The following is a 54,355-nucleotide window of genomic DNA, read 5'->3' as shown; positions in this document are numbered from 1 at the left end:
CGCCGCCGACGCCGTGTCCGCCGCGCGCGCGGCGGCGGCGGCGCTCACCGCGATGTCGTTCGTCTCACCGTCGGCCAGGATGGGTGAGCTGCCGGTGGTGTCGCGTCGTCCGCGGCATCAGCCCACGCTGGTCACCGGCAATCACGTCATGGCCGATCTCGTCTGCGCGCTGTCGCGGTGCGAAACCGCGAACGGCTGGCAGGCCGACGCGAAATTGCTGCGTCCCGCCGACGCGCAGACGGTGGGCTGGCTGCTGGTCGAGGACCGCCGCCATCGCCGTGAATCACGCTGCGGCCGAGGTGATCTCATGGCATCGGCGATCGGGCTCGAGATCATGCTCGGGGTCGAGCACACCTCGGGTTCGTCCCCGGCGACGATGTCGGCACCGTCACCGTCGGTGATCACCGCCGACCTTCTCGGCGTCCTGCGCCTGCCCTGGGATCAGATCCCGGAATCGGCTCGCTACACCCCGCAACACCTGGACGGCATCCTTCGGCTGGCGTGTTGCGCGATGGAGGCGATGGCGCCGGGTGCCGGGGCGACATCCGATCTCCTGCGTCGCGCGGCCGACCGCGCTGTCCCGGCGCTCAACGCTCGACCGGACCCGCCGGTCTACCTGCAGGGTGCGCTGGCGCTGCTCGAGGCCTGGCAGCGCGGTGGCGCGCCGCGCACCCGCCCGCTGCTCGAAGCGATCGAGCCCATCGCGGCCGTCGTCTTCACCACGCTCCTGCTGATCGGTGCGGCGCTGCTCGAAATGCTGGCGCAGGAGTTCGACGCGGACGTGGCGAACGTCCTCGACGCACTCGACGCCCGGCTACGAGCCCGCGACCGCCTGTCGGATTAAGCGGCGCGCTGCTTGGTGACCGTGTGTATTCTGCTGCACGTGAAGTAACAACACTGCCCACCGCGCACGCGGTGCTGGCCGAGCGCGGCCGATGGGCCACCATCGAAAAGCGTCTGCTCGATCGTGCCGGTCTTCGCGGCATCGATCAGATAATCGGGAACCTCGAGCCGAACCCGGCGAGTCTCAGGGCGGCGGTGCGCGCCGCGCGCGAGATGTACCAGCGAGCACCCCGGAGGTAGTTCGCCCTCAGTCGAGGTAAGCGGTGAGGTGGGGGACGGCGTTGACGACGTGTTCGGCGATGATCGGCTGGCCGATCATGGTGAAGGCCCAATCCTGGTGCGGGCGGTGCAGTTTGCCGACCACGATGCCGGTGTGGGAGCCGAGGCTGTCGAGGTCGATGCGGATCAATTCGATGCCGGTGACATTGTCGACGACGCGGCAGAAGCCGTTGACGATCTGGTCGAATCGCTGGCCGGTGTAGCAGGTCACCAGGAACACGATCGTGGTCACCGCGGGATCGAGGCGGGTCAGATCGACGACGATGACCTCGTTGTCGCCGTCTCCGTCGCCGGTGACGCTGTCGCCCAGGTGACACAGCGCGCCGTCACGCGAGGTCAGCTGCTCGTGGAAGGCGACGTCGACGAAGGTGTCGCCGGCGAATGCCAGCGCCGCGGCGTTGAGGTCGATGTCCTTGCGGTCGGGATGTATCCCCATGGCGTGGGCAGGATCCCAGCCGAGGCCCATGCTGAGGTGGGTAATTGTGTGCGTGATGCGCGTACTCCTGGCCGAACGTGTGTTGTCATCCAGGCTTCCCGGCCTGCGCACCCGTAAACATGTCGTCAAGACGAGCTCCGGGACACAGGCCGCGACCAGGCATTATGTGACTGACAACAACACTGTGGCCAAGTGGTTGCCGTCGGCGTCGATGAGGTCGATCGTCAGTATCTGGGAGTAGTCGTCCCACGCATCGAGCTTTTCGGATTCGACATCGGAGTCAGGATGAACAGCTTGGAAAACCATCGCGGATGGGTTGCCGATATCTTCGCGGACGGGTTGTGCGGGCGCAGTGACGCGCCGACCCCCCGCGCGACGATCGCGATCGACGCCCAACCGCTGCCCTTCGAGGATCGGCACCCGCGCCGGCCGGAGGAGGTGATCGGATGGCGGGCGCTGTGTTCCTGCGCAGGCTGGCACGGCCGGACCTGGCTACGCACCGATCGCATCGCCGACCATGCGCCGTCCGCCCGCGTATTGCATTGCGCGACCGGCCGGCTCGACGCCGACTCGGCCCGTTCGGTGCTCGCGGAATGGGAATACCACCAACTCGAGATGCAGGCCCTGATACCGGTGCGCCTGGCTTTCGACGACACGACCTCGGCACAGCAACGACTCGTCGAAGCCGTCCGTTTCGTGCGCGCGTCCGGCGCGTCGTGGGAGTCGGTTGCCCGGGTGATCAGCGCACCATCGGCCGAAGCCGCCGAACAGCGATTCACCGATTGGGCCGCCCCAGGACACAACGTCGCGGAATTGCGCATACCGTAATTCGCGATGTCGCCCGGCTGAACTCGGCCGCATGACCGAGCGGGCACCGACGCGAACGGTGCCCAGCCCGGTCGAGGTAGCCGATTGCCGATTTCGCTCAGCCTGAATCCAATCCTGGTCGGTGCCTGTTCCCGGTGGTTTCCTGTGACCAGATCGTCGGGTTCGAGCGAAAGGCCTCCGTATGTCCCTCCACGACTCAGCCGTCCACGGGACCGCGGTGCACGTGGTTCAGCTCGGTGCCCACATCGGCGCGCGGATCGACGGTGTCCGGCTCGGTGGCGACCTGGACGCGCGGTCGGTGGCGGCCATTCGGGCCGCGCTGCACGAGCACAAGGTGATCTTCTTTCGCGGTCAGCACCAGCTGACCGAGGACGGGCAGTACGAGTTCGCGCGGCTGCTCGGCGATCCGACCACCCCGCATCCGACCGTCACCTCGGCCGGCGCCAAGAGCCTGGCCATCGACTCGCACCAGACCCGCTCCAATGTCTGGCATACCGACGTCACCTTCGTCGATCGCGTTCCGAAGGCCTCGATTCTGCGCGCGGTCGCGCTGCCCAGCTACGGCGGTTCGACCACCTGGGCGTCCACCGTCGCCGCCTACGACTCGCTGCCCGCGCCGCTCCAGCGACTCGCCGAGAGCCTGCGCGCGCGGCATTCGAACCGCTACGACTACACCGCCGAGATCGAGGACCGGCCCGCCGACACCGACCGCGCCTACCGCCGCGAGTTCGAGTCGACCTATTTCGAGACCGAGCACCCGGTGGTGGAGGTCCACCCCGACACCGGTGAGCGGGCCCTGCTGCTCGGCTGCTTCGTCAAGGGAATCGTCGGGGTGTCCAGCAGCGAATCGCGGGCACTTTTCCGGCTCTTCCAGGATCGGGTGACCCGCCTCGAGCACACCACCCGCTGGAACTGGTCGCTGGGCGACGTCGCGATCTGGGACAACCGGGCCACCCAGCACTACGCCGTCGACGACTACGACGGCGGCGAGCACCGCAGGCTCACCCGCATCACGTTGGGCGGAGAGGTCCCCGTCGGCGTCGACGGCGTCACGAGCACCGTGATCGCCGGCGATGCCGAGCCGTACAGCGCCCCGCTCGAGCGTGCGGCGTAGCCATCAGCGATCACCGTGCGCGCGTCCCGGAATCGACACCGGGCATCGACTATTCTTCGACGGCACATTCGTCCGATGATCCAGCGCGAACAGGTACCCGCCGGCCCAGCCTGACGATGGGAATGCTGTGAACTTGTGGAGCTACGTCCAAGGGCGAGGCGAGGTTCTGACCTTCCTCACCTATCAGCATGCGTCACTGGCATTTCAAACGGTGCTGGTCGGAACCGTCGTCGCGATTCTGCTCGCGGTGGCGGTGTACCGGTTGCCGCTGGCCTCGGCGCTGACTCTGACCTCGAGCCGGGTCGCGCTGACCATTCCCTCGCTGGCGCTGCTGGCGTTGCTGCTCGTCCCGTTCGGTCTCGGGGTGGTGCCCTCGTTCATCATGCTCGCGTTCTTCGCGGCGCTGCCGGTGATCGGCAACGCGATCGTCGGCCTGCGGTCGGTGCCCACCACGGTCGTGGAATCCGCGCGCGGTATCGGACTTTCGCGATGGCGGATCCTGCTCACCGTCGAACTCCCGATCGCATGGCCGGTGATTCTCACCGGCATCAGGGTCTCGACGCAGATGATCGTCGGTGTCGCCGCGATCGTGGCCTATGTCCTCGGACCCGGTCTCGGCTCGCTGATCTTCAACGGCCTGTCCCGCCTCGGCGGTGCCAACGCCCTCGAAATGGCGCTCACCGGAACCATTCTCATCGTTGCCATCGCGTTGGTCTTCGACGCGCTCCTCGTCCTGCTCGGACGCCTCACGATTGCCAAGGGACTGTGATGACCGATGTGACCAGCCGGCAGGCGCCGGCGAGCCCGCAGCGCAATGTGACCGGTGATTCCATCACCTTGGACGGCGTCGTGAAGCGGTACAGGGGCCAGGACACACCCGCTGTGGAGCGCCTGGATCTCGAGGTCGAAGCGGGCAATATCGTGGCGTTCGTCGGACCGTCGGGTTGCGGTAAGACGACCACACTGAAGATGATCAATCGGTTGATCGAGCCGACCGAGGGGCGGATCTTCATCGGTGGCCGCGACGTCACCCGGGAGGACCCCGACAAGCTGCGCCAGTCGATCGGCTACGTCATCCAGTCCGGTGGCCTGTTCCCGCACTGGTCGGTGGCCAAGAACATCGGCGCGATCCCGCGGGTGCTCGGCTGGGATAAGAAGCGCATCGCCGAGCGCACCGAATATCTGCTGGACCTGGTCGGTCTCGATCCCTCGACCTTCGCCGACCGGCTGCCCAAGGACATGTCGGGCGGCCAGCAGCAGCGCGTCGGCGTGGCCCGTGCGCTCGCGGCCGACCCCCCGGTGCTGCTGATGGACGAACCGTTCGGCGCGGTCGACCCGATCACCCGGGTTCGCTTGCAGGACAGCCTGATCGCGATCCAGCACGAACTCGGCAAGACCATCGTGATCGTCACCCATGATTTCGAGGAGGCCACCAAACTCGGCGACAAGGTCCTGATCCTGTCCGAGGGCGGGCACGTCGAGCAGTACGCGACGCCGGAGGAGATCCTCACCGATCCGGCGACGCCGTTCGTGGAGGAATTCGTCGGATCCGGCGCGAAACTGGCCTATCTCACGGTGTCTCGGGTGCGCGATGTCGAGGTCGACCCGGTGACGACCGCCCGGATCGGGGAGTCCGCGCAGGTAGTGATCGGTCGAGCGAAGGCCGCGGGAAACACCTGGGTGGTGGTCGTCGACGAGGCCGGGCGACCGCGCTCGTGGCCCTCGCTGACGGAAGTGGCGAGCAAGCCCGAGGTTTCGGACTATCTGGATCGCCGGCTGCCCGTGGTTGCCCAGTCCTCGACCCTCAACGACGCGCTCGATGCCATGCTCGCGGCGAGCCAGGGAGCCACCCTGGTCACCGACGGTCGAGGCGCCGTCGTCGGCTCGCTCAGCATCGGCTCGGTGACCGATGTGATCCAGACCAAGCTCGCGGAGGGGCACGCCGCGGTCGAGGATCCGTCCTATGAAACCTATGTCGACGGCTCCGATCCCACGCCCACGCCGGTCGTCGCCGCCGACGACGAACCGGGAACGGCCGGACCGGCATGAACCGCCCGCGCCGGGTCCCGATCGACGTGTGGTTCGAGCCGCTGATCATCGTGGTGATCGGCATCGGCTACGTGCTCTGGTATCGGTCCTCGACTTTCACCGCTACCGAGCAGGCGTCGCTCGCGTGGGCCAATCTGCAGACCACGATCCTCGAACACATCCGGCTCACGGTGGTCGCCACGCTGATCGTGGTGGTCGTCGCGATTCCCCTCGGCATTGCGCTGACCAGACCCGCACTGCAGCGGCTCGAGCCGATCGCCGTGAACGTCGCGAACATCGGTCAGGCCGCGCCCGCCGTCGGTCTGCTGGTCCTGTTCACGTTCTGGCTCGGCACCGGATTCCGTACCGCGGTCGTCGGTCTCGTCGTCTACGCGATCCTGCCGATCCTGCAGAACACCATCGTCGGGCTGCGCCAGGTGGACCAGCGCACCATCGAAGCGTCGCGAGGGATCGGGTTCTCGGCCGCACGGACTCTGGTACAGGTCGAATTGCCGCTGGCCGTGCCGGTGATCCTCAACGGTGTGCGCACCGCGCTGGTCATCCTGGTCGGCACCGCGACGCTGAGCACCTTCATCGGCGCGACCAGCCTCGGCACGCTGATCACGACCGGCGTCACCCTCTTCCTGCCCAAGCTGCTCATCTCCGGCGCCGTGCTCGTCGGACTGCTGGCGTTGATCATCGATTGGCTCGGTCGGCTCGTCGAACTGGCCGCGACCCCACGAGGTGTCTCATGAGGCGAGTCCCGTTGATATCGGTGCTGGTCGCGACGTTCTCGCTGCTGGCGGGGTGCGGGCTGGTGAGTTCGTCCGGCACCTTTCACGACGCGAGCCTGCCCGGCGGGGAGCGCCCCCTCGACGGCGCGGAGCTGACCGTCACCTCGAAGAGCTTCACCGAGGGTGTGCTGCTCGGCAAGATCACCGCGACCTACCTGGCCGCGGCGGGCGCGTCGGTCACCGACCTGACCGGCGCTCCGGGTTCGGCCTCGTCGCGGCAGGCCCAGCTCAACGGCGACGCCGACGTGCTGTGGGAATACACCGGTACCGGCTGGGTCAACTACCACAACGAGACCGAGACGATCGTGGACCCACAGGAGCTCTGGCAGCGTGTCCACGATGTCGAAAAGCGTGACCACGACCTGGAATGGCTCGCCCCGTCCAACTTCAACGACACCTACGCGTTCGGTGCGGCGACCCCCACCGCGCAGCGCCTCGGCGTGAAGTCGCTCTCGGACGTCGCCGCACTGCCGGTCGCCGAACGCACTTTTTGCGTCGACGACGAATTCTTCAGCCGCTCGGACGGTTTCATCCCGATGCTCCAGAAATACGGCATCCCCTACAACGACCCCAACGGTGTCCCCGCGGGCAACGTCACCCGCATGGACGCCGGTGTCGTCTACACCGCGACCGCCAAAGACTCGCCCTGCCACTTCGGCATGGTCTACACCACCGACGGTCGCGTCAAGAATCTGAACCTGCTCGTCCTGGACGACGACAAGAAATTCTTCCTCCCCTACAGCGGCACGGCGGTCGTGCGAGCCCCCGTCCTCGACGCCAACCCCGCACTGCGCGGCCTCCTCGACGCGATCTCCGAACGCCTCACCGACGACCTGATGCGCGACCTCAACGGCCGCGTCGACATCGACGGAGAAGACCCCGCCGACGTCGCCTACGACTGGCTCAAAAGCGCGAATCTGATCGACTAGGCCGGAGGATCGGGATCATCGAATGATGGTGTCGGAAAGCCTATTTCGAGAGTGGTAGGCCGGTCGGGGCGGGGATCTGGTCGACGGTGAGGCGTTTGCGGAAGACCCAGTAGGTCCAGCCCTGGTAGATCAGGACCACCGGGGTGGCGAGGACGGCTGCCCAGCTCATCACCTGCAGGGTGTAGTGGCTGGAGGAGGCGTTGTGGATGTTCAGGTCGAAGGCGGGGCTGATCGTCGACGGCATCACGTTCGGGTACAGGGAGCCGACCAGCAGGATGGTGGCCGCGGCGATCGTGAGGGTGGTGCCGATGAACGCCCAGCCGTCGCGGCCCGCGAAGGTAGCGCCACCGGCGACGACCAGGCCGAGGACGGCGGCGCCGAGCGCGGCCCAGGTCCAACCGGTGCCGTAGGCGAGCTGGGTCCACAGGCCGAATCCGCCGACGATCACCACGGTCGGCACGAACAGGATCCGGACGCAGGTGCGGGCATCGTCGCGGACCTCGCCACCGGTCTTCAGCGCCAGGAAGATCGCCCCGTGCAGCGCGAACAGGATCCCCGTGGTTGCTCCACCCAGCAGGGCGTAGGGGCTGAGCAGATCCCACACCGAGCCGACGACTTGCCGCTTCTCGTTCAGCGGCACCCCGCGCACGAGGTTGGCGAACACCCAGCCCCAGGCCAGCGCCGGAATCCAGGAGCCGATGCCGATGCCGATGTCAGCCAATGCCCGCCACTTGGGCGAGTCGATCTTGGCCCGCCACTCGATGGCGCAGATCCGCAGGATCAAGGCCACCAGCAAGAGCAGCAGGGCGAGATAGAACCCGGAGAACAAGCTGGCGTACCACTCCGGGAACGCGGCGAACATCGCACCGCCCGCGGTGATCAACCAGACCTCGTTGCCGTCCCAGACCGGGCCGATCGTGTTGAGCACGACCCGCCTTCGCACGTCGGAACCCTTGCCGAGGATCGGCATCAGCATGCCGACGCCGAAGTCGAAGCCCTCGAGGATGAAGTAGCCGGTGAACAACACGGCGACGAGCACGAACCAGAATTGCTGCAGACTCATCGTCGTCTCCTAGTACGCGAAGGACAGCGGCTCGACGGGTTCGGCGCGATGCCTACCGCCACCGCCGTCGTCATCGGGACCGAACTCGTCATCGGATGCCGTCGGCCCTGGTTCGGGCCCGACCACGGTGTAGCGGTGCATCAGATAGAACCAGACCACCGCCAGCGCGCCGTAGAGCAGCGTGAAGACCACCAGCGAGAACACAACGGTGGCGGTCGCGTGGTCGGAGACGCCCTGGGCCACGGTCATCCGAATGGTCTTGTCGCCGGTGGGGTTCGGCACCACCACCCACGGCTGACGGCCCATTTCGGTGAAGACCCAGCCCGCGCTGTTGGCCAGGAACGGGGTCGGGATGGCGAGCAGGCTCAGCCACGAGAACCAGCGCTTGCCGGGCACGCGACCGCCGCGGGTCAGCCAGAAACCGGCCAGCAGCAACAGCACCGAGCCGGCCAGCAGGCCGATCATGGCGCGGAAACTCCAGTAGGTGACGAACAGGTTGGGCCGGTAGTTGCCCGGCCCGAAGTCCTCGACATAGGAGCGCTGCAGATCTTCCACGCCCTGCAGGGTGACGCCGCTGAACTGGCCCTCGGCCAGGAACGGCAGCACGTAGGGAACCTCGAGAACGTGTTCGACGCTGTCGCAGTTGTTGTGCGTGCCGACGGTCAGGATCGAGAATTCGGGGTCGGTCTCGGTGTGGCACAGCGATTCCGCCGACGCCATCTTCATCGGCTGCTGCTGGAACATCAGCTTGCCCTGGATATCGCCGGTGATCGCGACCACCACGATCGAAGCGGCAATTACCCAGAGGCCGAGCCGGGTGACCGGCCGCCACATCACCTTGGCTTCGTCGAGTTTCGCCGCGTCGCCGCTGCGCGCGTTGCGCACCATGAACCAGCCCGCGATACCGGCCACGAAGGTGCCCGCCGTCAGGAAAGCGCCGGCGACCACGTGCGGGAAGGCCGCCACGGTGGTGTTGTTGGTGAGCAGCGTCCAAATGCTGTCCAGCTCGGCACGGTTGGTTTCGGGGTTGAACTTCGCACCCACCGGGTGCTGCATGAACGAGTTGGCCGCGATTATGAAATAGGCGGACACGTTGACGCCGATCGCGACGATCCAGATCGTCGCGAGGTGGACGAGTCTGGGCAATCGAGTCCAGCCGAAGATCCACAATCCGACGAATGTCGACTCCATGAAGAAGGCGATCAACGCTTCCAGAGCCAGTGGGGCACCGAAGATATCGCCGACGAATCGGGAGTACTCACTCCAGTTCATCCCGAACTGGAACTCTTGGACGATGCCGGTGGCGACACCGATGGCGAAGTTGATCAGGAACAATTTTCCGAAGAATTTGGTGAGTCGGTACCAGTGGTCTTTCCCGGTGATCACCCAGGCGGTCTGCATGATCGCGATGAGCGGTGCCAGCCCGATAGTGAGCGGGACGAAGATGAAGTGGTAGACCGTGGTGATACCGAACTGCCATCTGGAGACGTCCAGAGTGCTCATTGCCAGCGAACTCATCCTCGGATCTCCTGCCATCGCAGTGAACTGTTATGGACGCATATCAATCTTCGACAGGCGGGGGATAGGTGATCGTCGTTCCCGCGACGTGGGCGAAGTTCGTCAGCTGATGCTCCGGTGCTCGGGTGGCGGACATGATGTCGCGCACCTGTACGCCCCGGACCAGCAACGCGTCGCCCACCAGTGACCGGTGGCACCGCCACGGGACCGCTTCAGCGCACATGACGGCTGTCGTCGCCGTGCCCGCGAGGTCGACGAGTTCGTCGATGCCCGTGCTGAATTCCGGTGTTTGCATGTAATCCGCGTACGCGCGGAAGGACGCGTTGCGCCAGCCGGAGTTGAGATCGCTGCTCGCCCCGTGGCGCAATCCCCCGAGCGCGGCGAGATACAGGTAGCGAATGTCTTTCGCCCGTAGGATTTCCGGGAGCGTCGTACGTCCGAATTGTGGATTGTGACGTGACCGGGGCACGGTCCTGATATCGACGAGCTGGGTGACGCCGTAATCATCGAGCAGGCCGACGAATTCGTCCGCGGTCCGCGTGGAATGGCCGATCGTGTACACAGTCAGCACTGTTCGATCCTAGGTGACGAGATCGCGAATTCCGGTCAGGACTCGGCGATCGTCTTCGCGCGCAGCAGGACGTCCTCGATCATCGCGGGCGTCACCCGGCCGGTGGCGGTATTGCGCTGGCTCACGTGGTAACTGCCCAGCACGGTGACCGATCGACCGTCGGGATGGGTGAGCACGACTTGCGCGCCGTGGGCGAAACGGGGACGGGGGCGTGGCACATTCCAGCCTCCTGCCAGCAGGACGGTGAACAGGGCCTGCCAGCCGAAGGCCCCGAGAACGACGATCACCCGCAGGGTCGGACGGAGCAATTCCAATTCCCGGCTGAGGAACGGCGCGCAGCGTCGCCGCTCCTCGGGTGTCGGCTTGTTGTCCGGCGGCGCGCAATGCACGGGTGCGGTGAGCCGGGTGCTCACCAATTCGATGCCGTCGGCACGGCTGACCGGATGCGCGCCGGTAGCCAGACCCACCGTGTGCAGCGCACCGAACAGGACGTTGCCGCTCGGGTCGCCGGTGAACATGCGGCCGGTCCGGTTGCCACCATGGGCGGCGGGGGCGAGCCCCACCACGAGGATCCGCGCATCGACCGGCCCGAAGCCGGGGACGGGTCGACCCCAATACTGTTCGTCGCGGAACGCGGCACGCTTGACGACGGCGACTTCTTCGCGCCAGGCGACGAGCCGGGGGCAGGCGCGGCAGGTGGAAACCAAGCGGTCGAGTGCGGCGATATCGGGGGAGTCCCGCGCCGCCCGCGGGGCTGTTTCCGGAACCTCGCCGGTCATCGGACCAGTCTAGTCCGCGGCGTCGATGCGCCGCCGAAACAGTTCGCCGACCGAACCACCTGCGCGGTACCGCGGGTACCACGTACATTCGAGGGATGTTGTCCACCGAGATCGTGAGCGCCGACGGAGTCGTGCGCGGTCGTGCGGGTCGTCGAATCGCCCGCTGGCGTGCCCTGCCCTACGCGGCCCCACCCATCGGAGCGTTGCGGTTGCGTGCGCCCCAGCCCGTTCGACCGTGGACGGGGGTCCGGTCGGCAACCGAGTTCGGCTTCGCCGCGGTACAGAACCCCAACGGTGCCCGCGTCGGGCCGCGCACGTGGCAACCCATCGGGGAGGATTGCCTGACGCTCAACGTGACCGCTCCGGCGACACCGTCGTCGACACCGCGCCCGGTGATGGTGTTCTTTCACGGTGGCGGCTATCTGATCGGCACGTCGAGCATGTACTCCGGCGCACGATTGGCCGCGCGGGGCGAGGTGATCGTGGTGTCGGTGAACTACCGGCTCGGTGCGCTCGGCTACGTCGACTTCAGCGAATTCTCCACGCCGGACCGGCCTTTCGAGTCGAACCTCGGTCTGCGCGATCAGGTCGCGGCGCTCGAATGGGTGCGTCGCAATATCGCCGCGTTCGGCGGTGACCCCGACAACGTCACCATCTTCGGCGAATCGGCCGGTGCGCACGCGGTGGTCAGCCTGCTGGCGACGCCCGCCGCGCGCGGCCTGTTCCACCGGGCGATCGCGCAGAGCGCCCCCGCCGATTGGACCTCGACACCCGACGAGGCGCGCCGGTTCGCCCGCCGCTGCCTGGACCGCCTCGGCGCCACCCCCGCCGATGCCGCGACGATTCTGAGCGCCGTGTCCCCGAAGGAGCTGTGTCGAGCGGGCGACCGCGCGCTGGCCAAATCTCTGCGCGAGGAACCGGGCAGTTTCCCCTACGCCCCGGTCGCGGACGGCGACTTCCTGCCCGAGATGCCCCTGGACGCGATCGCGGCGGGTCGCGCGCATCCGGTGCCGCTGATCATCGGGACCAACCGCGACGAGATGACACTGTTCCAGCGCTTCGCCAAGGCGGTCCCACACACGCCCGCGCAGCTAGCCACCATCTTCGAACGCTATGAGCCCGGCACAGAACAGCGGGTGACCAGCACCTACCCCGGCTATCCCGCCAACCGGACCGCGGTGCGCATCGGTGGCGACCACCTCTTCCTGCGCCCGACTCTCGCCGTCCTCGAAGGCCACAGCCGCTACGCCCCCACCTACGCGTACCGGTACGACTACGCCCCGCGCGCACTGCACCTCGCGGGCTTCGGCGCCACCCACGCGCTCGACCTCGTCCCGGTCTTCGGCTGGGTCGACGGACCGGTCGGCCGTGCGATGACCGCGGCGGGCGGCAGGCGGGCGTTCCTTGCGGTCCAGGACCACATCCAGGACAACTGGCTCAGCTTCGCCCGCACCGGCAGGCCGCTGGCGCCGTGGACCCCCTACACCGCCGAACGCCGGACCACCTCCATCATCGACCATCCACCGCGCGTGCTGGTCGATCCCGATTCCGCGCAACGTGAAGCGTGGCAAGGCATTCGGAAGGCCGGAGCATGACGGTAGAGCTCGCCGCGGGACAGCTGGCCGACCGCATCAAGGCGCTCTACGCCGACGACGAGCAGATCCGTGCGGCGCGTCCCGCCGAAGACGTGCACGCCATCGTCACGACCCCCGGACTCGCGACGGCCCGCATCGTCGAGACCGTCATGACGGCCTACGCCGACCGTCCGGCACTCGGCACTCGGCGTACCGAACTGGTCGACAGCGGCGGACGGGCAACTCGAAAGCTGGTGCCGGAGTTCGACGTACTGACCTATGGGCAGGTGTGGGAGCGCACTCGCGCGCTGGCCGCCGCCTGGCATCGCGACGGCGTCATCGCGGGGGATTTCGTCGCGGTGCTCGGGTTCACCAGCGCCGATTACACCGTGCTCGATCTCGCCACGATCCATCTCGGCGGGGTCGCGGTGCCGCTGCAGGCGGGCGCGGGTCTCGAACAGTTGCGTTCGATTCTCGACGAGACCGAGCCGACGGTATTTGCCGTCGATACCGCGCACCTGGACATCGCCGTCGACGCGGTGCTGGCCGGCGCCACCCCACGGTCGCTGATCGTGTTCGACCATCACGCCGACGACGACGATCACCGCGATGCCCTCGACGCGGCCCGCACCCGACTGAGGGCCGGGGGATCGGCCCTCGTGCCCACCACTCTCGACGACACCATCGAACAGGGCCGCCTCGCCGCCGCGGCCCCGCTGAACGTGCCTGCCGAGGGCGCAGACCCCCTCGCCCTGCTGATCTACACCTCGGGGAGTACCGGAACTCCCAAGGGCGCGATGTACACCCAGCGACTGGTCGCCGTGGGCTGGCAACCTCCCCGGCCGCTGACCGCGATCAATGTCAATTTCCTGCCGATGAGCCATATCGCGGCCCGCCTCACCCTCAACAGCGTGCTCGCCCGCGGCGGCACCGCGTATTTCGCGGCGGCGCCGGACCTGTCCACGCTGTTCACCGACATCGCGCTCGTGCGGCCCACCGAGATCTTCTTGGTGCCGCGGGTGTGCGACATGATCCAGCAGCGCTTCCGCACGACGGTGGCCGAGCGCGGCGACGCGGCGATCGCCGCGGTGAAAACCGAACTGCGCGAACAGTTCCTGGGTGGTCGGTTGATGTCGGTGCTGTGCGGCAGCGCGCCGATCGCACCCGAGTTGCGAACGTTCGTCGAGTCAGTGGTGCAGTTGCGGCTGCACGATGGGTACGGCTCTACCGAGACGGGTGGCGGGGTGATCTTCGATACGAAGGTGATGCGCCCACCGGTGCTGGACTACAAGCTCGTCGACGTGCCCGAGCTCGGTTATTTCGGCACCGACAAGCCGTATCCACGCGGTGAATTGCTGCTCAAGACCACCACCATGATCGCCGGGTACTACCGGCGCCCCGATGTGACCGCCGAGGTGTTCGATGCCGACGGTTTCTGCCGCACCGGTGATGTGGTGGCCGAGCTGGCACCGGACCGGTTGGCCTATGTCGACCGCCGCAACAATGTCCTCAAGCTCTCCCAGGGCGAGTTCGTGACGGTGTCACGGCTGGAAGCGGTGTTCGCGGGCGCCGATCTGGTACGCCAGATCTATGTGTACGGCAGCAGCGAACGGTCGTATCTGCTGGCGGTCGTGGTGCCCACCGAGGCCGCGCTCGCGGGACCTGCCGACGGGTTGCGCGCCGCGGTGAGTTCGTCGCTGCACCGCGCCGCCATGGCCGCCGAGCTCGAGCCGTACGAGATTCCGCGTGACTTCATTATCGAGGCCGAACCGTTCTCGACGGCCGACGGGATGTTGTCCGGAGTCGGGAAACTGTTGCGCCCGAAGCTCAAACAGCGTTATGGGGAGCGTCTCGAGAAGCTCTACGCGGATCTCGCGCGGGGTCAGGAAGACGAACTGGAGCGGTTGCGTCGCGATGCGCCCCGACTGCCGGTGTACGACACCGTCGCCCGTGCCGCTCGCGCGGTGCTCGGCGGTGATCCGGGCGATCTGCGGCCGGACGCGCGATTCGGTGATCTCGGCGGCGATTCGCTGGCGGCACTGTCGTATTCGACGCTGCTGCGGGAATTGCTCGCGGTGGAGGTGCCGGTGAATGTGCTGCTCGGGCCGGACAGCGACTTGGCACGCATCGCCGACTACATCCAGCGTGAACGCGAACCCGGAGCACACAGAACTGATTCCGATACGGTCCACGGTGTGGGCGCCACCCAGATTCGCGCTGCGGATCTGACCCTCGAGAAGTTCGTGGACGTCACGACTGTGGCCCGGGTACCCGCCACCGGGCCTGCGCGGACGGTGCTGATCACGGGCGCCAACGGCTACCTCGGCCGGTTTCTCCTCTTGACCTGGCTGGAACGGCTCGCCCCGCGTGGCGGCACGGTGATCTGCGTAGTTCGCGGCGGGGATGCAGTCGCCGCCCGCGCGCGCCTCGACGCCGCGTTCGACAGCGACAGCGAGCTCGCCACCCACTTCCAGGTTCTCGCCGAGGACACCCTGGAAGTACTGCCCGGCGACATCGGTGAGCCGAACCTCGGTCTGCCACAGCCGACATGGGGCCGGTTGGCCGCCGAGGTCGATCTGATCGTGCACTCGGCGGCGCTGGTGAACCATGTGCTTCCGTACGCACAGCTGTTCGGCCCGAACGTGGTCGGCACCGCCGAGATCATCCGGCTGGCGCTGACAACTACGCGCAAGCCGGTCAACTACCTGTCGACCGTGGCCGTCGCGGCGCAGGGGGAGTACTTCGCCGAAGACGGCGACGTGCGAACGATGAGCCCGGTCCGCCTGCTCGACGATTCCTATGCCAACGGCTACGGCAACAGCAAGTGGGCGGGCGAGGTTCTGCTGCGCGAGGCGGCCGAGCGGTTCGGACTGCCCGTCGCGGTATTCCGCTCGGACATGATCCTGGCGCACAGTCACTTCCGTGGCCAGCTCAACGTGCCCGACGTCTTCACCCGGCTCCTGCTGAGTGTGCTCGTCACCGGCCTGGCCCCGAAGTCGTTCTACCGCACAGATTCCCGCGGACGACGACAACGCGCCCACTACGACGGCCTGCCCGCGGACTTCGTCGCCACGGCGATCACCGAACTGGGCGCCGCCGCGACGAGCGGTTACCGAACCTACGACGTCCTGAACCCGCACGACGACGGCATCTCCCTCGACGTCTTCGTCGACTGGCTGATCGAGGCAGGCCACCACATCGACCGCGTCGACAACTACGACACGTGGTTCGCCCGCTTCGAAACAGCCTTGCGCGCCCTACCCGCAGCCCAGCGCAAACACACCCTGCTCCCGCTACTCGACGCCTACCGCAAACCCGGCCGCCCACTGCCCGGTTCGGCTCTGCCCGCCGCCGGATTCCACGCCGCCGTCCGCGCCGCCCAGCTCGGCCCCGGCAACGACATCCCGCACCTTCCGGCAGATCTCATCGCCAAGTATGTCCGCGACCTGACCCTCCTCGGCCTCGTGGAGTAGCCCTCACGGGGTGGGCCTGGCGATCCAGGAATGCCACTGACCGGCGAGGATCAGTTCGGCCAAGCGCTGGTAGCCGCCGCTGCCGGGGTGGGCGCCGTCGCCTGCCGCGGCTTCGCGAGTCCAGACAAGGTCTTCGGCCAATTGTCTTGTGGTGGCGACGAACGGCACCTCGCGTGAGTCGCAGAGGTCTGCCATGTCGTCGGCGAGGTCCGCTGTGCGCCGCAGGTGCTCCTTGCCGGCGTCGATGACCGGTGGTGGGCCGATCACCAGCGGGTGGATCGCGCGGTCGCGGCTTTCGGTCAGCAGGGTCGCGAGATTGTCGAGGCACTGAGTCCTGTCCACCCGGACGTTGCCGTTCTCGACGACGGAGTCGTTGCTGCCGAAGGAGAGCACCAGGCGATTGTCGGTGTCGGGCAGGATGCGCGGCTCGACCTCTCGCCAGCAGCGGCGGAGGACATCGGCGGAGGTGTTGCGCCGGATGCCGAGGTTGAACGCGGTGATGCCGGGACCGGTCGCGGCGAGTACGCGACCGACCCAGCCGCGGTACGCCGGGTCGCCGATGCCTTGGACGAAGGAGTCGCCGATGAAACAGATGCGCAGATCCTCGTTCATTCGGGCAACTGTACGAGGTGGGGGAGTGGGTGTGCTGCTCGGCCTGATCGGTGGCGGGGGAGGAGGCAGGCCAAGGGGCAGAAGGGTTTTGAACAGTGCCGAACGATCGTGGCGGGGTCGAGATGAACGCGCCGATGGTCTTCAGTGCGGTGTCTCGTCTAGAATTAATCGCGATATTGCGATATATGCATCTAACTATGTAAATCCACCCTCGCTTATCGCCGCTGCGGTGGCCGAACGATATTCAAAACACAAGGAGGAAAGGGGCCAGTGCCCGACCCAGTAGGGGATCGCGTGTGCGGTGCGGGATCCGATGCGCCGGCCGCTACGGCGCGGCCACCATGCGCGCCACGGCCGCCACCACCGCCGCGCGTTGCGCCGCCAGGCGACCGTCGCCAGTAGCTCCTGTCCTCGCATGGGTGGCTGACGTCCGGGCGAGATCGGTGAGCATGCGGAGCATGATCGGGGCGGGGATATCGGTGGTGATGAGACCTTCGTGCTGACCGCGCCGGAGCTCGGCGATCTTCGCGTCGATGGTGCGGCGCAGCACCAGCGGGATGTCGCCGGACGGTTCGAGTTCGGCCCAGGCTTGTAGGCGGGCGTTGTCGGGGTGGGTGATGAAGTGGTCGAACAGGCGGCCCACATAGGCGGGAAGGTCGTCGGCGGACATGGCGGCTTCGCTGCTGGTTTCGGTGGTCCAGCGCTCGGTGACGGCCGCGTAGAGCTCGTTCTTGCCGGGGAAGTAGGCGTAGAGCCGGTCCTTGCTGGCGTGTGCGGCGGCCGCGATGCGGTTGATCCGAGCGCCCGCGATGCCGAATTCGGCGAACTCCGCTTTCGCCGCGGTGAGTATTCGCTCCCTGGTTGCCTGACCTGCCGCCCGCATGCGCCGAATCGTACCTCTTGCCGAACCATCTGGTTCGGAACTATGGTCCATTGCGGAACCGTACGGTTCTGAAACCTGTGAGACGAGGGCTTGATGAGCGCGGACAAACCACGGTGGCAGCAGCTCAGGGAACAGTCGGCGGGTGTCGCGACCGCCGATCTGGACCAGCTGTGGACCCGGCTACGCCCGGCCCGAGCCGAGGAGATCCTCGGTGAATGGCGCGGCGACGCCTTCCAGACCGGTCACCCGCTGTGTCGCGCACTGCCTGCGAGCCGGTGGTACGGAAAGAATTTCCTTGCCCTCGACGATGCGAAGCCACTGATCTGCCGGGCCGAGGACGGCACCCTGTTCTCGAATGTCGAACTGGGACAGGGTGAAGCGACCCTGTGGAACATCGAGTTCCGCGGCGAGGTCACCGCGACCATGGTCTACGACGGGCGGGCGGTGTTCGACCACTTCAAGTGGCTCGATGACACCACCCTGATGGGCATCATGAACGGTCGCCCCGAACTGGTTCTCGCGCAGGGCGAGTACTTCTACTTCCTGTTGGAACGGGTGTCCTGATGCGCACGACGGCGGTGCTGTCGCGCGATCCGGCGGCGGAGTTCTCGATCGAGCCGGTCGAGGTCGACGAGCCTCGTGCGGGGGAGATCCTGGTGCGGATCGTCGCCGCCGGGATCTGTCATACCGACCTGGTGACCCGTCGGGCAGGCGCGGCGGACCGTCCGATCCTGCTCGGCCACGAGGGCGCGGGTGTGGTGGCGGCGGTAGGGCCCGATGTGCGGACGGTTGGGGTCGGCGATCACGTGGTGCTGACCTTCCGGCACTGCGGTACCTGTCGCAACTGCGCGTCCGGCCGGCCCGCCTACTGCCACAGCGCTACCACGTTGAATCAGTTCGGGCGTCGCGCGCACAGCGCGCCCCGCGTCCTCGTCGAGGGTTCGCCGATTCTGGACGGGTTCTTCGGTCAGTCGAGTTTCGCAGGATACGCGCTGACCACCGAGGACAACACGGTGGTGATCGACCCCGCTGCCGACCTCGCGGTGGCGGCGCCGTTCGGTTGCGGATTCCAGACCGGTGCGGGCGCTGTGCTCAACGCCCTGCGCCCGGAGCCGGGCGCGTGGGTCGCTGTGTACGGGGCGGGCGCGGTCGGGATGGCAGCTCTGCTCGCTGCCCGTACGGTCCCCGACGTCCGGGTTGCGGTCATCGAAACATCGGCCGCGCGAAGGGAACTGGCTGTCGAGCTGGGAGCCGATACCGCGCTCGATCCTGCCGATGGGCCCACCGCGCCGCGCATCCGCGAACTCACCGGGGGCGGCGCGACCCATGCCGTCGACACGACCGGCATCGCGACCGTGCTGGCGGACGCCGTCGCCGCGCTCGCGGTCGGCGCCACGGTGGTGGCGGTCGGACTCGGCCGCGGTACACCACCGGTCGATATCAGCGATCTCGTGCTGCACGGCAAGGCGATTCGCGGCTGCCTGGAAGGTGACAGTGTGCCCGGCACCTTCATTCCCCACCTGCTCGATCTGTACGCGGCGGGTCGTTTCCCGGTCGATCGCCTGATCGCCCGGTACCCGCACATCGAGGTCGGCGCGGCGCTGGCCGACCAGCGCGCGGGCATCGCCGTCAAGCCGGTGCTCACGTGGTGAGCACTCTCGAATCCCCGGACGTCCCATGACACTTCTCTACAACGACAGCTCCACCATCGAAGGCGTCGAGACCACGGCCCGCACCCAGCGGCGACTCGCGGTGCTCAGTGCCGCCCGCGGGGTCTTCGTGGCCCACGGCTACCACGGTGCGAGCATGGACGACATCGGCATCAGAGCCGGGATGAGCAAGCCGGTGCTGTACACGCACTACGCGAGCAAGCTGGACCTGTATCTGGCTGTCCTGCAGGGTTATCTGGACCGGATGGTGGAAGGTATCCGCGACGCGCTGGCCGACGCCCATGGGCAAGAGGACAAGGTGCGCCGCGCGGTGCTCGCCTACTTCGATTTCGTCGCCGAGGACGCGGGCGGGCACACTCTGGTCTTCGAGTCTCCGGTGCCGAGCGAACCGTGTGTGCGGTGGCGGGTGCGCAACGCGATGGGTGAGTGCGCGGTGCTGGTGAGCGCCGAGCTCCGTGCGGCGGGGATGGATGACGTCCGCGCCTACGCGTGTGCGTTCGGGGTGGTGGGTGCCAGCCACCTCGCCGCCAGGCAGTGGCTCGACGCGGGTCGTCCGATTCCGAAGGGCGACGCTGTCGACACTGTTGTCGCGCTGTGCTGGAACGGGTTGTCCGGGGTGCAGACGTCGGGCGCTTAGGTCGAGGCGCCCGCTGCGGGGGTCTGCGTCGAGAGTGCTCAGTTCGCCGCGACCGGCAGCGGACTTCCGTCGAGTAGTTCATCGCTGGGTAGCTGTCCGACGAGCACGGCGAGCGCCCGTTTCCATCGGCGCAGTACGGCTTCGCGTTCGCCGAGTGTGCCGGTGAGCATGGCGGTCATGGAGAGTCCGGTGAGCAGGTCGATGGTGAACTCGACCAGGACCTCGGCGCGCGGGTCCGAGGCATACGGTTCGCCGAGTACCTCGAGGTAGAGCCTGCGCATTTCGGTGAAGACGCGACGTTCCTCGATGACGAGCTGGTCGCGGAGTTCGGTGTCGGTGCGCGCGGCGACCCACAGGTCGAGGGCGGTGAAGAAGGCGGGGCTGTTCAGGTCGCGCCAGGCGAGGTCGACGACGGATTGCAGCCGGTCGCGGCCGGGTGCGAGGAGTTGCGCTTCGCGCCGGAACTTCTCGAGTCGGGTGTCGACCACCTGGGTGGTGGCGGCGATGAGCAGTTCGGCTCGGGTGGGGAAGTGGTGTTGCACTGTGCCGCGGGCGAGCCCGGCACGTTCCTGTACCGCACTGACGGTGGTTGCCGTGTAGCCGCGTTCGAGCAGGCATTCGGCGGTGCAGGCCAGTATTCGGGCGCGGGTGGATGCCCGACGTTCGGCCTGGGTGCGGCGCGGTGGTTGCACGGTCACCCAAGAAATCGTACGTGCCGCCGACAAGATTGGGTAGATTGAGTTAAAAGTGTCGGCCGTCACCTCTTGACGACGGGCGATCGAGCTGGTGCAATCAAGAAACCGTACGCAGTAACTGTTTATTTGGATGAAGGGCTGCGATGACGCAGATCTCTCACCTCCGCCGGGGCAGTGGTTCGCCGATCGTGCTCGTGCACGGTCTCGGTAGTCGCCGGCAGGTTTTCGCGCCGATCGTCGAGCTGCTGGCCGAGCAGCACGAGGTTGTCGCGATCGATCTACCGGGTTTCGGTGACTCACCGGCGCTGGACGCCGTGCGTCCGGGCCCGCGCGGGTACGCCGCGTGGCTCACGCAGTGGTTGGCGGACAACGATATTCGGCGCCCGCACGTGGCAGGCAGTTCGATGGGCGGCGGTATCGCCCTCGAACTGGGCCGGGCAGGCGTGGCGTCCGGGGTCACTGCGTTCTCGCCGGTCGGGTTCTACGGGCCGGTGGGCAGGCGCTGGACACAGGGCTTGCTCACCAGCATGCGTGCTGCGGCCCGGGTCGCCGGGCCGACATTGGACCGGCTGGTCGGACACCCCGCGGGCCGCGCCGTGCTGCTGTCGTCGATGTTCGGCCACCCGGTCCGTGTCGACCCCGATGCCGCTCGTACTGATTTGGCGGGGTTGGCCGGTGCCACCTCGTTCGCCGCGGCCCGCGACGATTTCGGCAACTACGTCCTCGACCCCGGCGACGATCCCGGCTCCCTGGCGGAGATTCCGGTGACGATCGCGTGGGGCACGCGCGACATCGTGCTCGTGCACCGCACCCAGAGCGCCCGTGCCCGGGTGGTGTTGCCGTTCGCGCGGCATGTCGACCTCCCGGGTTGTGGGCACCTTCCGTTCAGTGACGACCCCGCTACCTGTGCTCGCCTCGTTCTCGAAGGGACCTCATGACACCGTCCATCGCCGTGATCGGCAGCGGGTTCGGCGGCCTCGCGGCCGTGATCGAACTGAAGAAGCGCGGCTTCGATGACATCGTCGTGTTCGAGAAGGCCGATGATGTCGGCGGTGTCTGGCGGGAGAACACCTATCCCGGTGCCGCCTGCGACGTACCGTCGCCGTTCTACTCCTACTCGTTCGAACCGAATCCACGTTGGCCGCACCGGTTCTCGCGGCAGCCGGTGATCCTCGACTACATCAGGCACGTCGCCGAGAAGTACGATGTCCGCCGCCACATCCGCTTCGGCACCGAGGTACTCGGCGCCGCGTTCGACGACACGACCGGGAAGTGGACGGTCCGGCTCAGCGGCGGGGAGCCGGTGGTGGTCGATGTGCTGGTGTCGGCGGTGGGCCAGCTCTCCCGGCCCGCCCTGCCCGCGATCGAGGGCCGGGACAGTTTCGGCGGTAGTAGTTTTCACTCCGCCGAGTGGGATCACGAGGTCGATCTGTCGGGCAAGCGCGTGGCGGTGATCGGTACCGGGGCGAGTGCGATCCAGTTCGTCCCCGAGGTTCAGCCGCAGGTCGAGAAGCTGACGCTGTTCCAGCGGACCGCGCCCTACATCATCCCGCGACCCGATCGTGAGTTCTCCGCACGCCACCATCGGGTGTTCGAGAAGCTACCCGTGACCGAGCTCGCCGAACGCGGCACCTGGTACGGCGTGGTCGAGGGGCTCAGTGTCGCCTGGGTGTACTCCAAACCCCTGGCCGCCGCGATCAAGGCCGTCTCGAAGTGGCACATGCGCAGGCAGACCAAAGCCAAGCCGGGTCTTTTCGAGCAGGTGTGGCCGGACTACCCGGTCGGGTGCAAGCGAATCCTGTTCTCCGACAACTATCTTCCCGCGCTGGCCGAGTCGAATGTGGAGGTCACCTCCGAGCGGATCGCCGAGATCACACCGGCGGGTGTGCGCACCGCCGACGGGCAGGAACACGAGGTCGACGTCATCATCTGGGGTACCGGCTTCACCAGCACCGAGTTCCTCGCCCCGATGACGATCACGGGCGCGCAGGGCCGGGAATTGACGCAGGAGTGGGACAGTGGCGCGCACGCCTACTACGGCATGACCGTGCCGCGGTTTCCGAACCTGTTCATCATGTACGGCCCCAACACCAATACCGGTGGCGGCTCGATCATCTACTTCCTCGAGGCGCAGGCGAAGTACCTCGGCGACTATGTCGCCCATCTCGCGGCGTCCGGTCGCGCACTGACGGTGCGTCCGGACGTGGAACAGGCCTATGACGAGCGGATCCAGGAGCAGCTCAGCGGGAGCGTGTGGAGTCGCTGCTCGTCGTGGTATCGCCAGGCCGACGGCCGGATCACAACCAACTGGCCACTGCTGGGAATCCAATACAAGAAGCAGGCGCGGTTCGACCCCGCCGACTATGAGGTGGTGTCGCGATGAGTGACTACGACTACGACGTGATCGTCGTCGGTTCCGGTTTCGGTGGCAGCGTGACCGCGCTGCGGCTGACCGAAAAGGGTTACCGGGTAGGTGTTCTCGAATCCGGTAGGCGCTGGAACGTCGAGGATTACCCGAAGACCAACTGGAACATTCCGAAGGCCATCTGGGCGCCGCGCCTCGGCCTCACCGGGCCGCAGCGGATCAGCGCACTCGGCAAGTGCCTGGTGTTCAGTGGTTCGGGCGTGGGCGGTGGTTCGCTGATCTACGGCAATACGCTCTACGAACCGTTGCCGGAGTTCTACCGCGATCGTGCGTGGTCGCACATCACCGACTGGAAGTCCGAGCTCGCGCCGTACTACGACCAGGCCTCGCGGATGCTCGGCGTGGTCGAGAATCCGCGGGTCGGGCCGAAGGATGAGGTGTTGTTGCAGGTCGCGCGGGATCTGAAGGTCGTCGACACGTTCCATCGCACCCATGTCGGTGTCTTCTTCAACGAGGGTTCCGAAGGCGTCGAGGTCGATGACCCGTACTTCGGTGGTGCGGGTCCGCGCCGGGCGGGCTGTATCCACTGCTCGGAGTGTTTCACTGGCTGCAAGCACAATGCCAAGAACACGACTACGCTCAATTACCTGCATCTGGCCGAAAGCAATGGCGCACAGGTACATCCGTTGACCACGGTGACGTCGGTGGTGCCCGACGGTGACGGTGGTTATCGCGTCGAGACGGTGCAGTCGAATGGTTGGGTGCGTAAGGAGCGTCGCACTTTCACCGCGCAGCAGGTGGTGTTCGCGGCGGCGGCGCTCGGCACCCAGAAGTTGCTGCACAAGTTGCGCGGCGACGGCACGCTGCCCGAGTTGTCGGCGCGGGTCGGTGAGCTGACGCGTAGTAATTCCGAGGCGATCATCGGGGTCACGAGTAAGTCCCGACGGGATTTCTCCCAGGGTGTGGCGATCACGTCCTCGATTCACCCGGAACCGCAGACGCATGTGGAGGTGTGCACCTACGGCAAGGGGCAGAACGCGTTGTTCTTGCAGACCGTGCCGATGGTCGACGGTGGGGCGTTCCGGTTCCTGCGGTTGTTGCTGACGATGCTGTTGCATCCGGTGCAGTTCCTGCGTTCGCAGAACGCGCACGGTGCGTCGGAGCGGTCGGTGATCCTGCTGGTGATGCAGTCGCTCGACAATTCGCTGACCTCGTATTTGAAGGGAAAGCGGTTGGTGACGAAGCAGGGCAGCGGGGAGCCGAATCCGGAGTGGATTCCGATGGCGCACGACATCGCGCGCCGCTACGCGGCCGAATCCGACGGCATCACCGGCAATATCGCCACCGATATCTTCAATATCCCCGCGACAGCGCACTACATCGGCGGCTGCACCATCGGCGACTCCCGCGACACCGGCGTTATCGACCCCTACCAGCGCGTCTACGGCCACCCCGGCCTGCACATCGCCGACGGCAGTGCGATCACCGCCAATCTCGGTGTGAATCCGTCGCTCACCATCACCGCGCAGGCTGAGCGCGCGATGGCGTTCTGGCCGAACAAGGGCGAGCCGGATCCGCGCCCTGAACTCGGTGCCGGCTACCAGCGGATCAGTCCGGTGGCCCCGGTTCGGCCCGCTGTGCCCGCGTCGGCGCCCGGCGCGCTGCGACTGCCTGCCTGATAGGAGAGGATTTTCATGACGATCGACCAACTCAGCGCGCTCGAACCCGCCTGTTCCAGGGAGGCGGCGCTGGCGCTGTTCGACAGTCTGGCGCCGGTGTCCGCGAGCGAGCTCACCGGTCGGTGGCACGGTCGCGAGCTGGCCACCGGGCACCAGTTGGACGGGCTGCTCGTGGCGTCCGGGTGGTATGGCAAACAGTTCGACGGTGTGGACAGTGTGCATCCGCTGTTGTTCCGCGATCCCGCGGGTGACATTTTCGCTGTCGATCCGAAACGTGTGCCGTTGGGCATGGTCGGCAAGGTGCCGGGGACGGTCGTCGAGCGGGGTCGGGGACTGCTCGGGGTGCTGAAACCGGCGTTGCGCACGCGCCGGTATCGGGCGCGGCTGCGGGCGGTCGAGCACCGCGGTGTTGTCACCACGGCGATGGTGTACGACCATCTGCCGATCATCGATGTGTTCCGCCGGGTCGATGACGACACGGTGTTGGGCCTGATGGACTACCGCAATTTTCCGGATCCGTACTTCTTCGTGCTCGTCCGTGAAAACGAACAGGATGCCGCCCGTTTGCCCGATTGAATCGGGGGTACGCGCCGACTGGGGAGAACCCTCGTCGAAAGGAGGCCGTGCCATGACCGACTACATTGATCCCCATCAACACAAGTTTCCCGATACCGAGCGCACGACGCGCTCACATGCGGGGGAGTTGGTCCAGGACTCGCTGAACTGGCCGGGACTGTTGCTCCTGGGAATCGGCATCGTGATGCTCGCGGCCACCTTGACGGCCGCCGGTTCCGGATTTGTCGGATGGGCGGTGATCGCCGGCATCGTCAGCGGTGTGTGCCTGCTGTTCGGTGTGGGAATTGTCGTCGCCGAGCACCGCCGGATCAAGGTCGGCGAGGGTTTGCATCTCACTGATCCGTGCGGTCACTGAGGTCGGGCACGGAAAGGACGCCGATGGATCAACGCGCAGAGCCCGGCCGGATCATCGTCGACTATTCGCATCTGTTTCCCGGTGTGGTGGTGCGCGCCGATCGCATGGCCGACGAGTTCGACGTGGTGTTCTCCGATGGGGTGCGCACCGCGGCGGAGATTCTGCGTGACGACAACGGGGGTTCGGCACTCGATGTCGTCGGTTACGCCACGGCCGCGGGCACGATGCAGCCCGGGCGGGTGTGGCCGATCATGTCGATCGAGGAGGTCGGTTCCGAGGTGAACATCAAGCTGGGGCCGTTCTTGCGCTAGCGGTCTCCTTGGTCGAGGAGGCCGGTTGGTCGTCGCTGGACCTTTCTGTGCCCAGCGACTGGACTGACGTCCATGTGTGCCGCGATGATGACGCTCATGAGCGAGCATCCCGCGCAACGGCGCACGCTGGCCGTGTTGGTCGCGGCGCAGATCTTCAGTGGGGCGGGGCTCGCCGCGGGCATCACGGTCGGTGCCCTGTTGGCGCAGGACATGCTCGGGTCCACCGGATTGGCGGGGTTGCCCGCGGCGATGTTCACGATCGGGTCGGCCGCGGCGGCGGTGGGTGTGGGGCGGATTTCGCAGCGGTCCGGGCGTCGGGCGGGGCTCACGCTCGGGTATCTGACCGGCGCGCTGGGGAGTTTCGGGGTGGTGGCGGCCGCGGTGACCGGGAGCCTGCCGTTGCTGTTCGTGTCGCTGATCGTGTACGGGGCGGGTACGGCGACGAGTCTGCAGGCCAGATACGCGGGTGCGGATCTGGCGCGGCCCGCGCATCGGGCGCGCGCGATCAGCACGGTGCTGGTGGCGACGACGGTGGGCGCGGTGGTGGGCCCGAATCTGACGACGCCGATGTCGAATATGGCTGTGCGGTGGGGCATTCCGGCGCTGTCGGGTCCGTTCGTGCTGTCCGGGGCAGCGTATGCGCTGGCGGCACTGGTGCTGTGGGTGCTGTTGCGGCCGGATCCGCTCGTGCTCGCCCGGAGGGTGGCGGAGCCGTCCGAGGAGGTTGTCGTGGCCGGCGTTTCGACGCGGTGGTCGGCGCCGATCGTGGCCGGGACGACGGTGATGGTCGTGACGCAGTTGGTCATGGCCGCGGTCATGACGATGACGCCGATCCACATGCAGCATCACGGGCACGGTGTGGGTGCGGCGGGGTTCGTGATCGCGGTGCATGTGGCGGGGATGTATCTGCCCTCGCTGCTGTCCGGGATGCTCGTCGATCGGTTCGGGACCGGGTTCGTCGCGGTGGCGGCCGCGGGCACGTTGATCGCGGCCGGGTTGGCCGCGGCGCTGGCCCCGCCGAGTTCGGTGGGGGCGCTGGCGGTGGCGCTCGGGTTGCTCGGGGTGGGCTGGAATCTGGGGTTGGTCGCGGGGACGACCATGATCGCCGATGCGACGCCGGTCGCGACTCGCGCTCGAACCCAGGGCACGGTCGACGTGGGGATCGCGATCGCGGGCGCTGGGGGTGGGCTCGGGTCCGGGGTCGTCGTGGCGTTCGCCGACTACCCGGGGCTGGCGTTCCTCGGTGCGGGGATCGCGCTGCTGATCGTGCCGGCGCTGGCCTGGGCCACTCGCCGCCCACGCATCCGCGACGAAAGTCCGTCGGTGCGTGTCGAGAGCTGACCGCGATCTGGGTGCGATGGCTCGTCGCGGCAGGACGGTGGGATCGTGGGATGATCTGGCGATGAATGGTCAGACGAGTACCGGTCGGCTGTTGACACTGTTCGGCGGCGTTGCCCTCGTGATGCTGATGGTCAACTGGAGTCTGCTGCGCGCGGTCGCGTTCGCGGTGATCTGGGCGGTCGCGGCGGGCGTACTCGTCCTGCGGGACCGGCGCAACGGCACCGGCCGAGCCGCTGCGGTTCCCGACGCGGCGGGCTCAGACACCGGCGAGCGCTGAGGCCAGATCCGGCACGTCGAGAGCCTGCACGGCCTGCTCGCGCACATCAGGGCAGTGCTGCGTCGTCACCGTGTCGATCACCTCGCGATTGCGAGCCACCGCGACGTTGATGCCGCCACTGCGCACCGCCCAGTTCTGGACCGTGGCATTGAACGACACGCGAGCGACCGTCGATCCCTGTGCCCGCCAATTGTCGAGCTCTGGCGCCATCATCTCGCACAGGTGGTCGGCGGCCTCGTCGGAGATCTCCGGCGCGTTCGCCGCCGACGGCGGCAGACCGGGATCCGGCGCCTCGGTACTGGTCGCGCACCCGGCGACCATCAGCAGCCCGATCAATGCGGCCCCTCGTAGATGTGTGAACACGCAACTGTCCCTCCGGTAGAGGTTTGTCCTTGCTCAGTGCGAATGCCCGCCTCGAGCAGGGCCAAACAGCGGTCGCCGGTCGGAAATCGCTGGGGGAGGTAGGTATTCGCTCCGTGGAAGATCGACAACGCGCTATGGTGTCGGCAGCCGGGGCGAGAGGCGCTGCGACGGACTCGGTCCGCCACGCTCGACTTCGGAGACCACGGTCAAGGGCGCCTCCTGTATCAGGAGGCCGATCGTGAACAGTTCAGTGACGACGTGGGGCATCGGTGACTACCCGCTGATGGGCCGATCTCTTCAGCCCGTGTCCGTGGCGGCGGTCGACGCGGCGGCGGTCGCGCCGGGCGACCGGGTGGTCGACATCGCTACGGGTACGGGCAATGCGGCACTGCTCGCGGCCGAGCGCGGCGGCAGAGTTGTCGGTATCGACTTCGAAAAGGGCCTGCTGCGGGTGGCCGAGGAGCGAGCCCACGCCGTGGGTGCTGACGTCGAATGGCGGTGGGGTGGGCTGGAAGCTCTACCGCTCGCTGATCAGTCGGCCGATGTTGTCCTGTCGGTCTTCGGCGTGATGTACGCGACCGATCACGCGATCGCGGCCCGCGAACTCGCGCGAGTCGCCGCGCCGGGCGCCAGGGTCGTCCTCGCGTCGTGGGTCCCGGGCAGCTTGCTGCCGGCGATGGGGCAAGTATTGAGCGTCTATCTGCCACCGCCGCCCGCAGGCAACGGGCCGCCTGGTCGCTGGGGTGATCCCGCGGCGCTCGTCGGCATGCTCGAACCTCATGGACTACAGCTCACCGCCGCCTCGCCTAGCCGGATCACCTTGCCGTTCGCTTCATCCGAGGAGGCGGCCGATTTCCTGATCCGGACCGCGGGGCACGTCGTGAGTGAGCAGGGCAGGCTGACCGCGGAGGGTCGTTGGGACGCGTTGCGCCGGGATCTGCGCCGATTCGTCGAGCAACGAGCAGAGTCCCGCGGCGGCCTTCTCGGCCTGCCACTGGATTACCTTCTCGCCTCGGCGATCAGGGCACCGGAATCGCGGTGAGTGCAAACGGTGACGGGGGGCGTGGGGTCGGTTAGCGTTCCGGCGGTCGGGTTCGGTGGTGAGGAGGGTGTGTTGACGGTCGACGTCGATGTCGCGGTGCATCCGCTGGATGATCCCGTGCGGGCTTCGTTGCGCGGGGAGCACCGGCGGTTCGCGCGGTGGGTGGGGCGGATCGGGCGATATGAGCCGGAGGTGGCGCGGTTCGTCGGGCATCCGGTGGTGTTGGACGGGCAGGATTGGGCGGACCTGGGGACTGCGCTCGGGCCGGGTGGGAGTGCCGGGATACGTGGGACAGGGCATGTGCCGCCGCCGGGGTGGACGGTGCTCGCCGAGTTCGACACGGTGCAGATGGAAGGGTCGGGGTTGCGGGTTGCCCTCGATTCCGGGCTCGACCGGCTCACCGCCGCTGATGTTCCCGAGATTCTGGCGCTGATCGCTCGGACCGAGCCGGGACCCTACGCGCCGCGGACCATCGAGATGGGCACCTATTTGGGGTTGCGGGTCGAGGGACGGTTGGTGGCGATGGCGGGGGAGCGGCTGCATCCGCCGGGGTGGACCGAGATCAGCGCGGTGTGCACCGACGCCGAGTTCCGGGGCAGGGGGATCGCGTCGCGGTTGGTTCGGGCGGTCGGGGCGGGAATCCGGGCGCGGGCTGAGACACCGTTTCTGCATGCGGTCGCGCACAATACGTCGGCGATCAGTTTGTACGAGACGCTGGGTTTCACCGTGCGGAAGAAGTCGAAGCTCACGCTGGTGCAAGCGCTATAGCTCAGCCCACACGCGCGAGCGAGGAGTTACGCGGCCGCTGCCCCGTGATAGAAGAAGTCACCGAGGCCGACGGTGAAGACGAGGATGCCGTAGAGGGCGTGCTCCACCGAGGTGACGAGCAGTGAACGGGTTCGCCTGTACCGGGTGGCGAAGAGGACACCGGCGGCGACACTCAGCAACACCGAGATCCAGTTGCCGACGATGAAGTGCGCGAAACCGAAGGCGACGGCACTGATGGCGATCATGCGCGGACCGTCGCCGAAGACCGGGGTGTAGCGGTGGAAGAGGAAGGCGCGGAAGAGGAGTTCCTGCGGATAGACGCTGATCAATGGGTAGAAAACGAGGATCAGGACCCAGATGAGGGGGCGTTCCCGGGGCAGGTCGAACAGCGAATCGGGGCGCAGGACGGATACCGTGGCGGTGAGGGCGACAGCCGCGACCACCCAGAGCGCGAGGATCGCGGGGAGCGCTGGGCGCAAGGCGTCGGCTCGCCAGAAGCTGTGGCGGTCGAAGCCGGTGCGGCGCAGGTAGATCACGATGCCGACCGTGATCACCAGCAGGAAAGGCAGTGGGCCGACACCGCGCAGGGTCACCGCGTACAACCCGGTCAGACCGAAGAACAGAGCGACGAATTCGGCTGCGAGCCAGGTCTTCCGGCTGATCTGGCCGGTGTCGACGGTCATGCTCCCGAGCCTACTGGGTGCAGTCGTGTGGATTTCGGTCGTTATCTTCGCGAAGGGACTGCCGTATCTGACTATTGGGCGCTATAGTCTGCTGGGAGTGGACTACAGCGGAAGGTGGCAGACGAATGACGTCGGCAGCGGTCAAACGACAGGTACTCGAACTCGGTGGGGCGTTCATGATCTCGCGGGAGGCTCGGATGTTCGGGGAGGCGACCGGGGTGGACGGGTTCCACGGCGCCTACACCCGGGGTCGCGGCGGGGTACTCGGTGACGTCGACGCCGATGTGGTGACCGCGGCATTCGGCTTCTTCGAACCCGAATGCGTCCGTGCCGCATGGGAATCGGTGCCGATGCCCGCCGCCGACGCCGCGAACCGGTACATGATCGCGTGCCGCGATTTCGGGCAACGCAAGCTCGCCGCGTTCGAACAGGCCGATCGCCTCGCCGAGCTACTGCGACGGGTGGTCGACGCCGCGCCCTCGACAGGCCTGCCGTTGTTCGCCGGCTGGCGGGCGATGCCGGTCCCCGAGGACGGGCGGAGCGCGGTATTGCAGCTGACGCATGTGCTGCGCGAGCTGCGCGGCGGGCTGCACCTGGTCGCGGTGATGGCCAACGGGCTCACCCCGCTGCAGGCGATCCTGGTGGCAGGCTCCCCGATCTACGACGGACCCGGCCACGCGAAGTTCCTCGGCTGGGCCGAACCGTTCGAGCCGGTGACCGCCGACATTCAGGCGCGCTGGGATGCCGCGGAGAAGCTGACCGACGAACTGATCGCGCCCTGCTTCGACGTCCTCGACGACGCCGAGCGCGCCGAGCTCACCACGCTGATGCTCGAAGCGCACCGAGTCGGCCTGACGCGCTAGGCCTTTTCAGGAACCGATGACGTCGCGCCCGCGGCCCACGATCAGTGGGTCGGCGGTGCCGACGATCTCGGCATCCTTGTTCTCGTAATCGAACCCGCTCAACACGTGCCGCATCGCGTTGAGCCGGGCTCGCTTCTTGTCGTTGCTCTTGACCACGATCCACGGCGCGTGATCGGTGTCGGTGTGCTCGAAGTTCTCTTCCTTGGCCGCAGTGTAGGAATCCCACTTGTCGAGCGAGGCCAGATCCATCGGTGAGAGCTTCCAGTGCCGCACCGGGTCGACCTGGCGGATGGCGAAACGGGTGCGCTGTTCCAGCGGCGAGACCGAGAACCAGAACTTGACCAGGTCGATGCCGTCGTCGACGAGCATCCGTTCGAACAGCGGCACCTGCGCCAGGAAACGCCGATGCTGTTCGGGCGTGCAGAAACCCATCACCCGTTCCACACCCGCGCGGTTGTACCAGGAACGGTCGAACAGCACGATCTCGCCCGCGGCGGGCAGGTGCTCGACGTAACGCTGGAAATACCACTGGCTGGATTCGCGCACCGACGGCTTTTCCAGCGCCACCACCCGGGCCCCGCGCGGATTGAGGTGCTCCATGAACCGTTTGATGGTGCCGCCCTTGCCCGCGGCATCGCGACCCTCGAACACGATGACGACGCGGCGACCGGTCGCCTTGACCCAGTTCTGCAATTTCAGCAGTTCGATCTGCAGCAGGCGCTTGTCGAGGTCGTACTCGAGGCGGGAGAGGCGCTCGTCGTAGGGGTAGCCCTCGCGCCAGGTGTCGACGACCAGGCCACCGGGTTCGGTGAGCAGGATCGGATCGTCGTCGTCGCTGTCGTCGACGGTGAATCCGGTGGTGTCGGCCAGGTTCACGGCGGTCGCGAGATCGGCGATCTCGCTGACAGCACGGGGGATCGGGCGAGTCTCGACATCGGTCATCCTTCGGACGCTAAATGATGCGCGTGTCGCCCAGATGAACGCACGGTGCCCGCCCAACACGGCGATGTGGGCTCGCGATCGCGGGTTGCGGCAGATGCCATTCAGTCGGGGGCACACTGTGACTGGTTCGCGCTGCTACTCGCGAGGCGATGATGCCCGCCGTGGAGAGGATGACGTCGATGCATGATGGAGGCTCCTTCACCGACCGATCCGCTCTTCCCGACGGTGACCCGGCGTCGGGCGGTCGGGTGGTCCGGATCGCGTCCGTCGCGGCGCTCGGCGGGTTGCTGTTCGGCTTCGACAGTGCCGTGATCAACGGCGCGGTCTCGGCGATCCAAACCGAATTCGATGTCGACGACGCCGTTCTCGGCTTCGCGGTGGCCTCGGCCCTGCTCGGGGCCGCGGCGGGGGCGATGACCGCGGGCTGGATCGCCGATCGCATCGGCAGGCTCAAGGTGATGCGGATCGCGGCGATCCTGTTCTTCGTCAGCGCCATCGTCACCGCCTTCGCCCCCGATGTCTGGATCCTGGTCCTTGGCCGGGTGATCGGCGGTCTCGGTGTCGGCGTGGCCTCGGTGATCGCCCCGGCCTACATCGCCGAAACCTCACCCGCGCGCATCCGCGGCAGACTCGGGTCACTGCAGCAGCTCGCCATCGTGCTCGGCATCTTCCTGGCGCTGCTGGTGGACTACGTGCTCGCCCACCTCGCCGGCGGCGCCAGCGAGACGCTGTGGTTCGGCCTGGACGCCTGGCGCTGGATGTTCCTGTCGATGGTGGTGCCCGCCGTGGTCTACGGCGTGCTGGCCGCCACGATTCCCGAGTCGCCGCGCTATCTGGTCGCCACGCACAAGATCGGCGAGGCGCGGCGCGTGCTGTCGATGCTGTTCGGCGAGAAGAACCTCGAGGTCACCATCGGCCGGATCGAGGAGAGCCTGCGCAGCGACACCCAACCGTCGTGGAAGGACCTGCGCCGCCCCGCCGGGGGCATCTACCCGGTCGTGTGGGTGGGGCTGATGCTGTCGGTGTTCCAGCAGGCGGTCGGCATCAACGTGATCTTCTACTACTCGAACGTGTTGTGGGAGGCGGTGGGTTTCGAGGAATCCCAGTCGTTCCAGATCAGTGTGTTCACCTCGGTGGTCAATATCGCCACCACCATCGTCGCGATCTTGCTCATCGACAAGGTCGGGCGTAAACCGCTGCTGCTCACCGGCTCGATCGGCATGACTGTCACGTTGGCCACGATGGCGATCTGCTTCGGCTCGGCCGACCAGGTGCCCAACGCCGACGGTGTCATGGAACCGCACCTGACCGGCGCGGTCGGCCCGATCGCGCTGGTCGCGGCCAATCTGTTCGTCGTGTTCTTCGGGATGAGCTGGGGTCCGGTCGTGTGGGTGCTGCTCGGTGAGATGTTCCCGAACCGGATCCGTGGCGCGGCACTGTCGCTCGCCGCGGCGGGGCAGTGGGCGGCGAACTGGGCGATCACCGTCTCGTTCCCGAGTCTGAAGACCTTCTCGCTCGGGTTCGCCTACGGGATGTATGCGGTGTTCGCGCTGCTGTCACTGGGTTTCGTCGCCAAGTTCGTGCCCGAGACCAAGGGGATGTCGCTCGAGGACATGGACGAGGCCGCCGGCTTCGAACACCCCACCGCCAAAGCCTGATCGCGCGGGGATCCGGGTCACCACACCACGCCGCTGCCTGCCTCGCGGAAACCCGTCTTCGTGCTGACCGTCTTCGGCGCGCCGCTCGTGCGGGGTCTAAGCTGCGGCGCGACAGGTCAGTGTGCTTCGATCAGGTCAGTTGTCCAATAGAGCCACTATGCAGAAGGTGACCATGCACGAGTTCTCGACCGGAATCGGCCGTCGTGAAGTTCTGGCCGGGGCAGCCGGTGTCGTCGCGGGGATGTCGTTGGTGGGGCTTACACCTGCCGCGGCGGTACCCGCCGAAGTGCCCAAATTCGCTCCGAAGGCCGGGCGTACCGCGCGGATTCTGATCACCGGCGACGCGGGCACCGGCACCCGCACGCAGTGGGCGGTCGCCGACGCGGCCCGCGCGTTCCATGCGCGCGAACCGTTCTCGATGGCGGTCGGTCTCGGTGACAACATCTACGACTCCGGCCCCAGCGGCCCCGACGACGCCCAGTTCGCCACCAAGTTCGAGGATCCCAATGCGGGACTGGACTTTCCGTGGGCGATGGTGCTGGGCAACCACGACACCTCCGGGGTGTTCCCCGGTGACGGCGGCTGGCTCGCGCGCGGCAATCACGAGGTCGAATACCACGCGAAGTCCGCGCGCTGGTGGATGCCGAGCCGCTACTACTCGGTGCGAGTCCCCGAGCAGAACCCGGTCGTGGAGTTCTTCGTCCTCGATCTGAACCCGCTCGCCGCCTACATTCCGCCGCTGCTCGACCCGTACTGGGCGGTCGACGGCCCGTACATGAACGCCCAACGGGTCTGGCTCGACCGCGCGCTGGCCGAATCGACCGCGCAGTGGAAGATCGCCTGCACCCACCACCCGTACCTGAGCAACGGCCCGCACGGTGACGCGGGCAGCTACGAGGGCCTGCCGATCGAGCCGCTCAACGGTGTGCACGCCAAGCGGTTCTTCGAAGACCACGTGCTGGGCAAGGTGTCGTTCCTGCTCTCGGGCCACGACCACACCCTGCAGGTGCTCGAGCCGACGGCGGCGACAAAGGGCACCCGCCAGATCGTGTCCGGCGCGGCCGGCAAGACCGCGGGCGGCCAGCCCCGCTTCGGTGACAAGCCGACGCACCCCGCCCTCTACGAAACCCAGCACGAACTCGGCTTCATGGTCATGGATCTGACACCGGACACGGTGAACCTGCGGGTGCTCACCGTCGACCCGGCCTCGGGTGCGAGCACCCAGGTCTTGGACCGTCGACTCGGCTGAAGTCGACCGCCGATGGTGGCGGTGGGAGGATGATCGAGGGATGGGCTTCTACACCGACCGGATCCTGCCCCACATCACCGACAAAGTCTGTGGCATCGCCCAGAACGGGCCGCTGCGCGAACGAACCTGCGCCGGGCTGCACGGTGCGGTGCTCGAAGTCGGCTTCGGGTCAGGGCACAACATCGGGTTCTACCCCGCCGCCGTCGAGCGGGTCAGCGGAGTCGAGCCCGCGGACACCGCCTGGAAGATCGCGGCCAAACGTGTTGCGGCGAGCTCGATTCCGGTCGAACGGGCCGGTCTCGACGGTCAGTCGCTGCCGTTCGCCGACGCCACCTTCGACACCGCCCTGTCCACCTTCACGCTGTGCACCATCCCCGATGTCGGGGCGGCGCTCGCCGAGATCCGCCGGGTCCTGCGACCCGGCGGCACGCTGCACTTCGTCGAACACGGACTCGCGCCGGAGGAGTCGGTGCGGACCTGGCAGCACCGGCTCGACCCGATCCAGCAGAAGATCGCGGGCGGGTGCCATCTCGACCGTGACATCGCGGGCCTGATCACCGACGCGGGCTTCGAGATCAGCGAGATCGACCGGTTCTATCAGCCGGGCGCCCCGAAAGCCTTGGCGGCGTTGTCTCTCGGTGTCGCCGGGCGTTCGTGAGGTCGGCTACCACGATTCGATCAGCGGCGCATCGTGCTCACGGCGCTGCCAGTGCTCGGTGAGGCGCAGGAGCCGGTTGGGTGCGGCGATGCTGCGCAGGCCCGCGACCTTGTCGCCGCGCACTTCCAGGATCGCGATTCCCACGATGCGGTCATCGAGGGTGAACGCCATGGCGGGGCAGCCGTTGACCACCACAGCATGGATCGACGGTGAGCCACCCGCGAGCCGGCGTTTGGCCGGAGTCGGTGTGAGGCCTGCCTGCATGGCGCGGGCGAGGCGCTGCGGAGTCGGGAACAGGATGAGCTTGGTGGCCGTGCCACCGACACCGTCGGAGATACCGGTCGCGTCGTCGGTGAGTAGCGCGATCAGCTGATCGGTGCGGCCCGAGGAGGCGGCGTCGACGAATGCCTCGACGATGCGTCGCGCGCCGGCCTGGTCGATGCGAGTGGTGTTGCGGGCGAGGGTGATTCGCCCGCGCGCCCGGTGCAGGTGTTGCTGACTCGCGGCGACGGTGATGTCGAGGATCTCGGCGATCTCGGCGTGCCGGTAGGCGAAGGCCTCGTGCAGCACATACACCGCGCGTTCGACCGGCGACAGCCGTTCCATGAGTGCCAGCACCGCCAGGGTCACCGATTCGCGTTGCTCGGCGGTGTCGGCGGGGCCCAGCAGCGGGTCGCCGTCGAGCAGCGGTTCGGGCATCCAGGTGCCGACCGCGCGTTCGTGGCGCGCCTTCGCCGAGCGGAGCCGGTCGAGCGCGAGGTTGGTGACGATCTTGGTCAGCCAGGCCTCTGGCACCTCGATGAAGGCCGGATCGGCGGCTTGCCACCGCAGGAACGCGTCCTGCACCGTGTCCTCGGCGTCGGCGGCCGAACCGAGGAGACGGTAGGCGATCGAGGCCAGCCGGTTGCGGCTGGCCTCGAAACGCTCGACGGTGGCACTGTCCATGAGCACGACTCTAAGCGGGGACCACGGTGTGTTCGCGGGTGTCGGCCGCGCGGTGTCGGCGACTGGGCATTCCGAAGGTCGGATGGCTCAGGCTCCAGGGGTTCGCCCCGAGGATCGCCGCTTTGACACGAGCGGCCGTCCGGCCGCGCAGGGCCCACGACTTCGATCGCGCGTCACCGTCGACAACCTGGAACAGCCCGTCCTTGCGACCAAGGCTGATGTGGTTGCCCACATAGGACAGCGAGGTCGTCGAGATCTTGCGCCCGGTCCGGTCCCCGACGATCGTGGAGGTCGCCTGCATGCCGGTGAATCCCGCGGAAGCGCACGACATCGGCAAGGGCCGACCGTTGTCACCGATGACGAAGGCGCTGTCACCGGCGACATAGACCTCAGGGTGCGAGACCGAGCGCATCTGACGGTCGACCGTGATCTGGCCGTTGGGTTCCACCGCGAGACTGCTGGCCGCGGCGATCGGATGCGCGGCGAACCCGGCGGCCCACACCGTCGCGTCGGCGGCGAATGCGGTGCCGTCGACCGCGACGGCGCCCCCGGCCTCGACGCGCTCGACGGTGGTGTCCTGGTGCACCGCGATACCGAGCCGTTCGAATGCGCCGAACAGGTGACGGCGGGCCCTGCCACCCAGCCAGCCGCCGAGTTCGCCGCGAGTGGTGAGGCTGACCCGCAGCTCCGGATGGGATTCGGCGATCTCGGTGGCGGCCTCGATCGCGGTCAGGTTGCCGCCGACGACCAGCACCTTCCCGCCCTCGCCGAGCTCATCCAGGCGGGCGCGCAGGCGCAGGGCCGCCGGGCGTGATGCCACATGGAAGGCGTGTTCGCCGACGCCGGGGACATCGTGGTCGTCGGCGGTACTGCCGAGTGTGTAGAGCAGGGTGTCGTAGCCGATCTGGTCGATCCCGCGACTGTCGGCGATCGTGACCGTCCGGTGCTCGACGTCGACGCTGGTCACCCGCGCTATCCGAAGCCGGATACCGGTGCCCGCGAACACCTGTGCCAGCGGCAGATGGCGCAGCGTCTGCCCGGCGGCGAGTTGGTGGTTGCGCAGCCGCTCGGCGAAATCGGGTTCGGCGTTGACGACGGTGATCTCGAAGTCGTCGGAGTGGAGTCGGCGGGCCAGGGCTCCGGCGGAGAATGCTCCGGCGTATCCGGCCCCGAGGACGACGATGCGGTGCTTCATGATTCGCTCCTGTCTGGTTCGCGTGCACCCTGAACGAGACAGCTCGCGATTTCCTGACAGGATCGAACAGTGACCTGAGTCACTGTCTCGAATGTTATCGGCGGTCGGCTGTGGTGGTGGTAAGGAATGCGGCGATGGCGGTGGCTACCGCGGCGGGGTTGTCGAGCATGGACAGGACGTAGGCGTCGTCGATCTCGACCAGCCGTGCGTGCGGGATGAGGGCGGCCAGCCGGGTGCCGTGGGACCTGGGCATGACCTTGCCTGCGGAGGACCAGAGTATGAGGGCTTCGCCGGAGAAATGTCGCAGGGCTTCGGTATTGGCGATCAGTGCGCGTTTGTCGAAGCCGGAGCGGGTGTAGGCGAGCAGGTCGGCGCGGATTCCGCGGTCGCGCAGACCCGGTTCGGTCCAGGCGTGGACGAGGGCGTCGGGCAGGGGCGATTTGGCCATCCAGCCGAACATCAGGGGGGACCGACGCAGCCAGCTGACGCGCATCTGACGCAGTGCCAGGGTGATGCCGCCGGGGAGAACCGAGGCGAGGATGGCGGTTTTGCCGGGCAGTCCCGGTGGGAAGTTGTCGAAGGCTTCGCTGGGGAAGATGATCAGGCGGCCGACGCGATCGTCGAGGCCGTAGGCGGTGAGGAACAGGGCGCCGCCCCAGTCGGAGTGCACGAGGGTGACATCGTGCAGGTCCAGCGCGGTCAGGAAGTCGGCGACGAGCTGGTTGAGGCCGCGCAGACTCAGGTCGGTGCCGGGGCGAAGGGGTTCGGGGTGTGCGCCCAGCGGGAGGTCGGGCAGGACGTAGCGGAAGCCGGTGGGCAGCAGGTCGATGACCGAGTCCCAGACCGTGTGGTTCATCAGCAGTCCGTGCAGCAGGACCACCGGGGGACCGTCGCCGCGTTCGCGGTAGTGGATCCGGCCCGCATCGATGTCGACGGTCGGCATAATGCCCTCCTCGAGGCTAGAGCGTTTACTCTAGTGCGCTTGCTCTAGTCTGGTGGAGTGAGCGAGCAGATGTCAACGAGTACCCGTGACCGCCTGGTGACCGCGGTCGCCGAATTGATGCGCGTCCACGGGTACAGCGCGATCACCGTCAAGCAGATCACCGCCGCGGCCGAGGCGCCGATGGGGTCGCTCTACCACCACTTTCCGCAGGGCAAAGTACAGATCGCGGCCGAGGCGTTGCGCAGCACGGGTGCCGCCTACATTCAGCTGCTGCCGCTGCTGATGGACCCACACGATGATCTGCGAGCGGCCGTGCCTGCCGCGTTCGATGACGCCGCCCGCACGCTCGCGGAATCCGGGTGGATGAACATGTGCCCGGTCGGCACGGTCGCGGGGGAGATCGCCGACGCCGAACCGGTCTTGCGGGAGGTCGCAGCCGAGGTGATGCGGGACTGGATCAGCCAGGGCACCAAGTATTTTGTCGATCGCGGGGTCGGGGAATCCGCGGCGCGCGAGCTGATCCTGGCGATCCTGTCCGCACTGGAGGGGGCGTTCGTTCTCGGCCGCACACTGCGTTCGGCCGAACCGTTGCGTGCGGCCGGTCAGGCGATGGCGGCGCGGGTGGCCATGGTGCTGGCCGAGGGCTCTGCCGTCGGTCGTTGATCACCCGGCGCACCACGATGGCCGTGTCACGGGCCCTGTGACACGGCTGTGGTTGCGCGAGTGGATGTTTCATCACGCGGCGGCGAGCGCTCCGGTGATCTTGCGGGTCAGGTCGGTCATCGCCGGGTTGGGCCGGGTCTGGTAGAGCTGGGCGGTGTCGATGGCGACGGCGATGGTGTTGCGGAAATTCTCGGCCTCGACCGGGTCGTGCTTGCCGAGCAGGCTCATCGCCGCCGTGAGGGCGGGCAGCACCTGATCGGCGAGCTCGGCGACCGACGTACCGCTCAGCGCGATGCGACCGGACTTCTCAGCCAGGACATGGCCGACCAGTCCGGTCGCCGACGACAGCGCGATGCTGCCGGTCGTGGCGATCTTGTGCGGCTTGCAGGTAGCCGCGCCCGCGGCGGCGAGGAGGGAGACGGCGCCGTAGGCGGCGGTCCGCAGGGTGGCCTTTTCCTGGGTGGTGAGGGTGACGGACATGGTGATGTGCTCCTTGGGTTGTGTTGTGCGGGTGGGGAATGGGTGGGATTCAGCTGGTTGCCGACGAGGTCGCCTCGACCTCGCGTACGGCATCGGCGATGGCACGGAAGTCCTTGCGCAGGATCGCACCGTGGTTGCTGGGGACCTTGGCGCTGATGCGGATGTTGGGGTTGGTGGCGAGCACGTCGTTGAGGCCGGCGCGGATCTTCTCCTGCTCGTCGCCCTTGCTGCCGAACGAGGTTCCGGACGCGACCACGTAGCGCACCGGAACGGTGATGGCGTCGAGTACCGGTCCCAGTTTGCTCACGCTCGAGAGCTTGCCGAGTTCGATATTGCTGTCGGCCTGCTGCTGTGCGGTCAGGCGGGGCGCCAGACCGGTCGGGCGGGCCAGCGGCAGCACCCAGCTCAAACGCTTGAACAGCTTGCGAATCCGCAGTTCCATCGCCTCGTCGAGCCAGTCGTAGGGGAACGCGCCGTCGACGAGAACCGCGCCGACGGCAGCGTCGGGGTTGCGGCTGGTCCAGTGCGCGCCGAGGTAGGCGCCGTAGGACCAACCGGCAACGATCGGCTTCTGCGTGATGCCCCTGGCGGCGAGGATCGCGTCGATATCGCGCACACAGGTGTCGAAGGAGTAGTCGGCCGATTTCTTCGACTTGCCGCGGGCCCGCTCGTCGAAGGTGATGTGGCGGTAGCCGGGGCCGAGTTCGGCGATGACCCGGCGCCAGTAGCCCTGGGTGGCGAACTGACCGTTGAGGTAGATCACCGGGGTTCCGATGCCGCCGGTGTCGGTGACGGCTAGTTCGGTGTCGTCGATCGGGACCATGCCGGTCCATGCGGCGGTGGTCGCGTCGGTGGGGTTCGAGGAAGTCATTGTCGTGTCCTTGCGTTGCGGTATTCGTTATTTACTGATGGCTAAACCATAGATTGCGTTCACCAAACTGTCAACAATCGAATCCGTCGAAAATGCCTGTTACAGCGTGCAAATACATCAATATTGCAATGATAATGAGGGTGAATGCAACGGAGGTCCGCGTTGCGCGTTGCAATGAACTGGGGGTGAATGCATACTGGGCGTGGTGCGGGCTATCGGCTCCGCACCGGTCGACAGAAAGGTGACCAGCAGCGATGCCCGGAGGCAGACTCACCGACGCGGACCGTCAGCACATCGCCACGGGGCTCGCGGACGGCCTCGGCTACGCCGAGATCGGGCGCACGCTGGGGCGGCCCGCCTCGACCGTCATGCGCGAGGTCACCCGCAACGGCGGACCCGACGACTACCGAGCCGAACGCGCACAGGAAGCCACCCAGCAGCGCGCACGCCGACAGAAGCGGGCCAAGCCCTGCGCACCACCGATTCCCGACGGCGGTTACGGACGAGACCCCCAGGCAGTTGCCGACTTCGCCGAATCGTTCACCGCCCTGCTGATCGAGCAGGGTCTGCCGCGCATGGAAGCCAGAGTGCTTGCCTGCCTGCAGATCACCGACTCCGGGGCGCTCACGGCCGCCGAGCTGGTCGCGCGACTACGCGTGAGCCCCGCCTCGATCTCGAACGCGGTGGCGTTCCTCGAACAGCAGGGCATGCTGCGACGCGAACTGATCCCCGGCGAACGGCGCGAACGCTACCTCGTCGACGACGACATCTGGCTGCGCAACCTGGTCGCCTCGGTGCAGATGCAGAACGCCTTGTCCGCCATGACGCTGCGCGGCGTCGAGGTGCTCGGACCTGACACCCCGGCCGGTGCCCGCTTCGAGCAATCCGCCGAGTTCGTCGCCATCGTCGGCGCGGCCCTGCGCCAGGCGATGCAACAGTGGCGTGAGCGCCTGGCCGAGCGAGCCGCCGAACGGGAGTAGCGAGCGGCTGGACTTCGTTTCGACGAAAAATGCGTTGCTACAGCCAGATTCGATCGGCTAGTGGTCGGCGTCGAGGACGATCCGGGCGACCAGTGCGCGGTGGTCGGCGCCGGGCAGATCGACGGTCTCGACGGTCGTGGCGTGGGCACCGGCGAGCAGGAAGTGGTCGATGCCCACCAGCGGTGGGATGGGCTTGTCGGTGGGATAGGTGACCAGGTGGCCCGCGCCGGCTTGGATCGCGGCGTCGGCGAACCGGCCCGATGCCATGGCGCGGAAACGGGCGTGGTCGTAGGTGGCGTTGAAATCACCGCCGACGATCGCGGGGCGGTCGGCGGGGGAGCGACGCAGGATTTCGTGCAGGCGGGAGAGCTCGTCGGCCCAGACCCCGGTGTCGTAGACGGGCGGGACCGGGTGGAAGGCATAGATCGTGACCGGGCCGATCTCGGGCACGGTCGCGGTGGCCGAGATCTGGTTGAGGACGTAGCCGTCGTATTCGACGGTGTCGGACAAGGGGAATCGGCTCCAGATGCCGGTGCCGCTGGCCGTCTGGCCGGGGGCGAGGTAGCGGTGGGGCAGGAGTTGGTCGAGACCGGCACTGGACAGGCTGTCGACGGCGGTGCGGGTCAGCTCGTTGACGGTGAGGATCGCGATGTCACGCGCACGCACCTGATCCACCACGACATTCGGATCGGCACCGTCGAAGAGCAGGTTGGCCTGCATCGCCATGATCGGCTGTCCGTCACCACCGGGCTCCGCGAAATACAACGGCGCCTGGGTCGCGATGCCGATGCCCGCGACGGCCACCGCCACACCGGTCGCGATCCACTGCCTGGTCGCCGCGAAACCGACGGCACCGAGCACCGCACCACCCATCAGATAGGGCGCCCCCGAAGCTGCCAGCACGAGCGGTTCCAGCGGCCACCGGATGACATGCAACGCGACCCCGGCGACTCCGGCCGATGTCGCGGCCCCGGCCAGCACACGGACACCTACTCGGACTACCTGCGCTCGCATCTGGTCAGCCAAGCACGCGGCGGGGACGTAGGCGAATTCGTTGTTCTGCTCACGGTGAGTCTGTGGCGGCGAGCAGCGGCGCAAGGGCGGACCGACCGGCAGGTGGCGCGGCGGGTGTGGGAATGGTGGTAGGAAAGGGGGCGTGTCGGTATCTGGCGAGAATTCTGGTTCGAACGGGCGGTCCCGCGCGGAAGACGAGGTGGTGGAGCTGGTCAGCAAGCTGATCCAGTTCGACACCTCCAATACCGGCGAGCTGTCCACCACCAAGGGCGAGCGGGAGTGCGCCGAGTGGGTGGCACAGCAGTTGCACGAGGTCGGCTACGAGACCGAGTACGTCGAGTCGGGTGCGCCGGGACGCGGGAATGTGTTCGCGCGGTTGAAGGGTGCCGATTCGAGTCGCGGTGCGCTGATGATCCACGGGCACCTCGATGTGGTGCCCGCCGAGGCCGCCGACTGGAGCGTGCACCCGTTCTCCGGTGCGGTGCGCGACGGCTACGTATGGGGGCGCGGCGCGATCGACATGAAGGACATGGTCGGGATGACCCTGGCCCTGGCCCGCCAGTTCAAAGCCGAAGGCACCCTGCCGCCGCGAGATCTCGTGTTCGCGTTCCTGGCCGACGAGGAGAACGGCGGCAAGTGGGGCTCGCAATGGCTGGTGGAGCACCGGCCCGACCTGTTCGACGGGGTCACCGAAGCGGTCGGTGAGGTCGGCGGGTTCTCGCTGACCGTGCCACGCCCCGACGGCACCGAACGCAGGCTCTACCTGGTGGAGACCGCGGAGAAGGGGCTGGGCTGGATGCGGTTGCGCGCCAAGGCCCGCGCCGGGCACGGGTCGTTCCTGCACGAGGACAACGCCGTCACCATCCTCGCCGAAGCCGTCGCCCGTCTGGGTCGCCACACCTTCCCGGTGGTGCTCTCGGATTCGGTGGCCGAGTTCCTGGCCGCGGTGAGCGAGGAGAGCGGGCTGGCGTTCGACCCGCACGGACCCGATATCGAAGGTCAGCTGGCCAAGCTGGGCACCATCTCACGCATCATCGGCGCCACCCTGCGCGATACCGCGAATCCGACGATGCTGCAGGCCGGCTACAAGGCCAACGTCATCCCGCAGACCGCCGAAGCCGTGGTCGACTGCCGGGTGGTACCGGGGCGGCAGGCGGCGTTCGAACGCGAGGTCGACGAACTGATCGGACCCGACGTGGAGCGGGAATGGATCACCAAGCTCGACTCCTACGAGACCACCTTCGACGGCCACCTCGTCGACGCCATGAACGACGCGGTCCTGGCCCACGACGCCGACGGCCGCACCGTGCCCTACATGCTCTCCGGCGGCACCGACGCGAAAGCGTTCGCGCGCTTGGGGATTCGCTGCTTCGGCTTCGCGCCGCTGCAGTTGCCGCCGGAGCTGGACTTCACCGCCCTGTTCCACGGGGTGGACGAACGGGTGCCGGTCCAATCGCTGGAATTCGGCACCCGGGTGCTGGAACATTTCCTACTGCACAGCTGACCTCGACTGGAAAGGTCCTCTCTATGACGTACAACCCCTATGACGCGCTGCCGCAGGTGCCGTCGTTCACCCTTACTTCCGCCGACATCACCGATGGTCAGCCGCTGGCCGACGATCAGGTGTCGGGGGTGTTCGGGGCCGGCGGTAAGGACATCTCGCCGCAGCTGAGCTGGTCCGGATTCCCCGAGGGCACACAGAGTTTCGCGGTGACGGTGTACGACCCGGACGCGCCGACCGCATCGGGGTTCTGGCACTGGGCTGTCGCCAACATTCCGGCGTCGGTCACCACCCTCGATGTCGGCGCGGGCAGCGAAGGCGGCAGCTTGCCCGCCGGTGCGGTGAGCTTGCGCAACGACGGGGGTTTCCCCGGTTTCGTCGGCGCGGGACCGCCGAAAGGTCATGGACCGCACCGGTATTTCGTCGTCGTGCACGCGGTCGATGTCGCCGAACTCGAAATCGGACCGGACGCGACGCCCGCCTACCTCGGGTTCAACCTGTTCTTCCACACCCTGGCCAGGGCCATCCTGATCGGCACCTACGAACAGAACTGACATACGAAAACAGCGGTGGCCCTGATACTTTCCGGGGCCACCGCTGTCTTCTGTGCTGCCTACTTCACATTGACGACGTGCTCCGGCGGAGTCGCCGCGTAGAGCTCGTCGATCGTCTCGGCGTACTTGTTCGCGATCGGGGTCCGCTTGAGCGACATCTTCGGGGTCAGCTCGTCACCGCCCGGCTCCCACAGGTTGTCCACGATCACGAAGCGCTTGATCTGCTCCACCCGCGACAGCTTGCGGTTGCCCGCGAGCACCGCTTCCCTGACCTCGTCGACGATCTCCTTGCGCCGGGTCAGTTCCGCATGGGTGGCATCGGTAGCGCCGAAGTCCTTGGCGCGCAACGCCGCGACATCGGGATCGAGCATGATCAGTGCGGTGATGTAGGGGCGGGCCTCGCCGATCGCGACAGCCTGACCGATCATCGACGAGGCCGCTTTCATGGCGTTCTCGATATTGGAGGGGGCGATGTTCTTGCCCGCTTCGCTGATGATCAGTTCTTTCTTGCGATCCACGATGCGCAGGTAGCCGTCGGCGTCGAGGGTGCCGATGTCGCCGGTGTGCAGCCAGCCGTCGTCGTCGATGGCTTCGGCGGTCTTGTCGGGCATATTGCGGTAGCCGGGGGTGATGATCGGGCCACGCAGCAGCACTTCACCATCGGCGTCGAGGCGCAGTTCGCACCCGTCCATCACCCGGCCGACCGAGCCGGGGCGCGGCTTGTCGAGCTCGGTGTAGGTGCCCACACCCGCGGTCTCCGACATCCCCCACACCTCGGTGACGGCGAAGCCGAGGCCGAGGAAGTACTCGAGGGTCTCCGGCGGCACCGGTGCGGCACCGGAGGCGGCGCACTTCAACTCCGCGAACCCGAGCGCCTCACGCAACTTCGACAGCACGAGGGTGTCGGCGATCTTGTGCTGCACGCCGAGTACCAGCGAACTTTCACCGGCCAGCTTCGCCTTGGCCTGCGCGACACCGACACCGATCGCCCAGTTGGCCAGTGCCTTCTTGACCGGGCTCGGCTCGACCGCGAGCTTGTTCTCGATCCCCGCCTTGATCTTCTGCCACACCCGCGGCACACCGAAGAACACCGTCGGACGGGCATCCGGCAGGGCGGCGGCGATCTCACGCGGATCGGTGACGGTGGTGATCTGGATGCCGGTGAGCAGGCTCATCGCGTGCGCGGAAATACGGTCGGCGACGTGGGCGGCGGGCAGATACGACACGGCCCGGTCGTCGAAGCCGACCGGCAGCGGACCCGAGACCAGGCCGACGACCTGGGCGATCACATTGCTCTGGGTGAGCTCGACACCCTTGGACGGGCCGGTGGTGCCGGAGGTGTAGATCAACGTGGCCAGATCGCCGGACTGCACCGCCTGCCAGGCCGCGTCGAAGTCGAAGTCCGGTGCGGGATCGGCTTCCAGCGTGGCCAGGGTGATCGTGCCCTCCGCGGTGCCGTCGACGATCACGGTGTGTTCGATCTCGGCGCCGGATGCGCGGATCGTGTCGAGGAAGGCCTGCTCGGTGATGACCACCTTGTTGCCCGCGTTGGCGAACACGTGCGCGATCTGCTCGGTGGAGCTGGTGTTGTACACCGAGAACGGGACGGCGCCCAGGTGCAGGGCGGCGGTGTCGATCAGGTTGAACTCGGGCCGGTTGGTGAGCATGATGCCGACCGTGTCGCCGTGTCGCACACCCAGTTTCGCCAATCCGGCCGCCAACGCCTTGACCCGGGCCGCGTACTCGGACCAGGTGATCTCCTGGGTGCCGCCGACCGTGCGCAAGGCGATCTGGTCGGGCCGAAGGGCGGCAGTCTGCTGGAAGGCGGCGGGCACGGTGTGCACCGTGACGCCGGATGCGTGCGCGAAACCGATGTCTGTCATATTCCTGTTCCCATAGGCCGAGCTGGATACCGAGCCAATGCGAGTGAAACTGTCTCGTTATCTCGAGGCAAGGACATCGGCAGTGGCGTGGCTCACTTATCGTAACCGGACATACGGGATTGTGAGGGGGGTTACCAGCGACGCCCGATCCGCAACCGGCGCCACCACCGTGGCCGTTGCGGGCTCGACCGCGGGTTCGCGACCTCGGCGGTTACGTTCGGCAGCGGGGCCCACGGCGCGAAATCGCGGGGGATCATGTGCTTGCGGCGGCGGACTTTGGCGTCGAGGTAGCGACGGCCGCGTTCGGTACCGAGCTGGATGGCCAGCGGAATGACCTCGACCGCGATGCCCGCCTCGGTCAGCGCTCGCACCTTGTCCGGGTTGTTGGTGAGCAGGCGCACCCGAGTCATGCCGAGGTCGCACAACGTCTTCGCGACCAGCTCGTAACGGCGGGTGTCGGGGTCGAGGCCCAACCACTCGTAGCTGTCGAAGGTGTCGATGTCGAGTTGCTCGCTGGTCCGGTAGCCGATCGCCTTCCAGATCAGGCCTGCGCCGCGGCCTTCCTGTTCGAGATACACCAGCACCCCGGCGCCTTCTTCTTGGATCATGTTCATCGACAGCGCCAGTTCGGGGCCGCAGTCGCAGTCGTCGGATCCGAGGGCGTCCCCGTAGAGGCAGCGGGAATGCACGCGGACCAGGGGCTTGGCGCCGGGCTCGCCGAAGACCAGGACGTAGCCGCCGTCGGTCGGGCTGTCGATGGTGTGCACCTGCACCCGGATCTGGGTGCCGTTGCGGCTGAATTGATGCACCGGTCGCAGATCGTCAGCGCCTCGACCATTCGACGCTACCGCCGCCAGTTGGTCGGGATCGGTGATCGTCAAGCGCTCCTCCGAGGCTGTTCCGGCATCGGGATACCCCGCTGCGTGGACGGAATATGGCAACGGCGCGACTCTACGCGCGGTGTGGTCTCGGACACGTTAACCGGGGGTCAATTCCGAGCTATCCGCACTGTTGCCGCTTCGTGGATACAGGTTCACGATCCGGTCGATCTCTTCGACGCTCGGCATGGAGACCGCGACCGCGCCCAGATTCTGGGTGGGAATCATCGCTGCGGTCGCCCAGACGAAATCGGTGACAGTCAACGGGGTTCGAGAGTTGACGACACGATAGGCCAGGGCGCCGGTGAATGCGGCGGCGGCGCCGACGGATGCTTTGAGCACCTGTGGGAAATGGTCGATGACAGCCGCCACAGTGTCGGAATTGACGACACACCGGAAATTCTCGACCATGCAGACGGTGCCGACGCCGAGACCTCGCAGCAACCGGGCGACGTCGTCGGTGGATTCGGCGGGCACATCAGGCAGCAACGCGTCCAGATCCGCCGCGCTGCCGACGAGGTAATCGACCGCGCCCAGGTGCTGATAGAGGCTCTGTGGGACGGGCATCGCTGGTGTCGGGCACACGATGACGGGCGGTTTGGGCCGCATCCGCGAGACCGCCGAGAGCACCTGTTCGATCACCGAGGGCGGTTGTTCGAAGCTCAGTATCACCACGTCCGAGGCCTCCAACGCGGCGCGCAGTTCCGGGCGGTGCAGGTCTTCGTCCTGAAGTTGGACACGGTTGTCGCGGCAGCCGAGAATGCGGGATTCACCGTTGGGTGTGGTCACCACGGCGGTCACCAGCGATTGCGCGAAGGGGACGACCTTGACCAGGTCCAGGTTCACATTTTCGTTCTCGATGAATTCGAGGATGCGGCGGCCGTATTCGTCGCCGCCGACCGCGCAGGCCAGATGGACTTCGATGCTGAGCCGAGCGGCGGCAACGGCGCGATTGAGTCCTTTGCCGCCGGGGTGCCCGCGGAAGGTTCCGCTCGCCGCGTTCTCGGAGTCAGGGAACGAGTCCACCCGGTAGAGGTGGTCGATGACAGCGTCACCGAAGACGGTGACAACGCCGTGCTGCGCGGGCGCGGTGGTGGGCCGCGCGGTTGATCGTCCGGCCATCGAATGACCTGAATCGGTCGCGAGAAAGCCGGCGAGTGCGGTCAACGCATTGTGCTCGGAGGACGTGCGCAACCGCTTGACCGTCGGCGCCTCGGGCACAGGGTCGACATCGAGCAGGGTGTGCAAACCGACCCACTGTTCGGTCAAGGCCTCTCGACGTTCCCCGAGGTTATCTGCATAAAGGCGTTCGATATCGATACCGACGCCAGACCGGTCCCGGAACAAGCCCAGCGACAACACCGCATCCACGATCAGCCGGTCCGTCGGCGGTAGCCACTGCGCGACCTCACGCACGACCGGCAGGATCGATTCCTCGACGGTGACCCCGGTGCGCCGGGCATGTCGTCGCACCGGCAGTAGCTCTAGCAGCGGCGCAGCGTCGATCTCGGTGTGGCGCAAGCGTTCTGCGTTCAGCCCCGCGTACTTTCCCAATCTCGCCAGGATGGAGCGGATCGCGGCCACGCGAGCGTCCTGGGGAACCGTCGCCATGTTTCCTCCCAGAGACTTCTCGACCTACCGGGGTGACCGATCAGCGGCGGACGCCGGACTGCGATCGCCGGAATTCGGGGTTTGCCGCGCCCGAATTCCGGCAATTACCAAAGTACAACGGCAATTGACCCCAGTGAAGGGCAAATGCCACACTGCAGTTGGCGATACAGCGAGTTCGCCCAGGACACGGCGAGCTCGAGGTGCAGTCGGCGCCACCGCCGATGCACGTGCCGAACGCGAGATGTGGGGCGCGTCGGCATCCAGAGGAACTGGGAGCACGAGCTCCCCTTCGTGGAATCGGAGAATCCGATGACCATTCACCTGACCCCGGACGACATGCGCAGCACCCGGAGCCCCGAATACGCCGTGCGTGTGGTCACGGACCCGGACGTCTGGCAGCTGAGCTGGCTGCCCGAACGTCGACTCACCCGCGAACAGGCTTACGCGGGAATGCTTCTCGACGAACTGATCAGCGACGCCACCGCCACTCACGACCGTATCGCGCACGCCCGGATCAGTGCACACGCCGACACCCTCGGGATCGTGTGGGAGCAGGCGATCATCCGGCTGTACAAGCGCATGATCGAGCGGTTCGGCAACGGCGACCCCGAGGAGGCAGCTCATCGAGCGGTGCCCGTGGGTGGTCCGCGGACCGCGCCGCAGCTGTTCGGGCACGCCAACGCGAAGCGGCGCGTCTACTTCGGGTAGTTCAGACCGAGTGGGCGCGGTGTTCGGCGCCGACCGCGTCGGACAGCGAGGCGTAGCCGCCCGCGCGCAGGTTGGCCGCGATGCCGCGGTGGATGCGGGTGGTCCAGAAAGGACCGCCGTAGATGAACCCGGTGTAGCCCTGCAGCAGGGTGGCGCCGGCGAGGATGCGGGCCCAGGCCTGCTCGGGGGTTTCGATACCGCCCACGGAGATCAGGACCACCTGATCGCCCACGCGGGTGTAGAGGCGGCGCAGCACTTCCAGGGAGCGTTCGGCCACGGGGGCGCCGGACAGGCCGCCCGCACCCATCGCTTCGACCTCGGCGGTGGGGGTGTTCAGTCCGTCGCGGCGGATGGTGGTGTTGGTGGCGACGATGCCCGCCAGGCCCAGTTCGACGGCGAGGTCGGCGACGGCGTCGATGTCGTCGTCGGACAGGTCGGGGGCGATCTTCACCAGGACCGGCACGGAGACACTGTCGAGCACGGCCTGCAAGATCGGGCGCAGGGATTCGACGGCTTGCAGGTCGCGCAGGCCGGGGGTGTTCGGGGAAGACACGTTGACGACGACGAAATCCGCGAGCGGGCCGAGTAATCGGGCACTGGTCGCGTAATCGCCCGCGGCGGCCTCGGGTTCGGTGACCTTGGTCTTGCCGATGTTGGCGCCGATCGGGACGGTGGGGTGCGCGCCGTGCAGGCGGGCGGCCGCGGCGGCGGCACCGTGGTTGTTGAAACCCATCCGGTTGATCAGGGCGTGGTCGGCGGGCAGCCGGAACAGACGCGGCGCGGGATTGCCGGGCTGGGCGTGCGCGGTGACGGTACCGATCTCGGCGAAACCGAAACCGAGTGTGCCCCAGGTGTTCACGCCGTCGGCGTTCTTGTCGAAACCGGCGCCGAGGCCGAGCGGTGCGGGGAAGTCGACGCCGAACGCGGTGGTGGCAAGGATCGGGTCGTGAACCACGGTGAGCTTGCGGGCCAGCCAGCGGGTCGGCGGGAACCAGGCGGCGAAGCGCAGCGCGGCGAACACCAGGTGATGCACCCGCTCCGGCGGGATCAGGAACATCAGGCGTAGCAGGAGGGCGTACATGGTCGGCTCACAATCCGGGTTCGGGCACAGGCAGGACGGCGTTTTTGCGGCGGCGCAACAGCACCCGGCGACTGCCGTCGGTGTAGGCGCGCACCCGGGACAACTCCCAGCCACCGAATTCGGCCTGGATGGCCAGTCGCATCGAGGCGGTGACCCGGTTGACCTCGGGAGGCAGCCGCAGGGGCACGTATTCGTAGTCGTCGTTGCTGGTCTCCCAGCTCGGCGGTATCGCCGAGCGCGAACTGCGGGGTGTGGCCATCACTGCCCTCTCTTCCGCTCGTCCGCGCTGATCCGCTGCAGACCGTCGCCGGTGGCCGAGGCCACGAACAGGTCGCCGGTGCGTTCGTCGACGGTGATCGCGTCGGGTTGGCGCAGCGTCGCGAACCTGGCCACCTCGACACCGATGCCGGTCGACAGGTCGTAGCCGACGACCTCGTTGCTCTGCGTGGCGCTCACCCACACCAGCTCCGACCGCGGGTCGTACGCGAGCGCGTAAGGCGACGATAATACCGGGAAACGCTGACGCAGCACGAGCGGACCGGCCGAATAGACCAGCAGCTCACCGCCCGCGGTGTCGGCCACGATGATGCGCCCGTGCGGGTCGGTGATGGCGTTGGTGGCGCCGTCGCCCGCCCGCAGCATCAGGCCAAGGGCTTCGTCGCCCACCGCGACGACAGCGGTTTGCTTGCGGTCGACGACGGTGATGTTCTCACCGGTCAGCGCGATCACGTCGGCCGAGACGAGGCCGGTGATCGTGCGGGTGACGGTGCCGTCGGCGTTCAGTTCGCGCACGGTGCCGTCCGCGGTTCCGACGACAAGGGTGCCGTCGGTGCGGGTTTGCACGCTGTGCACGTCGCCGTCGACGGGGATCTCGGTAACGGCGCCCGTGACCGCGTCGACCCGCACGACCCTGCCTGCGGCGGCGACGAGCACTTCGCCCGGCTTGCCCTGTGCCAGTGATACGCCGACCGCGGGCAGCGTGATCGTGGCCGGGGTGGTCGGCGCGGCGGGATCGATCAGCGCGAGCGCGGTGCCCGCGGTGTCGAGGGCGGCGAGGCGGCCCGTCGAGCGTTCGGCCAGCAACGCTGTGGTCGCGGCCGCTGGGAAGACCTGACCGGCCGGACGCGCCGCGGCCGGGGAGACCGCCGCGGTGGCAGGCTCCCTCGTCGGGACATCGGGACCGCCGTCGTCACCGCTGCACCCGGTCAGCACCACCACAACCGCCGCGCCGACCAACGCAGAGGCGACCGAGCCACGAGGGCGCATGCACCGAACTCCTTCAATCCGCACGAGGTGACTGCCTTGATCACCATCTGACCATGATGACTCACCAGTAGCTCCGACCGGGTAGCGCGCGTCGGAGCTGTCAGTGACGCGCGTTACTGTTGACATGTCGACAATTGATTGCCACTCAGCGGCAGGAGATCCCACGATGACCGACCGGACGCCGGCGGGTTTCGGCATCGACGACATTTCCGTCGGACCGTTCGCCCACGGCTTCGGCACCACCGACGACGGCCACCCGTTCGCCTTCCGGACCCACCGCGCGACCCTGACCGTGCAGATCTATCGCGCCGACCTGGGCGATGAGGTGCCCGGATCCGATGATGTGGTGGCCCAGGCCCAGGCTCAGGTGACCGATATCGACCTCGACGACGCCCGCAGCGTGAGCGCCTTCGTGCGCGACCTGCTGCCGGCCGCCGACCCTGTCGCGGTGCCCGCTTCCAGTGACATCTCCACAGTTCGAGCCATCCTGGGGCGGATCAGTGCCGTCATTGATGGTATGTAGATGGTGATGTCTTCCACACTTTCCGCCAGGGCCGCTGCGGCCACCGCCTGCCTCACGGCCCTCGTCGCCCTCGCCGCGTGCGCGGGAACCTCCGACGAGGCCTCGGTCGACGCCGCACGGTCTTCGGCCAACGCCTCCCTCGCTTCCTCCGTCGCGATCTCGGCCAGCAAGGCCAATGTGCCACTGCCGACCGCCCAAGAACTCGACGCGCAGATCAAGCGCGCGCTCGACCCGAGCCTGCCCGATGTGGAACGCACCGAACTGATCGAGGACGGTGCCGCGTTCTCCGACGCCATCCCCGACATGTACAAGGCGCTGCGCGACAACCCCCACGCCGTGTACGGGGTCGTCGACCCGGTGTTCGACAACCGCGACGGCACCCTCACCGCGACCATGCGCCTGGACAAGGACGGCTCGGGCACCAACGTGCGGACCACCATCGTGCATTTCGTGCTGCTCGACGGTAAGTGGAAGATCTCGCGCACCGACCTGTGCGGCATTCTGCGCTCGGCCGACTATCGCACCGCCGCCTGCGGCTGAGATGGGCGAATCTCGATCCATGCGGTGGGGCAGGTTCGTCTACCGTCACCGGTTCCTCGTGCTCGGCTTCTTCGTACTGACCGTGCTCGCCTCGGGCTGGTTCGGTCGCGATCTGGCCGACCGGTACACCCAGGAGGGCTGGTTCGACGAGTCGAGCCAGTCGGTGGCGGCATCGAAACTGGCCGACGACACCTTCGGGCGCGACACCGACGGCGATCTGATCGTCATCTACACCGCCCCACCCGGCACCACTGTCGACGATGCCGCCGTGCGCGGGCCGGTGACGGCGGCGCTGGCCGACCTGCGTAAGGAGCACGGCGAGCGGATCCACAAGATCGACAGCTACTGGGACAGCCCGTTCTCGGCGAATGCCTCCGATCCGACCAAGCAGCACGCGTTCGCCAGTATCGGGCTGGCCGGCGGCGGGGGAACCGCGACGGTCAACAACTATCTCGCGTTGAAACCGCACCTGGATGCCGGTGTGGCCGGTGCTGGACCCGGTGGGACGACGGTGCAGCTGGCCGGGCTGCAGCCGGTGGTCGAGGGCATCAACATCGGGATGCAGCACGACATCAAGCGCGCCGAGATCATCGCCCTGCCGATCGTGGCGATCCTGCTGTACTTCGTGTTCGGCGGGGTGATCGGTGCGCTGCTGCCGGTGCTGATCGGCGGGCTCACCATTCTCGGCACCTCCGGGATCTTGCGGGTGCTCACCGCCCAGATCGAGGTCAATGTGTTCGCCAGCGCGGTGATGACGTTGGTGGCGCTCGGGTTGGCGATCGACTACGGACTGTTCACGGTGACCCGGTTCCGGGAGGAACTGTCGGCCGGGCGCTCGGTCGAGGACGCGACCGCGCGGACCG

58 protein-coding genes (2 of these 58 cut by a window edge) are annotated in these 54,355 nt (G+C 67.3%); 35 read left to right on the top strand and 23 right to left on the bottom strand.

The features are described 5' to 3' along the window. Together ACQHI0_RS11840 and ACQHI0_RS11835 are read left to right on the top strand one after the other, a co-directional pair. Positions 1-844, top strand: the 3' portion of a protein-coding gene (locus ACQHI0_RS11840; protein WP_427907983.1) for a hypothetical protein. 662 nt of this gene lie to the left of the window's left edge; 844 of the gene's 1,506 nt are visible here — the last part of the coding sequence; its start codon lies beyond the left edge, outside the window; it ends in the stop codon at positions 842-844. A gap of 23 nt (positions 845-867) precedes the next feature. Further along, a complete protein-coding gene (locus tag ACQHI0_RS11835) occupies positions 868-1,083 on the top strand; it encodes a hypothetical protein (RefSeq protein ID WP_427907982.1) in 216 nt (71 codons plus the stop codon). Between the two features lie 7 nt (positions 1,084-1,090). On the opposite strand, the gene ACQHI0_RS11830 is transcribed toward ACQHI0_RS11835, so the two are convergent. Beyond that, positions 1,091-1,669, bottom strand: coding sequence for a TerD family protein (locus ACQHI0_RS11830; protein WP_427909142.1), 579 nt, complete (start codon positions 1,667-1,669; stop codon positions 1,091-1,093). An 81-nt stretch (positions 1,670-1,750) separates the two neighbouring features. On the opposite strand from ACQHI0_RS11830, the gene ACQHI0_RS11825 reads away from it, so the two are divergent. The 6 genes from ACQHI0_RS11825 to ACQHI0_RS11800 all read left to right on the top strand — a co-directional run bounded on the left by ACQHI0_RS11825 (position 1,751) and on the right by ACQHI0_RS11800 (position 7,251). After that, positions 1,751-2,386: a hypothetical protein gene (locus ACQHI0_RS11825; protein ID WP_427907981.1), complete on the top strand. Its 636-nt coding sequence runs from the start codon at positions 1,751-1,753 to the stop codon at positions 2,384-2,386. Positions 2,387-2,567: 181 nt separating this feature from the next. Continuing rightward, entirely contained in the window at positions 2,568-3,500 is a 933-nt protein-coding gene (locus tag ACQHI0_RS11820; RefSeq protein WP_427907980.1) for a TauD/TfdA dioxygenase family protein, read from the top strand. 127 nt (positions 3,501-3,627) lie between these two features. Then, positions 3,628-4,269, top strand: coding sequence for an ABC transporter permease (locus tag ACQHI0_RS11815; RefSeq protein ID WP_427907979.1), 642 nt, complete (start codon positions 3,628-3,630; stop codon positions 4,267-4,269). Then, positions 4,269-5,549: an ATP-binding cassette domain-containing protein gene (locus tag ACQHI0_RS11810; RefSeq protein ID WP_427907978.1), complete on the top strand. Its 1,281-nt coding sequence runs from the start codon at positions 4,269-4,271 to the stop codon at positions 5,547-5,549. The genes ACQHI0_RS11815 and ACQHI0_RS11810 overlap by 1 nt, the downstream gene beginning before the upstream one ends. Continuing rightward, positions 5,546-6,283 (top strand): ABC transporter permease, encoded by a 738-nt coding sequence (locus ACQHI0_RS11805; protein WP_427907977.1) that lies wholly within the window; start codon positions 5,546-5,548, stop codon positions 6,281-6,283. The genes ACQHI0_RS11810 and ACQHI0_RS11805 overlap by 4 nt, the downstream gene beginning before the upstream one ends. Beyond that, positions 6,280-7,251 (top strand): glycine betaine ABC transporter substrate-binding protein, encoded by a 972-nt coding sequence (locus ACQHI0_RS11800; RefSeq protein ID WP_427907976.1) that lies wholly within the window; start codon positions 6,280-6,282, stop codon positions 7,249-7,251. Before ACQHI0_RS11805 ends, ACQHI0_RS11800 begins: the two co-directional genes overlap by 4 nt. A gap of 40 nt (positions 7,252-7,291) precedes the next feature. Here ACQHI0_RS11800 and cydB read toward each other — a convergent pair whose 3' ends face one another. Genes cydB through ACQHI0_RS11780 form a run of 4 tightly spaced genes read right to left on the bottom strand, consistent with a single transcriptional unit; the run spans position 7,292 to position 11,182 of the window. Next, the gene (gene cydB / locus ACQHI0_RS11795) at positions 7,292-8,314 is read right to left on the bottom strand and encodes a cytochrome d ubiquinol oxidase subunit II (RefSeq protein ID WP_427907975.1); all 1,023 of its coding nucleotides are present in this window, start codon (positions 8,312-8,314) and stop codon (positions 7,292-7,294) included. A gap of 9 nt (positions 8,315-8,323) precedes the next feature. Next, positions 8,324-9,817, bottom strand: a complete 1,494-nt coding sequence (locus tag ACQHI0_RS11790; RefSeq protein ID WP_427909141.1) for a cytochrome ubiquinol oxidase subunit I — start codon at positions 9,815-9,817, stop codon at positions 8,324-8,326. 58 nt (positions 9,818-9,875) lie between these two features. Continuing rightward, positions 9,876-10,403, bottom strand: coding sequence for a DUF488 family protein (locus ACQHI0_RS11785; protein WP_427907974.1), 528 nt, complete (start codon positions 10,401-10,403; stop codon positions 9,876-9,878). A 35-nt stretch (positions 10,404-10,438) separates the two neighbouring features. After that, positions 10,439-11,182: a uracil-DNA glycosylase gene (locus tag ACQHI0_RS11780; RefSeq protein ID WP_427907973.1), complete on the bottom strand. Its 744-nt coding sequence runs from the start codon at positions 11,180-11,182 to the stop codon at positions 10,439-10,441. Positions 11,183-11,277: 95 nt separating this feature from the next. Here ACQHI0_RS11780 and ACQHI0_RS11775 point away from each other — a divergent pair, with 95 nt between their 5' ends. Together ACQHI0_RS11775 and car are read left to right on the top strand one after the other, a co-directional pair. Continuing rightward, positions 11,278-12,777, top strand: coding sequence for a carboxylesterase/lipase family protein (locus ACQHI0_RS11775; protein WP_427907972.1), 1,500 nt, complete (start codon positions 11,278-11,280; stop codon positions 12,775-12,777). After that, positions 12,774-16,229, top strand: coding sequence for a carboxylic acid reductase (car, locus tag ACQHI0_RS11770; RefSeq protein WP_427907971.1), 3,456 nt, complete (start codon positions 12,774-12,776; stop codon positions 16,227-16,229). Before ACQHI0_RS11775 ends, car begins: the two co-directional genes overlap by 4 nt. A gap of 3 nt (positions 16,230-16,232) precedes the next feature. Here the strand turns inward: car and ACQHI0_RS11765 are convergent, their stop codons facing one another. Together ACQHI0_RS11765 and ACQHI0_RS11760 are read right to left on the bottom strand one after the other, a co-directional pair. Then, on the bottom strand, positions 16,233-16,841 hold the full coding sequence (locus ACQHI0_RS11765; protein ID WP_427907970.1) for a GDSL-type esterase/lipase family protein: 609 nt from the start codon (positions 16,839-16,841) through the stop codon (positions 16,233-16,235). Between the two features lie 325 nt (positions 16,842-17,166). Further along, positions 17,167-17,724 carry a TetR family transcriptional regulator gene (locus tag ACQHI0_RS11760; protein ID WP_427907969.1) on the bottom strand — a complete coding sequence of 186 codons (558 nt, stop codon included), beginning with the start codon at positions 17,722-17,724 and terminating at the stop codon, positions 17,167-17,169. 93 nt (positions 17,725-17,817) lie between these two features. Here ACQHI0_RS11760 and ACQHI0_RS11755 point away from each other — a divergent pair, with 93 nt between their 5' ends. Genes ACQHI0_RS11755 through ACQHI0_RS11745 form a run of 3 tightly spaced genes read left to right on the top strand, consistent with a single transcriptional unit; the run spans position 17,818 to position 20,031 of the window. Then, complete coding sequence (locus tag ACQHI0_RS11755) at positions 17,818-18,288, top strand: DUF4334 domain-containing protein (RefSeq protein WP_427907968.1); 471 nt, start codon at positions 17,818-17,820, stop codon at positions 18,286-18,288. Then, the gene (locus ACQHI0_RS11750) at positions 18,288-19,376 is read left to right on the top strand and encodes an NAD(P)-dependent alcohol dehydrogenase (RefSeq protein ID WP_427907967.1); all 1,089 of its coding nucleotides are present in this window, start codon (positions 18,288-18,290) and stop codon (positions 19,374-19,376) included. Before ACQHI0_RS11755 ends, ACQHI0_RS11750 begins: the two co-directional genes overlap by 1 nt. A 25-nt stretch (positions 19,377-19,401) precedes the next feature. Next, the gene (locus ACQHI0_RS11745; RefSeq protein ID WP_427907966.1) at positions 19,402-20,031 is read left to right on the top strand and encodes a TetR/AcrR family transcriptional regulator; all 630 of its coding nucleotides are present in this window, start codon (positions 19,402-19,404) and stop codon (positions 20,029-20,031) included. 38 nt (positions 20,032-20,069) lie between these two features. Here the strand turns inward: ACQHI0_RS11745 and ACQHI0_RS11740 are convergent, their stop codons facing one another. Further along, complete coding sequence (locus ACQHI0_RS11740) at positions 20,070-20,729, bottom strand: TetR/AcrR family transcriptional regulator (protein WP_427907965.1); 660 nt, start codon at positions 20,727-20,729, stop codon at positions 20,070-20,072. 140 nt (positions 20,730-20,869) lie between these two features. Between ACQHI0_RS11740 and ACQHI0_RS11735 the strand changes: the two genes are divergently transcribed. From ACQHI0_RS11735 to ACQHI0_RS11700, 8 genes are all read left to right on the top strand, one after another. Further along, positions 20,870-21,664, top strand: a complete 795-nt coding sequence (locus ACQHI0_RS11735) for an alpha/beta fold hydrolase (RefSeq protein WP_427907964.1) — start codon at positions 20,870-20,872, stop codon at positions 21,662-21,664. Then, entirely contained in the window at positions 21,661-23,109 is a 1,449-nt protein-coding gene (locus tag ACQHI0_RS11730; RefSeq protein WP_427907963.1) for a flavin-containing monooxygenase, read from the top strand. Before ACQHI0_RS11735 ends, ACQHI0_RS11730 begins: the two co-directional genes overlap by 4 nt. Further along, entirely contained in the window at positions 23,106-24,770 is a 1,665-nt protein-coding gene (locus tag ACQHI0_RS11725) for a GMC oxidoreductase (RefSeq protein ID WP_427907962.1), read from the top strand. The genes ACQHI0_RS11730 and ACQHI0_RS11725 overlap by 4 nt, the downstream gene beginning before the upstream one ends. A 15-nt stretch (positions 24,771-24,785) precedes the next feature. Continuing rightward, positions 24,786-25,346, top strand: coding sequence for a DUF4334 domain-containing protein (locus tag ACQHI0_RS11720; RefSeq protein ID WP_427907961.1), 561 nt, complete (start codon positions 24,786-24,788; stop codon positions 25,344-25,346). Positions 25,347-25,398: 52 nt separating this feature from the next. Beyond that, complete coding sequence (locus ACQHI0_RS11715) at positions 25,399-25,701, top strand: hypothetical protein (RefSeq protein ID WP_427907960.1); 303 nt, start codon at positions 25,399-25,401, stop codon at positions 25,699-25,701. A gap of 23 nt (positions 25,702-25,724) precedes the next feature. Beyond that, positions 25,725-26,012, top strand: a complete 288-nt coding sequence (locus ACQHI0_RS11710; RefSeq protein ID WP_427907959.1) for a hypothetical protein — start codon at positions 25,725-25,727, stop codon at positions 26,010-26,012. Positions 26,013-26,099: 87 nt separating this feature from the next. Then, positions 26,100-27,353, top strand: a complete 1,254-nt coding sequence (locus ACQHI0_RS11705) for an MFS transporter (protein ID WP_427909140.1) — start codon at positions 26,100-26,102, stop codon at positions 27,351-27,353. A 61-nt stretch (positions 27,354-27,414) separates the two neighbouring features. Next, a complete protein-coding gene (locus ACQHI0_RS11700; protein ID WP_427907958.1) occupies positions 27,415-27,630 on the top strand; it encodes a hypothetical protein in 216 nt (71 codons plus the stop codon). Here ACQHI0_RS11700 and ACQHI0_RS11695 read toward each other — a convergent pair. After that, positions 27,610-27,993 (bottom strand): hypothetical protein, encoded by a 384-nt coding sequence (locus ACQHI0_RS11695; RefSeq protein ID WP_427907957.1) that lies wholly within the window; start codon positions 27,991-27,993, stop codon positions 27,610-27,612. The two genes, ACQHI0_RS11700 and ACQHI0_RS11695, sit on opposite strands and share 21 nt — an antisense overlap. Positions 27,994-28,231: 238 nt before the next feature. On the opposite strand from ACQHI0_RS11695, the gene ACQHI0_RS11690 reads away from it, so the two are divergent. Both ACQHI0_RS11690 and ACQHI0_RS11685 read left to right on the top strand, forming a co-directional pair. Beyond that, a complete protein-coding gene (locus ACQHI0_RS11690; RefSeq protein ID WP_427907956.1) occupies positions 28,232-29,035 on the top strand; it encodes a class I SAM-dependent methyltransferase in 804 nt (267 codons plus the stop codon). A 69-nt stretch (positions 29,036-29,104) separates the two neighbouring features. Then, the gene (locus tag ACQHI0_RS11685) at positions 29,105-29,803 is read left to right on the top strand and encodes a GNAT family N-acetyltransferase (RefSeq protein WP_427909139.1); all 699 of its coding nucleotides are present in this window, start codon (positions 29,105-29,107) and stop codon (positions 29,801-29,803) included. 26 nt (positions 29,804-29,829) lie between these two features. Here ACQHI0_RS11685 and ACQHI0_RS11680 read toward each other — a convergent pair whose 3' ends face one another. Further along, positions 29,830-30,486 (bottom strand): CPBP family intramembrane glutamic endopeptidase, encoded by a 657-nt coding sequence (locus ACQHI0_RS11680; protein WP_427907955.1) that lies wholly within the window; start codon positions 30,484-30,486, stop codon positions 29,830-29,832. A gap of 125 nt (positions 30,487-30,611) precedes the next feature. On the opposite strand from ACQHI0_RS11680, the gene ACQHI0_RS11675 reads away from it, so the two are divergent. Continuing rightward, positions 30,612-31,349 carry an SCO6745 family protein gene (locus ACQHI0_RS11675; RefSeq protein ID WP_427907954.1) on the top strand — a complete coding sequence of 246 codons (738 nt, stop codon included), beginning with the start codon at positions 30,612-30,614 and terminating at the stop codon, positions 31,347-31,349. 6 nt (positions 31,350-31,355) lie between these two features. Here ACQHI0_RS11675 and ppk2 read toward each other — a convergent pair whose 3' ends face one another. Further along, positions 31,356-32,291, bottom strand: a complete 936-nt coding sequence (gene ppk2, locus ACQHI0_RS11670) for a polyphosphate kinase 2 (protein ID WP_427907953.1) — start codon at positions 32,289-32,291, stop codon at positions 31,356-31,358. Between the two features lie 179 nt (positions 32,292-32,470). On the opposite strand from ppk2, the gene ACQHI0_RS11665 reads away from it, so the two are divergent. The 3 genes from ACQHI0_RS11665 to ACQHI0_RS11655 all read left to right on the top strand — a co-directional run bounded on the left by ACQHI0_RS11665 (position 32,471) and on the right by ACQHI0_RS11655 (position 35,856). Then, the gene (locus ACQHI0_RS11665) at positions 32,471-33,949 is read left to right on the top strand and encodes a sugar porter family MFS transporter (RefSeq protein WP_427907952.1); all 1,479 of its coding nucleotides are present in this window, start codon (positions 32,471-32,473) and stop codon (positions 33,947-33,949) included. 172 nt (positions 33,950-34,121) lie between these two features. Continuing rightward, positions 34,122-35,198: a metallophosphoesterase gene (locus tag ACQHI0_RS11660; RefSeq protein WP_427909138.1), complete on the top strand. Its 1,077-nt coding sequence runs from the start codon at positions 34,122-34,124 to the stop codon at positions 35,196-35,198. Between the two features lie 40 nt (positions 35,199-35,238). After that, positions 35,239-35,856, top strand: a complete 618-nt coding sequence (locus ACQHI0_RS11655; protein WP_427907951.1) for a class I SAM-dependent methyltransferase — start codon at positions 35,239-35,241, stop codon at positions 35,854-35,856. A 6-nt stretch (positions 35,857-35,862) separates the two neighbouring features. Here the strand turns inward: ACQHI0_RS11655 and ACQHI0_RS11650 are convergent, their stop codons facing one another. The 3 genes from ACQHI0_RS11650 to ACQHI0_RS11640 all read right to left on the bottom strand — a co-directional run bounded on the left by ACQHI0_RS11650 (position 35,863) and on the right by ACQHI0_RS11640 (position 38,939). After that, the gene (locus tag ACQHI0_RS11650) at positions 35,863-36,801 is read right to left on the bottom strand and encodes a sigma-70 family RNA polymerase sigma factor (RefSeq protein ID WP_427907950.1); all 939 of its coding nucleotides are present in this window, start codon (positions 36,799-36,801) and stop codon (positions 35,863-35,865) included. 10 nt (positions 36,802-36,811) lie between these two features. Then, entirely contained in the window at positions 36,812-37,996 is a 1,185-nt protein-coding gene (locus ACQHI0_RS11645; protein ID WP_427907949.1) for an NAD(P)/FAD-dependent oxidoreductase, read from the bottom strand. A gap of 94 nt (positions 37,997-38,090) precedes the next feature. Continuing rightward, complete coding sequence (locus ACQHI0_RS11640) at positions 38,091-38,939, bottom strand: alpha/beta fold hydrolase (RefSeq protein WP_427907948.1); 849 nt, start codon at positions 38,937-38,939, stop codon at positions 38,091-38,093. 57 nt (positions 38,940-38,996) lie between these two features. On the opposite strand from ACQHI0_RS11640, the gene ACQHI0_RS11635 reads away from it, so the two are divergent. Beyond that, complete coding sequence (locus tag ACQHI0_RS11635; protein ID WP_427907947.1) at positions 38,997-39,602, top strand: TetR/AcrR family transcriptional regulator; 606 nt, start codon at positions 38,997-38,999, stop codon at positions 39,600-39,602. A gap of 72 nt (positions 39,603-39,674) precedes the next feature. On the opposite strand, the gene ACQHI0_RS11630 is transcribed toward ACQHI0_RS11635, so the two are convergent. Both ACQHI0_RS11630 and ACQHI0_RS11625 read right to left on the bottom strand, forming a co-directional pair. After that, entirely contained in the window at positions 39,675-40,082 is a 408-nt protein-coding gene (locus tag ACQHI0_RS11630) for a hypothetical protein (RefSeq protein ID WP_427907946.1), read from the bottom strand. A gap of 49 nt (positions 40,083-40,131) precedes the next feature. Further along, entirely contained in the window at positions 40,132-40,953 is an 822-nt protein-coding gene (locus tag ACQHI0_RS11625; protein WP_427907945.1) for an alpha/beta fold hydrolase, read from the bottom strand. Between the two features lie 254 nt (positions 40,954-41,207). Here ACQHI0_RS11625 and ACQHI0_RS11620 point away from each other — a divergent pair, with 254 nt between their 5' ends. Continuing rightward, positions 41,208-41,933, top strand: a complete 726-nt coding sequence (locus tag ACQHI0_RS11620) for a helix-turn-helix domain-containing protein (protein WP_427907944.1) — start codon at positions 41,208-41,210, stop codon at positions 41,931-41,933. A gap of 57 nt (positions 41,934-41,990) precedes the next feature. On the opposite strand, the gene ACQHI0_RS11615 is transcribed toward ACQHI0_RS11620, so the two are convergent. Further along, positions 41,991-42,947 (bottom strand): endonuclease/exonuclease/phosphatase family protein, encoded by a 957-nt coding sequence (locus ACQHI0_RS11615; RefSeq protein WP_427907943.1) that lies wholly within the window; start codon positions 42,945-42,947, stop codon positions 41,991-41,993. 142 nt (positions 42,948-43,089) lie between these two features. On the opposite strand from ACQHI0_RS11615, the gene ACQHI0_RS11610 reads away from it, so the two are divergent. Beyond that, positions 43,090-44,451, top strand: coding sequence for a M20/M25/M40 family metallo-hydrolase (locus ACQHI0_RS11610; RefSeq protein ID WP_427907942.1), 1,362 nt, complete (start codon positions 43,090-43,092; stop codon positions 44,449-44,451). Between the two features lie 23 nt (positions 44,452-44,474). After that, positions 44,475-45,002, top strand: coding sequence for a YbhB/YbcL family Raf kinase inhibitor-like protein (locus ACQHI0_RS11605; RefSeq protein WP_427907941.1), 528 nt, complete (start codon positions 44,475-44,477; stop codon positions 45,000-45,002). Positions 45,003-45,061: 59 nt separating this feature from the next. Here ACQHI0_RS11605 and ACQHI0_RS11600 read toward each other — a convergent pair whose 3' ends face one another. The 3 genes from ACQHI0_RS11600 to ACQHI0_RS11590 all read right to left on the bottom strand — a co-directional run bounded on the left by ACQHI0_RS11600 (position 45,062) and on the right by ACQHI0_RS11590 (position 49,374). After that, complete coding sequence (locus ACQHI0_RS11600) at positions 45,062-46,885, bottom strand: AMP-dependent synthetase/ligase (RefSeq protein WP_427907940.1); 1,824 nt, start codon at positions 46,883-46,885, stop codon at positions 45,062-45,064. 131 nt (positions 46,886-47,016) lie between these two features. Next, positions 47,017-47,826: a GTP cyclohydrolase II gene (locus ACQHI0_RS11595; RefSeq protein ID WP_427907939.1), complete on the bottom strand. Its 810-nt coding sequence runs from the start codon at positions 47,824-47,826 to the stop codon at positions 47,017-47,019. A gap of 36 nt (positions 47,827-47,862) precedes the next feature. Next, positions 47,863-49,374: a PfkB family carbohydrate kinase gene (locus tag ACQHI0_RS11590; RefSeq protein ID WP_427907938.1), complete on the bottom strand. Its 1,512-nt coding sequence runs from the start codon at positions 49,372-49,374 to the stop codon at positions 47,863-47,865. A 309-nt stretch (positions 49,375-49,683) separates the two neighbouring features. Between ACQHI0_RS11590 and ACQHI0_RS11585 the strand changes: the two genes are divergently transcribed. Continuing rightward, on the top strand, positions 49,684-50,082 hold the full coding sequence (locus ACQHI0_RS11585; RefSeq protein ID WP_427907937.1) for a hypothetical protein: 399 nt from the start codon (positions 49,684-49,686) through the stop codon (positions 50,080-50,082). Between the two features lies 1 nt (position 50,083). Here ACQHI0_RS11585 and ACQHI0_RS11580 read toward each other — a convergent pair whose 3' ends face one another. Genes ACQHI0_RS11580 through ACQHI0_RS11570 form a run of 3 tightly spaced genes read right to left on the bottom strand, consistent with a single transcriptional unit; the run spans position 50,084 to position 52,429 of the window. Then, positions 50,084-51,163: a quinone-dependent dihydroorotate dehydrogenase gene (locus ACQHI0_RS11580; RefSeq protein ID WP_427907936.1), complete on the bottom strand. Its 1,080-nt coding sequence runs from the start codon at positions 51,161-51,163 to the stop codon at positions 50,084-50,086. A gap of 7 nt (positions 51,164-51,170) precedes the next feature. After that, entirely contained in the window at positions 51,171-51,422 is a 252-nt protein-coding gene (locus ACQHI0_RS11575) for a DUF5703 family protein (RefSeq protein WP_410873170.1), read from the bottom strand. After that, positions 51,422-52,429, bottom strand: a complete 1,008-nt coding sequence (locus tag ACQHI0_RS11570) for a YncE family protein (RefSeq protein ID WP_427907935.1) — start codon at positions 52,427-52,429, stop codon at positions 51,422-51,424. The genes ACQHI0_RS11575 and ACQHI0_RS11570 overlap by 1 nt, the downstream gene beginning before the upstream one ends. Before the next feature lie 166 nt (positions 52,430-52,595). On the opposite strand from ACQHI0_RS11570, the gene ACQHI0_RS11565 reads away from it, so the two are divergent. The 3 genes in view from ACQHI0_RS11565 to ACQHI0_RS11555 are tightly spaced (at most 19 nt apart) and all read left to right on the top strand, a layout consistent with a single transcriptional unit that may run on beyond the window. After that, the gene (locus ACQHI0_RS11565) at positions 52,596-52,952 is read left to right on the top strand and encodes a hypothetical protein (RefSeq protein WP_427907934.1); all 357 of its coding nucleotides are present in this window, start codon (positions 52,596-52,598) and stop codon (positions 52,950-52,952) included. Between the two features lie 6 nt (positions 52,953-52,958). Further along, complete coding sequence (locus ACQHI0_RS11560; protein WP_427907933.1) at positions 52,959-53,492, top strand: hypothetical protein; 534 nt, start codon at positions 52,959-52,961, stop codon at positions 53,490-53,492. 19 nt (positions 53,493-53,511) lie between these two features. Then, positions 53,512-54,355, top strand: partial view of an MMPL family transporter gene (locus ACQHI0_RS11555; protein WP_427907932.1) — the start only. It continues 1,235 nt past the right edge of the window; only the first 844 of its 2,079 coding nucleotides appear in the window; it begins with the start codon at positions 53,512-53,514; the stop codon falls past the right edge of the window.

This window comes from Nocardia sp. FBN12 (genome assembly GCF_050320175.1).
Classification (GTDB): Bacteria; Actinomycetota; Actinomycetes; order Mycobacteriales; family Mycobacteriaceae; genus Nocardia.
Note: the sequence above shows the minus strand (reverse complement) of the source record. Positions and strands in the feature narration are given on the sequence as shown.

What these genes read in the sequence shown, in the direction of transcription:
- ACQHI0_RS11820 (WP_427907980.1), top strand. Translation starts at nt 2,568, where the DNA reads ATGTCCCTCCACGACTCAGCCGTCCACGGGACCGCGGTGCACGTGGTT.
- ACQHI0_RS11810 (WP_427907978.1), top strand. Translation starts at nt 4,269, where the DNA reads ATGACCGATGTGACCAGCCGGCAGGCGCCGGCGAGCCCGCAGCGCAAT.
- ACQHI0_RS11805 (WP_427907977.1), top strand. Translation starts at nt 5,546, where the DNA reads ATGAACCGCCCGCGCCGGGTCCCGATCGACGTGTGGTTCGAGCCGCTG.
- ACQHI0_RS11800 (WP_427907976.1), top strand. Translation starts at nt 6,280, where the DNA reads ATGAGGCGAGTCCCGTTGATATCGGTGCTGGTCGCGACGTTCTCGCTG.
- cydB (WP_427907975.1), bottom strand. Translation starts at nt 8,314, where the DNA reads ATGAGTCTGCAGCAATTCTGGTTCGTGCTCGTCGCCGTGTTGTTCACC.
- ACQHI0_RS11790 (WP_427909141.1), bottom strand. Translation starts at nt 9,817, where the DNA reads ATGAGCACTCTGGACGTCTCCAGATGGCAGTTCGGTATCACCACGGTC.
- ACQHI0_RS11780 (WP_427907973.1), bottom strand. Translation starts at nt 11,182, where the DNA reads ATGACCGGCGAGGTTCCGGAAACAGCCCCGCGGGCGGCGCGGGACTCC.
- ACQHI0_RS11775 (WP_427907972.1), top strand. Translation starts at nt 11,278, where the DNA reads ATGTTGTCCACCGAGATCGTGAGCGCCGACGGAGTCGTGCGCGGTCGT.
- car (WP_427907971.1), top strand. Translation starts at nt 12,774, where the DNA reads ATGACGGTAGAGCTCGCCGCGGGACAGCTGGCCGACCGCATCAAGGCG.
- ACQHI0_RS11765 (WP_427907970.1), bottom strand. Translation starts at nt 16,841, where the DNA reads ATGAACGAGGATCTGCGCATCTGTTTCATCGGCGACTCCTTCGTCCAA.
- ACQHI0_RS11760 (WP_427907969.1), bottom strand. Translation starts at nt 17,724, where the DNA reads ATGCGGGCGGCAGGTCAGGCAACCAGGGAGCGAATACTCACCGCGGCG.
- ACQHI0_RS11755 (WP_427907968.1), top strand. Translation starts at nt 17,818, where the DNA reads ATGAGCGCGGACAAACCACGGTGGCAGCAGCTCAGGGAACAGTCGGCG.
- ACQHI0_RS11750 (WP_427907967.1), top strand. Translation starts at nt 18,288, where the DNA reads ATGCGCACGACGGCGGTGCTGTCGCGCGATCCGGCGGCGGAGTTCTCG.
- ACQHI0_RS11745 (WP_427907966.1), top strand. Translation starts at nt 19,402, where the DNA reads ATGACACTTCTCTACAACGACAGCTCCACCATCGAAGGCGTCGAGACC.
- ACQHI0_RS11735 (WP_427907964.1), top strand. Translation starts at nt 20,870, where the DNA reads ATGACGCAGATCTCTCACCTCCGCCGGGGCAGTGGTTCGCCGATCGTG.
- ACQHI0_RS11730 (WP_427907963.1), top strand. Translation starts at nt 21,661, where the DNA reads ATGACACCGTCCATCGCCGTGATCGGCAGCGGGTTCGGCGGCCTCGCG.
- ACQHI0_RS11725 (WP_427907962.1), top strand. Translation starts at nt 23,106, where the DNA reads ATGAGTGACTACGACTACGACGTGATCGTCGTCGGTTCCGGTTTCGGT.
- ACQHI0_RS11720 (WP_427907961.1), top strand. Translation starts at nt 24,786, where the DNA reads ATGACGATCGACCAACTCAGCGCGCTCGAACCCGCCTGTTCCAGGGAG.
- ACQHI0_RS11715 (WP_427907960.1), top strand. Translation starts at nt 25,399, where the DNA reads ATGACCGACTACATTGATCCCCATCAACACAAGTTTCCCGATACCGAG.
- ACQHI0_RS11710 (WP_427907959.1), top strand. Translation starts at nt 25,725, where the DNA reads ATGGATCAACGCGCAGAGCCCGGCCGGATCATCGTCGACTATTCGCAT.
- ACQHI0_RS11705 (WP_427909140.1), top strand. Translation starts at nt 26,100, where the DNA reads ATGACGCTCATGAGCGAGCATCCCGCGCAACGGCGCACGCTGGCCGTG.
- ACQHI0_RS11700 (WP_427907958.1), top strand. Translation starts at nt 27,415, where the DNA reads ATGAATGGTCAGACGAGTACCGGTCGGCTGTTGACACTGTTCGGCGGC.
- ACQHI0_RS11680 (WP_427907955.1), bottom strand. Translation starts at nt 30,486, where the DNA reads ATGACCGTCGACACCGGCCAGATCAGCCGGAAGACCTGGCTCGCAGCC.
- ACQHI0_RS11675 (WP_427907954.1), top strand. Translation starts at nt 30,612, where the DNA reads ATGACGTCGGCAGCGGTCAAACGACAGGTACTCGAACTCGGTGGGGCG.
- ppk2 (WP_427907953.1), bottom strand. Translation starts at nt 32,291, where the DNA reads ATGACCGATGTCGAGACTCGCCCGATCCCCCGTGCTGTCAGCGAGATC.
- ACQHI0_RS11665 (WP_427907952.1), top strand. Translation starts at nt 32,471, where the DNA reads ATGCATGATGGAGGCTCCTTCACCGACCGATCCGCTCTTCCCGACGGT.
- ACQHI0_RS11660 (WP_427909138.1), top strand. Translation starts at nt 34,122, where the DNA reads ATGCACGAGTTCTCGACCGGAATCGGCCGTCGTGAAGTTCTGGCCGGG.
- ACQHI0_RS11655 (WP_427907951.1), top strand. Translation starts at nt 35,239, where the DNA reads ATGGGCTTCTACACCGACCGGATCCTGCCCCACATCACCGACAAAGTC.
- ACQHI0_RS11650 (WP_427907950.1), bottom strand. Translation starts at nt 36,801, where the DNA reads ATGGACAGTGCCACCGTCGAGCGTTTCGAGGCCAGCCGCAACCGGCTG.
- ACQHI0_RS11645 (WP_427907949.1), bottom strand. Translation starts at nt 37,996, where the DNA reads ATGAAGCACCGCATCGTCGTCCTCGGGGCCGGATACGCCGGAGCATTC.
- ACQHI0_RS11640 (WP_427907948.1), bottom strand. Translation starts at nt 38,939, where the DNA reads ATGCCGACCGTCGACATCGATGCGGGCCGGATCCACTACCGCGAACGC.
- ACQHI0_RS11630 (WP_427907946.1), bottom strand. Translation starts at nt 40,082, where the DNA reads ATGTCCGTCACCCTCACCACCCAGGAAAAGGCCACCCTGCGGACCGCC.
- ACQHI0_RS11625 (WP_427907945.1), bottom strand. Translation starts at nt 40,953, where the DNA reads ATGACTTCCTCGAACCCCACCGACGCGACCACCGCCGCATGGACCGGC.
- ACQHI0_RS11620 (WP_427907944.1), top strand. Translation starts at nt 41,208, where the DNA reads ATGCCCGGAGGCAGACTCACCGACGCGGACCGTCAGCACATCGCCACG.
- ACQHI0_RS11615 (WP_427907943.1), bottom strand. Translation starts at nt 42,947, where the DNA reads ATGCGAGCGCAGGTAGTCCGAGTAGGTGTCCGTGTGCTGGCCGGGGCC.
- ACQHI0_RS11605 (WP_427907941.1), top strand. Translation starts at nt 44,475, where the DNA reads ATGACGTACAACCCCTATGACGCGCTGCCGCAGGTGCCGTCGTTCACC.
- ACQHI0_RS11600 (WP_427907940.1), bottom strand. Translation starts at nt 46,885, where the DNA reads ATGACAGACATCGGTTTCGCGCACGCATCCGGCGTCACGGTGCACACC.
- ACQHI0_RS11590 (WP_427907938.1), bottom strand. Translation starts at nt 49,374, where the DNA reads ATGGCGACGGTTCCCCAGGACGCTCGCGTGGCCGCGATCCGCTCCATC.
- ACQHI0_RS11585 (WP_427907937.1), top strand. Translation starts at nt 49,684, where the DNA reads ATGACCATTCACCTGACCCCGGACGACATGCGCAGCACCCGGAGCCCC.
- ACQHI0_RS11580 (WP_427907936.1), bottom strand. Translation starts at nt 51,163, where the DNA reads ATGTACGCCCTCCTGCTACGCCTGATGTTCCTGATCCCGCCGGAGCGG.
- ACQHI0_RS11575 (WP_410873170.1), bottom strand. Translation starts at nt 51,422, where the DNA reads ATGGCCACACCCCGCAGTTCGCGCTCGGCGATACCGCCGAGCTGGGAG.
- ACQHI0_RS11570 (WP_427907935.1), bottom strand. Translation starts at nt 52,429, where the DNA reads ATGCGCCCTCGTGGCTCGGTCGCCTCTGCGTTGGTCGGCGCGGCGGTT.
- ACQHI0_RS11565 (WP_427907934.1), top strand. Translation starts at nt 52,596, where the DNA reads ATGACCGACCGGACGCCGGCGGGTTTCGGCATCGACGACATTTCCGTC.
- ACQHI0_RS11560 (WP_427907933.1), top strand. Translation starts at nt 52,959, where the DNA reads ATGTCTTCCACACTTTCCGCCAGGGCCGCTGCGGCCACCGCCTGCCTC.